58 protein-coding genes (2 of these 58 only partly in view) are annotated in these 54,716 nt (G+C 61.4%); 26 read left to right on the top strand and 32 right to left on the bottom strand.

What is annotated here, in order from left to right; all coding sequences use genetic code 11:
• A protein-coding gene (gene fae / locus AB4Z24_RS16585; protein ID WP_441710032.1) for a formaldehyde-activating enzyme crosses the window boundary here: on the bottom strand, positions 1-164 show its start. It extends 409 nt beyond the left edge of the window; 164 of the gene's 573 nt are visible here — the first part of the coding sequence; it begins with the start codon at positions 162-164; its stop codon lies beyond the left edge, outside the window.
• 140 nt (positions 165-304) lie between these two features.
• Positions 305-817, bottom strand: coding sequence for a hypothetical protein (locus AB4Z24_RS16580; RefSeq protein ID WP_441710030.1), 513 nt, complete (start codon positions 815-817; stop codon positions 305-307).
• A gap of 213 nt (positions 818-1,030) precedes the next feature.
• Between AB4Z24_RS16580 and recA the strand changes: the two genes are divergently transcribed.
• The 4 genes from recA (at position 1,031) to AB4Z24_RS16560 (ending at position 6,509) form a co-directional block, all read left to right on the top strand.
• The gene (gene recA, locus AB4Z24_RS16575) at positions 1,031-2,167 is read left to right on the top strand and encodes a recombinase RecA (protein WP_441710028.1); all 1,137 of its coding nucleotides are present in this window, start codon (positions 1,031-1,033) and stop codon (positions 2,165-2,167) included.
• A gap of 286 nt (positions 2,168-2,453) precedes the next feature.
• Positions 2,454-5,162: an alanine--tRNA ligase gene (gene alaS, locus AB4Z24_RS16570; RefSeq protein ID WP_441710026.1), complete on the top strand. Its 2,709-nt coding sequence runs from the start codon at positions 2,454-2,456 to the stop codon at positions 5,160-5,162.
• A gap of 19 nt (positions 5,163-5,181) precedes the next feature.
• Complete coding sequence (locus AB4Z24_RS16565) at positions 5,182-5,904, top strand: class I SAM-dependent methyltransferase (RefSeq protein ID WP_441710024.1); 723 nt, start codon at positions 5,182-5,184, stop codon at positions 5,902-5,904.
• Positions 5,905-6,020: 116 nt separating this feature from the next.
• The gene (locus AB4Z24_RS16560; RefSeq protein ID WP_441710022.1) at positions 6,021-6,509 is read left to right on the top strand and encodes a hypothetical protein; all 489 of its coding nucleotides are present in this window, start codon (positions 6,021-6,023) and stop codon (positions 6,507-6,509) included.
• Between the two features lie 269 nt (positions 6,510-6,778).
• Here the strand turns inward: AB4Z24_RS16560 and AB4Z24_RS16555 are convergent, their stop codons facing one another.
• From AB4Z24_RS16555 to AB4Z24_RS16545, 3 genes are all read right to left on the bottom strand, one after another.
• Positions 6,779-7,141: a YybH family protein gene (locus AB4Z24_RS16555; protein WP_441710020.1), complete on the bottom strand. Its 363-nt coding sequence runs from the start codon at positions 7,139-7,141 to the stop codon at positions 6,779-6,781.
• 155 nt (positions 7,142-7,296) lie between these two features.
• Positions 7,297-7,899 (bottom strand): class I SAM-dependent DNA methyltransferase, encoded by a 603-nt coding sequence (locus AB4Z24_RS16550; protein WP_441710018.1) that lies wholly within the window; start codon positions 7,897-7,899, stop codon positions 7,297-7,299.
• Between the two features lie 42 nt (positions 7,900-7,941).
• Positions 7,942-9,162 (bottom strand): NADP-dependent isocitrate dehydrogenase, encoded by a 1,221-nt coding sequence (locus AB4Z24_RS16545; RefSeq protein WP_441710016.1) that lies wholly within the window; start codon positions 9,160-9,162, stop codon positions 7,942-7,944.
• A 159-nt stretch (positions 9,163-9,321) separates the two neighbouring features.
• Here AB4Z24_RS16545 and AB4Z24_RS16540 point away from each other — a divergent pair, with 159 nt between their 5' ends.
• The 4 genes from AB4Z24_RS16540 to AB4Z24_RS16525 all read left to right on the top strand — a co-directional run bounded on the left by AB4Z24_RS16540 (position 9,322) and on the right by AB4Z24_RS16525 (position 14,182).
• Entirely contained in the window at positions 9,322-10,662 is a 1,341-nt protein-coding gene (locus tag AB4Z24_RS16540) for an RNA methyltransferase (RefSeq protein WP_441710014.1), read from the top strand.
• Between the two features lie 146 nt (positions 10,663-10,808).
• Complete coding sequence (locus AB4Z24_RS16535; RefSeq protein ID WP_441710012.1) at positions 10,809-11,441, top strand: hypothetical protein; 633 nt, start codon at positions 10,809-10,811, stop codon at positions 11,439-11,441.
• A gap of 209 nt (positions 11,442-11,650) precedes the next feature.
• Positions 11,651-12,268 (top strand): 30S ribosomal protein S4, encoded by a 618-nt coding sequence (gene rpsD / locus AB4Z24_RS16530; RefSeq protein ID WP_290990102.1) that lies wholly within the window; start codon positions 11,651-11,653, stop codon positions 12,266-12,268.
• A gap of 195 nt (positions 12,269-12,463) precedes the next feature.
• Positions 12,464-14,182: an MFS transporter gene (locus AB4Z24_RS16525; protein ID WP_441710010.1), complete on the top strand. Its 1,719-nt coding sequence runs from the start codon at positions 12,464-12,466 to the stop codon at positions 14,180-14,182.
• A 392-nt stretch (positions 14,183-14,574) separates the two neighbouring features.
• On the opposite strand, the gene AB4Z24_RS16520 is transcribed toward AB4Z24_RS16525, so the two are convergent.
• Both AB4Z24_RS16520 and AB4Z24_RS16515 read right to left on the bottom strand, forming a co-directional pair.
• Positions 14,575-15,216 (bottom strand): glutathione S-transferase family protein, encoded by a 642-nt coding sequence (locus AB4Z24_RS16520; protein ID WP_441710008.1) that lies wholly within the window; start codon positions 15,214-15,216, stop codon positions 14,575-14,577.
• A gap of 127 nt (positions 15,217-15,343) precedes the next feature.
• On the bottom strand, positions 15,344-16,438 hold the full coding sequence (locus tag AB4Z24_RS16515) for a paraquat-inducible protein A (RefSeq protein ID WP_441710069.1): 1,095 nt from the start codon (positions 16,436-16,438) through the stop codon (positions 15,344-15,346).
• A 152-nt stretch (positions 16,439-16,590) separates the two neighbouring features.
• Here AB4Z24_RS16515 and AB4Z24_RS16510 point away from each other — a divergent pair, with 152 nt between their 5' ends.
• Positions 16,591-17,670, top strand: a complete 1,080-nt coding sequence (locus AB4Z24_RS16510; RefSeq protein ID WP_441710006.1) for a DmpA family aminopeptidase — start codon at positions 16,591-16,593, stop codon at positions 17,668-17,670.
• A gap of 52 nt (positions 17,671-17,722) precedes the next feature.
• Here the strand turns inward: AB4Z24_RS16510 and grxD are convergent, their stop codons facing one another.
• Positions 17,723-18,067, bottom strand: a complete 345-nt coding sequence (gene grxD, locus AB4Z24_RS16505) for a Grx4 family monothiol glutaredoxin (RefSeq protein WP_441710004.1) — start codon at positions 18,065-18,067, stop codon at positions 17,723-17,725.
• A gap of 84 nt (positions 18,068-18,151) precedes the next feature.
• Positions 18,152-18,388, bottom strand: coding sequence for a BolA/IbaG family iron-sulfur metabolism protein (locus AB4Z24_RS16500; protein WP_441710002.1), 237 nt, complete (start codon positions 18,386-18,388; stop codon positions 18,152-18,154).
• Between the two features lie 195 nt (positions 18,389-18,583).
• On the opposite strand from AB4Z24_RS16500, the gene pqqA reads away from it, so the two are divergent.
• Positions 18,584-18,673, top strand: coding sequence for a pyrroloquinoline quinone precursor peptide PqqA (gene pqqA, locus AB4Z24_RS16495; protein WP_015598411.1), 90 nt, complete (start codon positions 18,584-18,586; stop codon positions 18,671-18,673).
• Between the two features lie 164 nt (positions 18,674-18,837).
• Here the strand turns inward: pqqA and AB4Z24_RS16490 are convergent, their stop codons facing one another.
• The gene (locus AB4Z24_RS16490) at positions 18,838-19,656 is read right to left on the bottom strand and encodes a DUF2147 domain-containing protein (protein ID WP_441710000.1); all 819 of its coding nucleotides are present in this window, start codon (positions 19,654-19,656) and stop codon (positions 18,838-18,840) included.
• A 305-nt stretch (positions 19,657-19,961) separates the two neighbouring features.
• Here AB4Z24_RS16490 and AB4Z24_RS16485 point away from each other — a divergent pair, with 305 nt between their 5' ends.
• The 4 genes from AB4Z24_RS16485 (at position 19,962) to AB4Z24_RS16470 (ending at position 22,062) form a co-directional block, all read left to right on the top strand.
• Positions 19,962-20,258, top strand: a complete 297-nt coding sequence (locus tag AB4Z24_RS16485) for a hypothetical protein (protein WP_441709998.1) — start codon at positions 19,962-19,964, stop codon at positions 20,256-20,258.
• A 271-nt stretch (positions 20,259-20,529) separates the two neighbouring features.
• Positions 20,530-20,841: a hypothetical protein gene (locus tag AB4Z24_RS16480; RefSeq protein WP_441709996.1), complete on the top strand. Its 312-nt coding sequence runs from the start codon at positions 20,530-20,532 to the stop codon at positions 20,839-20,841.
• A gap of 22 nt (positions 20,842-20,863) precedes the next feature.
• Positions 20,864-21,130 (top strand): hypothetical protein, encoded by a 267-nt coding sequence (locus AB4Z24_RS16475; protein ID WP_441709995.1) that lies wholly within the window; start codon positions 20,864-20,866, stop codon positions 21,128-21,130.
• Positions 21,131-21,276: 146 nt separating this feature from the next.
• Entirely contained in the window at positions 21,277-22,062 is a 786-nt protein-coding gene (locus tag AB4Z24_RS16470; RefSeq protein WP_441709993.1) for a glycosyltransferase family 2 protein, read from the top strand.
• Between the two features lie 48 nt (positions 22,063-22,110).
• Here the strand turns inward: AB4Z24_RS16470 and AB4Z24_RS16465 are convergent, their stop codons facing one another.
• From AB4Z24_RS16465 to copM, 5 genes are all read right to left on the bottom strand, one after another.
• A complete protein-coding gene (locus AB4Z24_RS16465) occupies positions 22,111-22,569 on the bottom strand; it encodes an FKBP-type peptidyl-prolyl cis-trans isomerase (RefSeq protein ID WP_441709991.1) in 459 nt (152 codons plus the stop codon).
• 30 nt (positions 22,570-22,599) lie between these two features.
• Positions 22,600-23,148, bottom strand: a complete 549-nt coding sequence (locus AB4Z24_RS16460) for a hypothetical protein (protein ID WP_441709989.1) — start codon at positions 23,146-23,148, stop codon at positions 22,600-22,602.
• Positions 23,149-23,257: 109 nt separating this feature from the next.
• Positions 23,258-23,485, bottom strand: a complete 228-nt coding sequence (locus AB4Z24_RS16455; protein WP_441709987.1) for a hypothetical protein — start codon at positions 23,483-23,485, stop codon at positions 23,258-23,260.
• A 25-nt stretch (positions 23,486-23,510) separates the two neighbouring features.
• A complete protein-coding gene (gene purL, locus AB4Z24_RS16450) occupies positions 23,511-25,739 on the bottom strand; it encodes a phosphoribosylformylglycinamidine synthase subunit PurL (protein WP_441709985.1) in 2,229 nt (742 codons plus the stop codon).
• Positions 25,740-25,952: 213 nt separating this feature from the next.
• Positions 25,953-26,333 (bottom strand): CopM family metallochaperone, encoded by a 381-nt coding sequence (copM, locus tag AB4Z24_RS16445; protein WP_441709984.1) that lies wholly within the window; start codon positions 26,331-26,333, stop codon positions 25,953-25,955.
• A gap of 437 nt (positions 26,334-26,770) precedes the next feature.
• On the opposite strand from copM, the gene AB4Z24_RS16440 reads away from it, so the two are divergent.
• The gene (locus AB4Z24_RS16440; RefSeq protein ID WP_441709982.1) at positions 26,771-27,160 is read left to right on the top strand and encodes a hypothetical protein; all 390 of its coding nucleotides are present in this window, start codon (positions 26,771-26,773) and stop codon (positions 27,158-27,160) included.
• A gap of 469 nt (positions 27,161-27,629) precedes the next feature.
• On the opposite strand, the gene AB4Z24_RS16435 is transcribed toward AB4Z24_RS16440, so the two are convergent.
• The 5 genes from AB4Z24_RS16435 to purC form a co-directional block, all read right to left on the bottom strand.
• The gene (locus AB4Z24_RS16435; RefSeq protein ID WP_441709980.1) at positions 27,630-27,854 is read right to left on the bottom strand and encodes a hypothetical protein; all 225 of its coding nucleotides are present in this window, start codon (positions 27,852-27,854) and stop codon (positions 27,630-27,632) included.
• A 246-nt stretch (positions 27,855-28,100) separates the two neighbouring features.
• Positions 28,101-28,805: a phosphoribosylformylglycinamidine synthase subunit PurQ gene (gene purQ / locus AB4Z24_RS16430; protein WP_441709978.1), complete on the bottom strand. Its 705-nt coding sequence runs from the start codon at positions 28,803-28,805 to the stop codon at positions 28,101-28,103.
• 247 nt (positions 28,806-29,052) lie between these two features.
• Positions 29,053-29,484: a hypothetical protein gene (locus AB4Z24_RS16425; RefSeq protein WP_441709976.1), complete on the bottom strand. Its 432-nt coding sequence runs from the start codon at positions 29,482-29,484 to the stop codon at positions 29,053-29,055.
• 21 nt (positions 29,485-29,505) lie between these two features.
• Positions 29,506-29,745, bottom strand: coding sequence for a phosphoribosylformylglycinamidine synthase subunit PurS (gene purS, locus AB4Z24_RS16420; RefSeq protein WP_290990061.1), 240 nt, complete (start codon positions 29,743-29,745; stop codon positions 29,506-29,508).
• A 140-nt stretch (positions 29,746-29,885) separates the two neighbouring features.
• Positions 29,886-30,701 (bottom strand): phosphoribosylaminoimidazolesuccinocarboxamide synthase, encoded by an 816-nt coding sequence (gene purC / locus AB4Z24_RS16415; RefSeq protein WP_290990060.1) that lies wholly within the window; start codon positions 30,699-30,701, stop codon positions 29,886-29,888.
• A gap of 378 nt (positions 30,702-31,079) precedes the next feature.
• Between purC and AB4Z24_RS16410 the strand changes: the two genes are divergently transcribed.
• On the top strand, positions 31,080-31,406 hold the full coding sequence (locus AB4Z24_RS16410; protein WP_441709974.1) for a DUF1476 domain-containing protein: 327 nt from the start codon (positions 31,080-31,082) through the stop codon (positions 31,404-31,406).
• 56 nt (positions 31,407-31,462) lie between these two features.
• Here AB4Z24_RS16410 and AB4Z24_RS16405 read toward each other — a convergent pair whose 3' ends face one another.
• Positions 31,463-32,089 (bottom strand): LysE family translocator, encoded by a 627-nt coding sequence (locus AB4Z24_RS16405; protein WP_441709972.1) that lies wholly within the window; start codon positions 32,087-32,089, stop codon positions 31,463-31,465.
• Positions 32,090-32,182: 93 nt separating this feature from the next.
• The gene (locus AB4Z24_RS16400; RefSeq protein ID WP_441709970.1) at positions 32,183-32,767 is read right to left on the bottom strand and encodes an RBBP9/YdeN family alpha/beta hydrolase; all 585 of its coding nucleotides are present in this window, start codon (positions 32,765-32,767) and stop codon (positions 32,183-32,185) included.
• Positions 32,768-33,003: 236 nt separating this feature from the next.
• Between AB4Z24_RS16400 and AB4Z24_RS16395 the strand changes: the two genes are divergently transcribed.
• The gene (locus tag AB4Z24_RS16395; protein WP_441709968.1) at positions 33,004-33,951 is read left to right on the top strand and encodes a glycosyltransferase family 8 protein; all 948 of its coding nucleotides are present in this window, start codon (positions 33,004-33,006) and stop codon (positions 33,949-33,951) included.
• A gap of 173 nt (positions 33,952-34,124) precedes the next feature.
• A complete protein-coding gene (locus AB4Z24_RS16390; RefSeq protein WP_441709966.1) occupies positions 34,125-34,613 on the top strand; it encodes a YciE/YciF ferroxidase family protein in 489 nt (162 codons plus the stop codon).
• Positions 34,614-34,685: 72 nt separating this feature from the next.
• Here the strand turns inward: AB4Z24_RS16390 and AB4Z24_RS16385 are convergent, their stop codons facing one another.
• From AB4Z24_RS16385 to AB4Z24_RS16360, 6 genes are all read right to left on the bottom strand, one after another.
• Positions 34,686-36,197, bottom strand: a complete 1,512-nt coding sequence (locus AB4Z24_RS16385) for an ArnT family glycosyltransferase (protein WP_441709965.1) — start codon at positions 36,195-36,197, stop codon at positions 34,686-34,688.
• Complete coding sequence (locus tag AB4Z24_RS16380; protein ID WP_441709963.1) at positions 36,194-37,363, bottom strand: glycosyltransferase family 2 protein; 1,170 nt, start codon at positions 37,361-37,363, stop codon at positions 36,194-36,196. Before AB4Z24_RS16380 ends, AB4Z24_RS16385 begins: the two co-directional genes overlap by 4 nt.
• Positions 37,357-38,154 (bottom strand): phosphatase PAP2 family protein, encoded by a 798-nt coding sequence (locus AB4Z24_RS16375; RefSeq protein ID WP_441709961.1) that lies wholly within the window; start codon positions 38,152-38,154, stop codon positions 37,357-37,359. The genes AB4Z24_RS16380 and AB4Z24_RS16375 overlap by 7 nt, the downstream gene beginning before the upstream one ends.
• 93 nt (positions 38,155-38,247) lie before the next feature.
• Entirely contained in the window at positions 38,248-39,018 is a 771-nt protein-coding gene (locus AB4Z24_RS16370; protein ID WP_441709959.1) for a phosphatase PAP2 family protein, read from the bottom strand.
• A gap of 95 nt (positions 39,019-39,113) precedes the next feature.
• Complete coding sequence (purB, locus tag AB4Z24_RS16365; RefSeq protein WP_441709957.1) at positions 39,114-40,421, bottom strand: adenylosuccinate lyase; 1,308 nt, start codon at positions 40,419-40,421, stop codon at positions 39,114-39,116.
• An 809-nt stretch (positions 40,422-41,230) separates the two neighbouring features.
• Positions 41,231-41,473, bottom strand: a complete 243-nt coding sequence (locus AB4Z24_RS16360) for a CDGSH iron-sulfur domain-containing protein (RefSeq protein ID WP_441709955.1) — start codon at positions 41,471-41,473, stop codon at positions 41,231-41,233.
• A gap of 333 nt (positions 41,474-41,806) precedes the next feature.
• Here AB4Z24_RS16360 and AB4Z24_RS16355 point away from each other — a divergent pair, with 333 nt between their 5' ends.
• The gene (locus AB4Z24_RS16355; protein ID WP_441709953.1) at positions 41,807-43,243 is read left to right on the top strand and encodes an APC family permease; all 1,437 of its coding nucleotides are present in this window, start codon (positions 41,807-41,809) and stop codon (positions 43,241-43,243) included.
• A 237-nt stretch (positions 43,244-43,480) separates the two neighbouring features.
• Entirely contained in the window at positions 43,481-44,485 is a 1,005-nt protein-coding gene (locus tag AB4Z24_RS16350) for a magnesium transporter CorA family protein (protein ID WP_441709952.1), read from the top strand.
• A gap of 39 nt (positions 44,486-44,524) precedes the next feature.
• Here AB4Z24_RS16350 and meaB read toward each other — a convergent pair whose 3' ends face one another.
• Complete coding sequence (gene meaB / locus AB4Z24_RS16345; RefSeq protein ID WP_441709950.1) at positions 44,525-45,499, bottom strand: methylmalonyl Co-A mutase-associated GTPase MeaB; 975 nt, start codon at positions 45,497-45,499, stop codon at positions 44,525-44,527.
• A gap of 78 nt (positions 45,500-45,577) precedes the next feature.
• Positions 45,578-46,225: a TIGR00730 family Rossman fold protein gene (locus tag AB4Z24_RS16340; RefSeq protein ID WP_441709948.1), complete on the bottom strand. Its 648-nt coding sequence runs from the start codon at positions 46,223-46,225 to the stop codon at positions 45,578-45,580.
• Between the two features lie 206 nt (positions 46,226-46,431).
• On the opposite strand from AB4Z24_RS16340, the gene AB4Z24_RS16335 reads away from it, so the two are divergent.
• On the top strand, positions 46,432-48,099 hold the full coding sequence (locus tag AB4Z24_RS16335) for a LysM peptidoglycan-binding domain-containing protein (protein ID WP_441709946.1): 1,668 nt from the start codon (positions 46,432-46,434) through the stop codon (positions 48,097-48,099).
• A 42-nt stretch (positions 48,100-48,141) separates the two neighbouring features.
• Positions 48,142-50,049 (top strand): ABCB family ABC transporter ATP-binding protein/permease, encoded by a 1,908-nt coding sequence (locus AB4Z24_RS16330; RefSeq protein ID WP_441709944.1) that lies wholly within the window; start codon positions 48,142-48,144, stop codon positions 50,047-50,049.
• Between the two features lie 42 nt (positions 50,050-50,091).
• On the opposite strand, the gene AB4Z24_RS16325 is transcribed toward AB4Z24_RS16330, so the two are convergent.
• Together AB4Z24_RS16325 and AB4Z24_RS16320 are read right to left on the bottom strand one after the other, a co-directional pair.
• Complete coding sequence (locus AB4Z24_RS16325; protein WP_441709943.1) at positions 50,092-50,277, bottom strand: hypothetical protein; 186 nt, start codon at positions 50,275-50,277, stop codon at positions 50,092-50,094.
• Between the two features lie 159 nt (positions 50,278-50,436).
• On the bottom strand, positions 50,437-50,889 hold the full coding sequence (locus tag AB4Z24_RS16320; RefSeq protein ID WP_441709941.1) for a pseudoazurin: 453 nt from the start codon (positions 50,887-50,889) through the stop codon (positions 50,437-50,439).
• 218 nt (positions 50,890-51,107) lie between these two features.
• Between AB4Z24_RS16320 and AB4Z24_RS16315 the strand changes: the two genes are divergently transcribed.
• From AB4Z24_RS16315 to AB4Z24_RS16300, 4 genes are all read left to right on the top strand, one after another.
• Entirely contained in the window at positions 51,108-51,860 is a 753-nt protein-coding gene (locus tag AB4Z24_RS16315) for a hypothetical protein (RefSeq protein ID WP_441709939.1), read from the top strand.
• A 245-nt stretch (positions 51,861-52,105) separates the two neighbouring features.
• Entirely contained in the window at positions 52,106-53,371 is a 1,266-nt protein-coding gene (locus AB4Z24_RS16310; protein ID WP_441709937.1) for a carbohydrate porin, read from the top strand.
• 91 nt (positions 53,372-53,462) lie between these two features.
• Complete coding sequence (miaA, locus tag AB4Z24_RS16305) at positions 53,463-54,401, top strand: tRNA (adenosine(37)-N6)-dimethylallyltransferase MiaA (RefSeq protein WP_441709935.1); 939 nt, start codon at positions 53,463-53,465, stop codon at positions 54,399-54,401.
• Positions 54,402-54,486: 85 nt separating this feature from the next.
• Positions 54,487-54,716, top strand: the 5' portion of a protein-coding gene (locus AB4Z24_RS16300) for an acetolactate synthase 3 large subunit (protein WP_441709933.1). The gene runs 1,537 nt beyond the window's last position; the window shows 230 of its 1,767 coding nt (coding positions 1-230); it begins with the start codon at positions 54,487-54,489; the stop codon falls past the right edge of the window.

Here is a 54,716-nt window from a genome sequence, read left to right as displayed (position 1 = left end):
TGGTCGCCGAGGAGCGTCGCAAACGCGGTGCCGAACGGACCGTCCATCTCGCCGATCGCGACTTCCGGTTCGGCTGCGGTTCCCGGCGGGCCGCCTGCGACAAGGGCTTCGCCGACGCGAATGCCGAAACGCCCCGAGCGGGACTGAGACGTGGAACTGCTCATTCGTGTTCACCTTTTCCTGCTGTTATCTTCGAGGCGCCGGTTCTAGACGCATGCCGTCAGATAACCCAGGCCGCAGGTAGACGCGCCATAAGTTGCGGTTATGGCGCGTTCTGGAAGGTGCGGCGTTTCGGGCCTTTTGCTTACTCGCAGGGGGTATCGACGAGGCCGTCGACGGCGGCGGAATATTTGCGGCAGGTGTTCGCCGAGACGGGAGTGACATCGCCGGAGGTCGCGACCGTTGCGGTCTTCGTCGAAGCGGTGTCGTCGGAGGCTGTCGTCGTTGTCGAATCCGGCAGGCGATCGGTCTTTTTCAGGATTGGCTTATCGGCCGCGGACGTTGCTGCAGGAGCCGTCTCTGCTGCTGCGATCTGCGCGGCTTTCTGCTGCTGAAGAGCCAGCTGGCGGGCACGCTCGCGCTTGGCGGCCGCTATCGCTGCCGCACGCTCTCTCGCTGCAATCATCTGTCGACGGGCGCGTTCGCGTTCATAGGCTTCTTCGCGGCGGCGTTCTTCGGCGGCATGGGCGAGCATGCTGGCGGCTGCCATACCGCCGAGGAAGAAGCCAAGGCGGCGGCCAGGGCCGGCTTGCGCGGCCGACGCGAACGAGCTGGCGACGATGGCAACTGAGATCAGCACGGCGAGCAACTTGGACACGGGAGCCTCCTTGGCTTGAACATGCACAGGAGATTGCACCCTGGCGACAAGTGGCGCTGTTTCGCCGGTTACAGGTGTGGGGCTATGAGATTCCCTGGGCGCAAATCGCGCCAAATGAGAACAAAACGAGATTGACAGATTCAGAACAAATCAAGTACACACATCCTTAATTGATGGCGCTGGGCGCTTGCCATAGGGATTGAGGGTGACACGATGGAACGGCCGGACTGGACTGTGCTCGAAGGGGGCAAAATGGATAAGAAGCAGGCGCTAGAGCAGGCACTCGCGCAGATCGACAAGACCTTTGGCAAGGGGTCGATCATGCGCCTCGGCGCCAACGACAAGCTCGATATCGAGGCGATCTCGACGGGATCGCTCGGGCTCGACATTGCGCTCGGCATCGGCGGGTTGCCGAAGGGACGCATCATCGAGGTCTATGGGCCTGAATCGTCGGGCAAGACGACGCTGGCTCTGCAAGTCGTTGCGGAAGCTCAGAAGAAGGGCGGCATCTGCGCGTTCGTCGACGCGGAGCACGCGATCGATCCGAGCTACGCGAAGAAGCTCGGCGTCAAGGTCGAAGAGCTTTTGATCTCGCAGCCCGATACGGGTGAGCAGGCCTTGGAAATCGCCGATACGCTCGTGCGTTCAGGCGCGGTCGACGTGCTTGTGGTCGATTCGGTTGCGGCGCTGACGCCGAAGGCGGAACTCGAAGGCGAGATGGGCGACAGCCTGCCGGGTCTGCAGGCGCGCCTGATGAGCCAGGCACTGCGGAAGCTGACGGGCTCGATCTCCAAGTCGAACACGATGGTGATCTTCATCAACCAGATCCGCATGAAGATCGGCGTCATGTTCGGCAATCCGGAGACGACGACGGGCGGCAACGCGCTGAAGTTCTACGCTTCTGTTCGTCTGGACATCCGCCGCATCGGACAGATCAAGGAACGTGAGGAAACCGTCGGCAACCAGACGCGCGTCAAGGTCGTCAAGAACAAGGTGGCTCCGCCGTTCAAGCAGGTCGAGTTCGACATCATGTACGGCGAGGGCATCTCGAAGGTCGGCGAGCTGATCGACCTCGGCGTCAAGGCTGGTCTCGTCGAGAAGTCCGGCGCGTGGCTGTCCTATAACGGCGACCGGATCGGTCAGGGCCGTGAGAACGCCAAGACGTACCTCAAGGACAACCCGAAGGTCGCAGCCGAGCTGGAGCGGGCTATCCGCGCCAATGCCGGGCTGATCGTCGAGAAGATGCTCGCCAATCCGAGCGCCGGAGAGGACGACGGGGAGGAGCCGGACGAGGACGGGGTTCTGCCCGACGAGGATGCGAGCAAGAAGGTCGCCAAGGCCAAGCGTTAAGGCAGATGCCGCCTGCAGCTTCGTCATGCCGACGTAGGTCGGCACCCAGGCAAGCCTGCGCCAGTTTCGGCGTTGATATTTGACTGGATCCCGGCCTCCGCCGGGATGACGTTGGATTGGATGTCTCCGGGTTGTGGCTGTCGTTCCGTCGCAGGCTTGACGGTCCCTCCGCGTTACGCCCTTTTCTGGACACGTTCAGAGGCCGCCGCTACAACGGCGGCCTTAAGCCGTTCCGGGGCGCGTTCCCGGGGCAAATCACTTTCAATATCAGGCTCGAAAGCACCACATGGCCGGCGTCAGCGAAATCCGCGCTTCGTTTCTCGATTTCTTTGGAAAGAACGGGCACGAAATCGTGCCGTCATCGCCGCTCGTGCCGCGCAATGACCCGACCCTGATGTTCACGAACGCCGGCATGGTGCAGTTCAAGAACGTCTTCACCGGCCAGGAGACGCGGGCCATCCCGCGCGCAACCACCTCGCAGAAGTGCGTCAGGGCCGGCGGCAAGCACAACGATCTCGACAACGTCGGCTATACGGCGCGCCATCATACGTTCTTCGAGATGCTCGGCAACTTCTCGTTCGGCGACTACTTCAAGGAACGCGCGATCGAGCTTGCGTGGAATTTGCTGACGAAGGACTTCGGCCTCGACAAGAAGCGCCTGCTCGTCACGATCTATCATACCGACGATGAAGCCTACGCGATCTGGAAGAAGATCTCGGGCTTTCCGGACAGCAAGATCATCCGCATTCCGACGAATGATAACTTCTGGCAGATGGGCGACACGGGTCCTTGCGGGCCGTGCTCGGAAATCTTCTTCGATCATGGCGACAAGATCCCGGGCGGTCCTCCGGGTTCGGCCGATGCCGACGGTGACCGCTTCATCGAGATCTGGAATCTCGTGTTCATGCAGTTTGAACAGATCGCGCCGGGAAACCGCGTCGATCTCCCGCGTCCGTCGATCGACACCGGCATGGGGCTCGAGCGCGTCGCCGCGGTGCTGCAGGGCAAGCACGACAACTACGACATCGATCTCTTTCAAAACCTCATCCAGGCCATCCGCCAGGAAGCCGGTAAGGCCGGGGCGAAGGAGGGCGGCGACGCTACTCCCGAATTCCTTCACGTCGCGCGCCGCGTCATCGCCGATCACCTCCGCTCGACGAGCTTCCTGATCGCCGACGGTGTGCTGCCGTCGAACGAGGGCCGCGGGTACGTGCTTCGCCGCATCATGCGCCGTGCCATGCGTTACGCCGCCCAGATCGGTTGCACCGAACCGCTGATGTATCATCTCGTTCCGGCGCTTGTGCGCGAGATGGGGGATGCCTATCCGGAACTCGTCCGTGCGCAGCCGCTCATTGGCGAGACGCTGAAGCTCGAAGAAACGAAGTTCCGCCGCACGCTCGACAACGGCCTGAAGCTTCTCGGCGAAAGCTCGGGCAAGCTGACGAAGGGCGCCGTCTTCCCGGGCGACGTCGCGTTCAAGCTTTACGATACCTACGGCTTCCCGCTCGACCTCACGGAAGATGCGCTCCGGCCGCGTGGCATCACCGTCGATACGGCGGCGTTCGACGATGCGATGAAGAAGCAGAAGGATGCGGCGCGGGCTGCCTGGAAGGGATCGGGTGAAGCGGCGACCGAAGGCCTCTGGTTTGAGATCAAGGACAAGACCGGCGCCACGGAATTCCTCGGGTACGACACCGAGACTGCCGAAGCCATCGTCACGGCGCTTGTCGCGGGCAGCAAGGAGGCGAAGGAACTGAAGGCCGGCGACGAAGGCGCGCTCGTCGTCAGCCAGACGCCGTTCTATGGCGAAAGCGGCGGCCAGCTCGGCGATCAAGGCATCATCAAGGGGTCGAAGGGCGCGCTGTTCCGCGTGTCGGATACGCAGAAGAAGCTTGGCGATCTTTTCGTGCACTTCGGCAAGGTCGAGACGGGCAGCTTCAAGGCGGGCGACGCCGTGGAGCTCGAAGTCGATCACGCGCGCCGGTCGGCGACGCGCGCCAATCACTCGGCCACGCATCTTTTGCATGAAGCGCTCCGGCAAGTGCTCGGCACGCACGTCGCGCAGAAGGGGTCTCTCGTTTCGCCGGACCGTTTGCGCTTCGACTTCTCGCACACGAAGCCGATGTCGCTCGAAGAGTTGAAAGCCGTCGAGGATATGGCGAATGCGGTGCTGCTCGAGAACACGCCCGTCGTCACGCGGCTGATGGCGATCGACGATGCGCGCGCGACGGGCGCGATGGCGCTCTTCGGCGAAAAGTACGGCGAAGAAGTTCGCGTCGTGTCGATGGGATCGACGCGGCCCGGCGCCAACAAGGCGTGGTCGGTCGAGCTTTGCGGCGGCACGCATGTGTCGCGCACGGGCGACATCGGTCTCATTCGCGTCGTCGGAGAGAGCGGAAGCGCCGCCGGGGTCCGCCGTATCGAGGCGCTGACGGGCGAAGGCGCGCGCGCCTATCTCGAAGAGCAGGACAGCCGCGTGAAGGAAGCGGCGAGCCTTCTCAAGACGCGGCCCGAAGATCTGATCGAGAGATTGAAGAATCTCGTCGAGGAGCGGAAAGCTCTCGAGAAGCAGCTTCAGGACGCGAAGCGGCAGATCGCGCTCGGCGGCGGCGCGGGTTCGGGCGCCAGCGCCAACGGTGAAGCCATTCGCAGCATCGGCAACGTGAAGCTGCTGGCGCGGACGGTTCAGGGCCTCAATCCCAAGGATCTGCGCGGCCTCATCGATGATGGAAAGAAGCAGGTCGGCTCGGGCATCGTCGCGGTTGTCGGCGTCACCGAGGACGGCAAGGCGGGTCTCGCCGTCGGCGTCACCGACGACCTCGTCAAAACGTGGAGCGCGGTCGATCTCGTCAAGGCGGGTGCCGAGGCGCTCGGCGGCAAGGGCGGCGGCGGACGTCCGGACATGGCGCAGGCCGGTGGTCCGGATGGCGCGAAGGCGGGTGACGCGTTGAAGGCCATCGAGGCGCGGCTGGCGGGACAAGCTTCGGCCGCGTAACGCCTGACTGTAGGAAGCCATGAGCGATACGAACGGCAATGGATGGGACGGCTCCGCCGCAGCCTGGATCGCGTCGCTCGGAGATGGCGGCGACTTCAGCCGCCAATTCGTTCTCGATGCGCCAATGCTCGCCCGCGTCAAAGATCGCGGCTTCAAAACGGCCTTGGATGTCGGCTGCGGCGAAGGCCGCTTCTGCCGAATGTTGCGGGATGCGGGCATCGAGCCGCTCGGGATCGATCCGACAGGCGCCCTCGTCGCGCGCGCATTGGAACTCGATCCCGGCGGAGCCTACCGCGTCTGCCGCGCCGAAGAGTTGGACGAGCCGCCCGCTTCGTACGATCTTGTCGTCTGCTATCTGACGCTGATCGACATCGCCGATATTTCGCAGGCGGCATCGCGCTTCCTCGCGGCTTTGCGGCCCGGCGGAACGCTTCTCATCGCCAACCTCACGAGTTTCAGCACGGCAGCCATCGACGGCTGGACGACGGATGCCGATGGGCGGCGCCGCTTCTGCATCGACAACTATCTCGAAGAGCGCGCCGACTGGGTCGCCTGGCGCGGGATCGAAATTCGCAATTGGCACCGGCCGCTCAGTACGTACATGTCGCTCTTCCTTGAACATGGGCTGATCTTGCGCCATTTCGCGGAGCCGTCTCCGAGCGGCGGCGATCCGGACACGGCCGCGCGTTACCGCCGCGTTCCTTATCTTTACATCATGGAATGGGAGAAACCCGCGACTTGACCAGAGCGATGATGCTGCGCTGCGAAAGGCATCTACCTTTCCTGTAATTCACTGATGACCATCGGGAATATTCGGTATATACGCCCCGCATTCTTCCTGCCGAGGAGCACTTTCGCATGGTTCGCACGCGTTCTTTCAGACTGCTCGCTCCGATCACTCTCGTGGCTTTGGCGTTCGCGCTTCCGGCGCACGCAGACGATGCCATCGTCAAGCTGCCGGCGACGCCGATGCCTGCAGCCGGACCGACGACAGCGGCAGCGCAGGAATTTTGCGGCGACGCGACCGGCAAGGCGGAAGAGCTGATCGCGCGCTATTCGTCGAAGGCAGGTCTGCAGCAGGTTTATACGAGCGAGCTCTATAACGCCTTTAGCGACGATCCGAAGAATGCGACCGTGATGTACACGTTCACGACGAAGCATAATCCGGCTTATCCCGCGGCTGTCTGCCGAAAAGTGGTGCACGAGGGTGACGCCCTCACGGTCCAGATGAAGGTTGTTTGCGACGGCAAGGCGGAGGCGTGCGCCAAGCTGCAGAACGACTTCAACGTGATGACGGCGCGGATGCAGGCCGAGGTCGATCAGCAGATCGCGGCGGGGAAGAAGTAAGCGCCCCGAAAAGGACCGTGCGCGCTGTAAATCCGGCGCGCTTCATACGCATTGACTCTGCTGCCCACTGTCTGGATCCCGGCCTGCGCCGGGATGACGGTGAATTAATTAGGCGAGCCGTCTTGCGAGACCCCGGACCCACGGGGTTCTGTGTCCTGGCTCTGCGCTTTGGCCGGGATGACGATTGAAAAACGCGGCGCACTTTTATGCGCCGCGTTTTTATTTGCAGTATGAGAGAGGTCTCCCAGGCACGGCGGCCGGAAGCTTCCTCAATTCCAAGTGTGCAGGAGGATCTGCAAGTCGCTACCGTTGCGTTTGACGACATTCACCCAGTTGCCGCCGTACTGTTTCGTTGCTCCATTCTCGCCCGGCCCGTTCAACTGCCATTTGCCGCTGGCTATCAGCGTGTCTCCATTTTCGATGACGTTATCGACAACGATCTTGTGACCGGAGAAGCCGTTGGTTTGAAGATCCTTGAAGAACTTTCCGATTGCTTCAGGACCTTTGACAGGCGAGCCGCCAGCGGGAATGACCAAAGCATCCGGAGCGTAAAGGCCGCCGAGGCTCACCGTGTCTCCTTGGTTGAATGTCTCGTCCCACTTGGCCGCCTTGTTCACGACTTCGCTTGTCATCAATTTCTCCTTGGCTTCACAGGTAAACTCAAACAATCCACGCTATTGGCCGTTCCGTGCGACGGGAGGATGAAAGGCGATCCCGCCTCTCAGTGGATCTCCACGAATTGCCGATGGTGAGGTGGTGGATGCAAAAGGGATGACTCGCGCGGCACCTATTTGCGCCTAGCGAGCCAAATGGTGTGGCCGCCGACGTGCGGGTCGTCGAAGACCTGGGATACGACTTCAAAGCCGTTGTCGTCGAGCAAGCTGCGGTATTCCTCGGGGGCTAGGCTCGCGTGATAGAGCGGCTCGCCTTCGAACGTCCCCATGGCTTCGCCGTCCGAAGTTCCGCTCGTAAACATCAGAGCCGCATTCGCGTTGGCGTGTGCGTGAAAGAGCGGGAACATCTGGCGCTGCTCGTCCCGGCGCAGATGAAAAAAGCTATCCCACGCCAGAATGCCGTCGAAGCTCTGTCCGAGGGACAGGGTTCGCATGTCGGCGACGTTCCACGCGGCGTTGGGAAAGCGGTTCTTGCACAAGGCGATCATGGAAGACGAGGAATCCAGGCCGGTCAGCCGGTAGCCGGCGTCAATGAAGAAGCGGGCGATGGGTTCGCCGGACCCGCATCCGATGTCGAGCACCGACCCCGTAGGCGGCAACAACGCGCGAAACCGTTCGAGCCATGGCAGCTCGAACAGGCTTCGTGATCGTACCGTGTCCCACGTCGATGCGTGGCGATCGTAAAGTCCGACGATGCGGTCTGCGTCGGTACTCATAGCGCTACGGCTCCTGCACGGATCGTCAATGAGACGCGAGCCCTATGCCGTCTTGCTCATGGCGGCCTTGAGGTTGGCGTCGACCTTGTCGAGGAAGCCGGTCGTCGAGAGCCATTTCTGGTCGGGGCCGACGAGGAGGGCGAGGTCCTTCGTCATGTAGCCCGACTCCACCGTCAGGATGCAGACGCGTTCGAGCGTTTTGCAGAAATCCAGAAGCTTTTCGTTGCCGTCGAGCTTGGCGCGATGTGCGAGGCCGCGCGTCCAGGCGAAGATCGAGGCGATGGAGTTCGTCGATGTCTCCTTGCCTTTCTGATGCTCGCGATAATGGCGGGTGACGGTGCCGTGAGCCGCTTCCGCCTCGACCGTTTTGCCGTCCGGCGTCATCAGCACGCTCGTCATCAGGCCGAGCGAGCCGAAGCCTTGCGCGACCGTATCGGATTGGACGTCGCCGTCGTAGTTTTTGCAGGCCCAAACGTAGCCGCCCGACCACTTCAACGCGCTCGCGACCATGTCGTCGATCAAGCGATGCTCGTAGGTGAGCTTGCGCTTCGTGAATTCGGCCTTGAACTCGGCGTCGTAGATCTCCTGGAAGATATCCTTGAAGCGGCCGTCGTAGGCCTTGAGGATCGTGTTCTTCGTCGAGAGATAGACCGGGTAGTTGCGCGCGAGACCGTAGTTGAGCGAGGCGCGTGCGAAGTCGCGGATCGATTCGTCGAGATTGTACATCGCCAGCGCGACGCCCGCGTCCGGTGCCTTGAAGACTTCCTTTTCGATGACCGTGCCGTCCTCGCCGACGAACTTGATCGTCAGCACGCCCTTGCCGGGGAACTTGAAGTCCGTCGCCTTATACTGATCACCATAGGCGTGGCGGCCGACGATGATCGGCTGGGTCCAGCCCGGAACGAGACGCGGCACGTTCGTGCAGATGATCGGCTCGCGGAAGATGACGCCGCCGAGAATGTTGCGGATCGTGCCATTCGGGCTCTTCCACATGTCCTTCAGGCTGAATTCTTTGACGCGCGCTTCGTCCGGGGTGATCGTCGCGCACTTGACGCCGACGCCGTGCTTCTTGATGGCGTTGCCGGCGTCGATCGTGATCTGGTCGCCGGTCTTGTCGCGGTTCTCGACGCTGAGGTCATAGTATTCGAGATTAACGTCGATGTAGGGGTGGATGAGCTTATCTTTGATCAGCTTCCAGATAATGCGGGTCATCTCGTCGCCGTCGAGTTCGACGACGGTGCCTTCAACCTTGATTTTCTGCATGCAATGTCTCGCGAAGAGGAATGGAAGCTCAGGACTTAAACCATAACGGCAGGTTCGGGGGTCGCGAAGTGAACCTTCGCCGCAGTCGTGCGGCAGATCCCGGAGTTGTTCAAGTTCCCCGAGAAAAGAAGCGTAGATGTCGGGCGCGATCGCGCCTAATTGTACGCCAGAAACGAGCTGGCGGCGGCGCTGCCGGCCCTTGAGACGCGCGGAGGCGCATTGAACGCCGGGATTGAGACGACGAAAAGCGATGCGGCGCTTGAGATCCGCATCGATCGGGGCGTGCCTGTGACCGGGCCGGAGGATACGCCGGTCGCCGCGATCGTACACGCCTGCCATTCGGCATCGATCGATCAGGGGCTCGCGGCGCTCGCCATTCCGGGCCTCGACCGGGCGACGCTGGAGCCCATCCTGCAATATTGCGCCAGCCTCAAATGCGTCGAAGACAACGTAACCTGCCTGGGGTGCAAGCGGCGGACGGAAGCGCAGGGCATCGAGACGCTCGATCAGTTCATCCTCAGCAAGAAGGAGGTGATCGTCGGCGACGGCCGTGTTCGCCTCAGGGGCGAGGGCACCGAGACGGTGACGACGCCGTGCCTCGAAACGCTCGCCAAGCAGTGGTCGGGTGAGAATTACTGGTTCTGGTCGCGCCGGGTCATTCGCAAGCTGCGCCACGGGCTGCGGCGGGCGCATATGCGCGGGGAGCCGGTGGCCGGCGAGGGCGAGACGCCGTCGATCATTCTGATGGAGCCACAACTCGCGGACAACATCGGCATGGTGGCGCGTGCCTGCGCGAATTTCGGGCTCGACGATCTTCGTCTCGTCAACCCGCGCGATGGCTGGCCGAACGAAAAGGCGCGGATCGCGGCGTCGGGGGCGAACTACATCATCGATGACGCGCAGGCCTACGGCACGCTCGAAGAGAGTATGGCGGATCTGAACTGGGTCGGGGCGACGACGGCGCGGCAGCGGGATCTGCGGAAGCCCGTGCTGACGCCCGAGCAGGCGATCGTCGAAATGCGGAAGCGGATCGGCCGGGGCGAGCGCTGCGGCGTGCTGTTCGGGCGCGAGCGCAATGGGCTCGAGACGAACGAGGTTGCGGTCGCCGACGCGTTCATCATGATTCCGGTAAATTCTCGTTTCGCTTCTCTCAACCTGGCGCAGGCGGTGCTGCTAACGGGATACGAATGGATGCGGAGTGATGCCGGGCGAAGTCTCGGCCGGGTTACAACCTACGAGAAGCCTCTCACAGAAGGTCTCTACATGGGCCGGGACCGTCCGGCGACCAAGCAGGAACTCCTTGGATTGTTTGAGCATTTAGAGCGCGAGTTGGAAGCCAACGGGTTCTTCAATCCGGCTCATCGCCGATCCGTCGTGTCACAAAACCTGCGTACGCTCTTGACGAGACTCAACGCGACAGAGCAGGAAGTACGCACACTTCGTGGTATAGTTGCCACGCTCTCACAGGGCAAAGGAAAGGCCCGAAAAGGGGGGGAGTAAGCGCCTTCATATAGCCAAGTTTTGGGCCGAGCGATGCCAACTCGAGAGGCTACTGGCATTGTTCAACGTGGCTGCTGCAAGGGCCGCGCCTGGGTTTCCCATTTCACTAAATAAAGAAGGTCAAAGAGGCTCAACTGGAGATGTGGATGAATACGAGGGCGGGGGTGTTGGCGAGCGTAATGGCGCTGTCGCTTGTGGGTACTGCAGTACCCGCCGGCGCGCAGGAGCTTAGCGAGCACGCGGTGAGATCGTTCATGGAATATGCTTGGTCACTCACGCCGCAGCAATTCTCCAAGCCGGACGGCTCGGTTATTGTCATCGACAAAAACAAAAAGTCGGAAGTCGAGGTTCCGCTCGATGTGGCGCGCGATGTGATCAAGGCCGGGCGGCTTTCGGCGCATGCCCAGATCTGCGATCTGCGTGACGACCAAGTGCTGAATCACCGCGCCATGATGCGCCGGGAAGAGGCCAAGAAGAAGTGGACCCAGCAAAATCTGGTCTACATCAGTCAGTTGCACCTCACGACTGTGATGCTGCTGACCGGCCGCATCAAGCTCGTCGAGAAGGAAGGCGACAAGGAAGTCGTCGTCGACGAAAAGAAAGAGCCGGCGCAGACCTGCTCGGACGAGCAGCGTAAGAAGGTTAAGGAAATGATTGCGGCCTATGTTGCCGCGAGCCCGCCGCCCAATTTCGCGGCAGCCGAGCAGCCTCCGGCGGCCGGCGCTCCGGTCGCAACAGGGTCGACCTCGGTCCCGGAAACGACGATCAAGAAGAACTAAGCGTCATATAGGCCGTTGACGAAACGGCCTGACGCCGGTATCACCCACACGTCTTCGCGGGTCCTTTCGGGCCCGCGTTTGATTTCTGCGCACCCGTGGCGGGACTGTTGAAGGTCCATGCCTGTCGGCCCCCGAAAGGGGGATGAGGAGGGGGCGCTCCACAGTCACGGTTCGACCGAGCCGTGCCATAACTCATGGAGTGCTAGAAGATGACTAAGCGCGTTCGCGCCAAGCATAAGATCGATCGCCGTCTCGGTGAGAACATCTGGGGCCGCCCCAAGAGCCCGCTCAATCGCCGCGAGAGCCGTCCCGGCCAGCACGGCGAGCGCCGCTCGGGCAAGCTGTCCGACTTCGGCCAGCAGCTCAAGGCCAAGCAGAAGCTCAAAGGCTATTACGCATCCATTTCGGAACGTCAGTTCCGCGCCGCCTACGACGAAGCTTCGCGCCTCAAGGGTTCGACGTCAGAGCATCTGATCGGGCTTCTGGAGCGCCGCCTGGATGCGCTTGTCTACCGCGCCAAATTCGTGCCGACGGTTTTCGCCGCGCGCCAGTTCGTCAGCCACGGCCACGTGACCGTCAACGGCCGCCGCGTCACGGTTCCGAGCTATCGCCTCAAGGTCGGCGACGTCGTCGAAGTTCGCGAGAAGGCGAAGCAGCTGGCTCTCGTTCTAGAGGCCATCAAGAGCGCCGAGCGCGATCTGCCTGACTACGTCAACGTCGATCACAACAAGATGACGGCTTCGCTCACGCGCATTCCGGCTTTGAGCGACGTGCCCTATCCGGTGCAGATGGAGCCGAACCTCGTCGTCGAATTCTACTCGCGCTAATCGTTCGACAAGAACTTCGTTTTCGCCAAAAGGCCGGTGCTTCGTCACCGGCCTTTTTGTTGCGTTGCGCAATAAAATCCAACGCTGGTCATAGTGCCGTTCGTCATTTCGATATGAAGAACGGTCATTCGCCTCTCGTTCGCCTATGTGCGTAGACTTGCGTTCATAAAAACGAAGCTCTGTTGGGGGGAACACATGGCAAGCGTGGGAACGGGAACTCTCGCCGATTCACGGACGACGGGCATTACCGCGGCGGAACGAAAGGTCATTTTCGCGTCTTCGCTCGGGACGGTTTTCGAGTGGTACGACTTCTACCTTTATGGCTCGCTTGCGACCATCATCGCCGGGCAGTTCTTCTCGCTGAAAGATCCGGCGGGCGACTTCATCTACAATGAATCGACGCGCAACATCTTCGCTCTGCTCGCGTTCGCAGCGGGCTTCATTGTCCGGCCGTTCGGCGCCATCATCTTCGGACGCATTGGCGATCTCGTCGGGCGGAAAAACACCTTTCTCGTAACGATCCTGATCATGGGCCTGTCGACCTTCATCGTCGGCCTGTTGCCGAATGCGACGTCGATTGGCATCGCGGCGCCGATCATTCTGATCGCGCTTCGTCTGCTGCAGGGCCTGGCGCTCGGCGGCGAGTACGGCGGCGCGGCGACGTATGTTGCCGAGCACGCTCCGACGGGACGACGCGGCTTGTATACGAGCTGGATCCAGACGACGGCGACGCTCGGCCTATTCCTGTCGCTCATCGTCATCCTCGCGGTCCGTACCATCGTCGGCGAGGATGCATTCAAGGAATGGGGCTGGCGCATTCCGTTCCTCGTCTCGATCCTTTTGCTCGGGATTTCGGTCTGGATCCGTCTGTCGCTGTCGGAATCGCCGGCCTTCAAGAGGATGAAGGAGGAGGGCAAGGGCTCGAAGGCGCCGCTGACCGAAAGCTTCTTCCACTATCCCAACAACAAGTACGTTCTCTTAGCGCTGCTCGGCCTCGTCGCAGGCCAGGGCGTCGTCTGGTACACAGGCCAATTTTACGCGCTGTTCTTCCTGCAGAGCATTCTCAAGGTCGACGGCTACACCACGAACCTCCTGATCGCGTGGTCGCTCTTGCTCGGCACGCTATTCTTCGTGTTCTTCGGGTGGCTGTCGGACAAGATCGGCCGCAAGCCAGTCATCCTCGCCGGCTGCCTGATCGCCGCTCTCACCTACTTCCCGCTCTTCAAGCTTCTTGCCGAGACGGCGAATCCGGCGCTTGCCCATGCGATCGAGACGGTGCAGGTGAAGGTCGTAGCCGATCCAGCCGAATGCGGCTCGCTGTTCAACCCGGTCGGCACACGCAAATATACGACCGCTTGCGACAAGGCTCGCGACTGGCTCTCAAAGGCGTCGGTCAAATACACGACCGAGGCGGGACCCGCCGGTCAGCCGGCTCAAGTCGTGATCGCGGGCAAAGACATTGCTGCCGCCGATCTCGAGAAGGCGGTTGGCGATCCGAAGGACAAGATCACGGTCGGAAGTCAGGCGATCACCGAAGCGGGCTATCCGAAGGCGGGCGATGCAAGCATCGTGAAGTTGTCCAGTCCTATCGACATCTTCAACCCTCAAGCCGGAACCGTCATCGGTATCCTGTTTATCCTGGTGCTCTATGTCACCATGGTCTACGGGCCCATTGCGGCAGCGCTGGTCGAACTCTTCCCGACCAAGATTCGCTACACCTCGATGTCGTTGCCTTATCACATCGGCAATGGGTGGTTCGGTGGCCTCCTGCCCGCCACCGCCTTCGCGATGGTGGCCGCGACAGGAGACATCTACTACGGCCTTTGGTACCCGATCGTGGTCGCGGCGGCGACGGCCGTGATCGGCTTCCTGTTCATTCCGGAAACGAAGAATCGCGACATCCATACGATCTGACGGTCGATTGCGGGCGCACCTCCGTCATCCTCGAACAGGCAAGCATCGCGAGACTGTTCGGGGATCCAGCGTAAAACGCGCCGAAGGCCCGATATTGCGTCTTCGACGACTCTTACGCTGGATCCCCGGCCATCGACGCAGCTTCGCTGCGCTCGGCCGAGGATGACGAGGGGGCGCCCGTGGCGACCTTTTGTTTACGCTTAAAAGTTGCGTGCTCCGTCGATCGGTATCACCTCACCACCGTCATGCCGACGGAGGTCGGCACCCGGACAAGGGTCCGAAATCGTTGTGCCGATGTTTGGCTGGATCCCGGCCTTCGCCGGGATGACGTTGCTAAGCGGGGACGCAGCTTCGCTGCGCTCGGCCGAGGATGACGAGACAGGTGGCGATGTTCAGCGTTTGCCGAAGAGATCGTCGAACGCCACCATGACGTGCTCGCGGTAGGCGGGGCGGGCCTTCAGCCGTTCATACCAAGCCTCGACGTTCGGAAGGCTCGGGCGCGGAATTTCGATGCCGTAGTAGCGGAAGAGAAGGGCGCCTGTCGTAATATCGGCAAGGCTCAAGCTCTCGCCGAGCACGTACTCTTTTCCCTGCAGCCAGTGATCGAGAAGCTCGAAATGCTTCGCGCTTTGCTCGACACCGCGATGGATGATCGTCCAGTCTCTTTCCGTCTCGGGCGTGCGATAGAAGGCCCAGAACACATCGTTGAGGAACGTGGGCTGCAGCGCCGTCGCTGACCAATCCATCCATCGCTCGTAGTTGGAGCGCTGCCAGGCATCGTCCGACCAGAAGCGGTCCTTGCCGTAGCGCGCCGCGAGGTAGCGAAGAATGGAATGAGATTCCCATACTGCGCGTCCTTCGTCCTCGACCACGGGAATGCGACCGTGAGGGTTCATTGCGAGGTATGCGGGTGTGTCGAGTTTCCCGAAGCCGCCGCCCGCCGGGATGTGCTCGTGCGGGAGATCCAATTCTCCGATGAGCCACATGACTTTTTGGACGTTGAGTGAATTGCGCCGTCCCCAGACTTTCAGCATCGCTTGCGTCGCTCATTTATCGATCCACCCGTCGCGCGGGCGGCAACGATATAGCGGGATTGCGCGCGACATGGCTAGGCCACGCGCGTTCGTTCCAAGATAGTGAACGAATTGCTCAGACGGGCCTTCACCATTGGCGGCGATGAGTTGCGCGCGCGATGGAGACGCCGGGGCTCGCCGAGATCGCTGGACCGCCGCCGTCCGGTCTGCGCTTCCGGCGACGCGTGGAGGGTGGCTCGGCGTTGGCCCAGCCATAGGCGAGGATTGTCATCAGGGCTGAAGCTGCGAAGAAGTAGACGCCCGGCAGCACGCGGGCTTCCGTGTAGCCGGACGAGTTGACGTAGAAGATCATCAACGCCAGCACCATGACGTCCGTCATTGAATAGCGGCCGATCCATTCCATCGTTGCGAAGGACTTCCGGCGGAAATCATCCGGCATGTCGTGCGCGGTGATCAGCGTCAGCAAGTAAAAGAGCTTCAGGAACGGAAAGAAGACGGACACCGCGAATACGATGGCGCAGAGGAAATACTCCTCGTTCTCGAAGAGCGCGTACATGATCGTCAGGATCGAATGCTCATTCGTCCAGACATAAACCGTCGTGAAGCGGATCGTCGGCAGGATGAGGCCGAGCGCGAAAAAGACCGTCGCCAGAATGATCAGGAAGCTCAGCGCGAAGTTGCGCCAGCCGGAGGCGCGGGCCGCTTGCCCGACGTCGGGCTGAGGCAGCACGGGGACGAGATCGGGTGCGGCGGCCATGCCGTCGGTTCGTATCCACGCGTAGGACAGGATCATCAGCATGACGGCGGCGGTGAAGAAGTAGACGCCGTTGAGGCTCGAGGCATCGTAGACGCCCTGGCTCTTGATGAAGAAGATCGTCAACGCCAGCACCAGGACGTCGTGCATAGACCATTTGCCGAGCCATTCGAGCGCGCGCAACCGGCCCTGGTGGCGGACGATTTCGGCCGGCGGCAAGGTCGAGACGAGCAACAGGTAAAGCAGCTTCGTCACCGGCAGCAGGATCGAGAAGATGAGTACGATCATGCCGAGGAACGTCTGGCCGTCGTGCAGCAGCACGCCGACGGTCGAGAGGAGGGAGTGCTCCGTCGTCCAGAATGAGAAGGTGGTGAGCTTCAGGATCGGCATCGTGATGCCGAGAGCGAGGCAGACGCTGGCCGTCAGGATGGTCAGCGAGAGAAAGAAGCGCCTGCCGCTCAGCCACATGACCTGCACTTTCCCGCTCCTTTCGCGGCCGGGGCAAGCCCTGTCGCCGATGTCGCGAGGCAACACTTCCGTTCGGCAAAATTGAGACAGTGGCGGGTCAAGCTGAAGCGCTGCATTGCTGGTAAGGAAAGAGAGCACAGTCAGGAGGGCTCATGACCGATCCAGCGAAGTTTGCGCCGAACGGCAAACCGCGGGCGCGCGGGCTTGGTCTGCCGGTGCCGGGTCAGCCCGGGCCGCTCAATGCCATCACGGACGTCGGCGGGGTGACGGTCGGGTTCACGACGTTGCGCAACGATGGCGGGCCCGTTCATACGGGCGTGACCGCGATCCTGCCGCGCACGCCTGAAAATCTTGCGCATCCCGTCTGGTCGGGCGTCTTCTCGCTGAACGGCAACGGCGAGATGACAGGCGCGCATTGGATTCGCGATGCCGGCTGGTTTACGGGGCCGATCACGATCACCAACACGTTTTCGGTCGGACTCGCGCATCACGCCACGCTGAAGTGGATGGCGAAACGCTTTTCGGCCCTAGGGGAGGATCTCTGGGCGCTGCCGGTCGCGGCTGAGACCTATGACGGCTTTCTGAGCGATATTTCGGGATTTCACGTCACCGAAGCGCACGTGAAGAGAGCCATCGACGGCGCGCGCTCCGGTCCCGTGGCAGAGGGCTGCGTCGGCGGCGGCACGGGGATGATCGCTTATGAATTCAAAGGCGGCACGGGAACCGCTTCGCGGATGGCGACGACGCGGCTCGGCGAACACACAGTCGGTGTGCTGGTGCAGGCGAACCACGGCATCAGGCCGTGGCTGACGGTGTGCGGTAAGCCGGTCGGCGATCTCTTGCCGGGCGAGCGGGTTTACGAGAACGAGCGCGGGTCGATCATCGTCATCATCGCCACGGATGCGCCGTTGTTGCCGGGGCAGCTCGAACGGCTGGCGCGGCGGGCGTCGATCGGCATCGGGCGGGGTGGCACGCCCTCCGGCAACAACTCGGGCGATATCTTCCTGGCGTTTTCGACGACCAACGATCCCGGTCCGCTGCCGGAGCCGCCGTCGTTGTCATTCACGGCCGTCAGCAACGACGATCTCGACGCGATTTATCTCGCCGTTGTGGAGAGCGTCGAAGAAGCTGTGCTGAATGCGATGCTCGCAGCGGAGACGACAACGGGCAAGCACGGCCGGGTCGTCGAGGCCATCGATCCGCAAAAACTAAAAGCGCTCGTGCTTGGATGAAGCAGCGAGCGCTTTGATCGTAACGCCGGTCCTGGCTTCCGCGCGATGCGCGTCAGGCGTGCTGGTGCGAGTGGGGAATGCCCTTTTCGCAGATGAGATTGTGCAGTTCGCCTGCGGAATACATTTCGCGCATGATATCGCAGCCGCCGATGAATTCGCCCTTGACGTAGAGCTGCGGGATCGTCGGCCAGTTCGAGAACGTCTTGATGCCTTCGCGAACGCCCTGATCCTCGAGCACGTTCACATCCTTGAACGGCACGCCCAGGTGCTCAAGGATCTTCACGGCGGTCGCCGAGAAGCCGCACTGCGGAAACTGCTTCGTACCCTTCATGAACAATACGACGTCATTGTCGGCGATCGTCTTGGCGATCGTTTCGCTGACGGTATCAGAGGCCATCCTGAGGATCCTTTATTGGTGCCGGGGCAGCCCAGACGGTGCGCCCGCTTGTCGTCTTCAGATGTGGGCGAGACCGGCTCGTTGTCAATCCGGCGGCAGCGCGGTGGTAAGCTGCAGGGCATGCAATACGCCGCCCATGTTGCCGCCGAGGGCCTCATAGACCATCTGGTGCTGCTGGACGCGGCTTTTGCCCTTGAAGGCGGCTGAGACGACGTGGGCGGCCCAGTGGTCGTTGTCGCCTGCCAGGTCCTTGAGCACGATTTGGGCATCCGGGAAGCGGGTTTTGATCATCCGTTCGATGTCGGCCGCTGGCATTGGCATTTTGCGTAAACTCCAGGTTTCAGGAGGGGGTATTTCGGGTCTCGAACCTTGCCGTGTTCGATCAGAGAGGACAAGACCTTCGATCAGCCAATCTTATCAAATTGTCACGCGATTGCGATTGGACGTTATCGACGCGCGTCGCTATGTTTTCTCGTACTGAGGACCTCAAGTTCTCGAAGTCTAATGGAGGACACCATGAAGACCTGGACCAAGCCCGCAGTTCGCGAGCAGGAAGTTGGCCTCGAAGTTACGTCGTATCTTCCGGCTGAGATCGACCTCATCTAAGTCGATACTTCCGAGTTGAATTCAAGCACGGCGGCAGGACATCTGCCGCCGTGTTTTTTTGTGCGTGTTTTTTTTGTGCGCGATGACGGAAACACCCGCTGCGGGCAGCCGCAGCGGGTGTTTCATTGGCCGAGGTGGGGGGAACGCCTCGGCTGGCGCGAGCTTTACTGCTCGCAATCGATGGTGACCTTCACCCAGGGAAGATCGAGCTTGCACTTGCCGGACTTGGTCCGCGTCAGGACCTTGTCCAACGACACGTCGCCGATCTTGATCTTGCCGAGCTGGCCGGCGATGTCGTTGTCTTTGCCTTCGTCGTTGCCGGTATCGCCGTTCTTCGCCGTGTCGCCAGGCGCTTCCGAGGACGGTGCCGGTGCTTTCGCTTCATCCGTCTTCTTCGTGTCTTGTGTGGGCGCTGCCGCTGCGGGTTCAGCACTCGCTTCCTTCGTTGCTGCGGGCGGTACGCTGGAGGACTCGGGCTTTGCCGCGGTAGGCTCCGCGGGCGGCGGAACGGCCGCGGCCGTTACGGTGTCGGGTTTCTTGGTGGCAGGCGTATCGGTCTTCGCATTCGTCTGACCGCAGAGCTGCAGATCATGCGGCGCAGGCTTCCAGATCATCGTCTTCGACAAGAATTTCATGCCGGCATAACCGACGACCTTGAGGTTGCCGTTCGCGAGCGGCGTCAGTTCGACGTCGTACTTGCGGCCGCGTTCCGGCGAGTAGATCCAACCGTTATCCCAGCGGCCGCCGCCGACCGGCGCGACATTGCCGATGATCTGCTTGCCGCATCCGTCCGCATCCGATTCCGACTTCACCCATACGACGTTGCCGCACAGCGTATCGCCGCATTGTTTGATTTCGACGGCGCCGCGGCCCGTGTCGTTCATCCAGATGCCGATCGGATCGGTAGCGGCTGATGCGCTGCCGACGACAGCCGGTGCTACGAGGGCGACGAACGCCGATGCGATGTATTTCACTGCGCGCATGACACTGTCCTTGTGGTGAAAGATCAGGTTTGTTTCAGCTCTGGGTGCTTTGTGCACCAAGCTTCCCGGGAACGATGTTCCGTAGGGGACAGCCCGTTTGGAAGCACGCGGTCCGATTTTTCTACGTGGCCGCGCGAAATTTCCGGCAGGGCATGAAACGAACTTCCGAGCCCTACCGTAACGGATCATGTGAGATCGAAAAACACCGGCGCTCGTAGAAGCGTCGTCCGGTCGCACTGCTTTCGCAGGGCCCGCGATTTCGCGTCGAAGTGAGAATAAGCCACTCAAAACAGGAGATGTTCCCGATGCAGAAGCCATTTCTGGCAGCGATGGTGCTTGCCTTGTCGTCGTCATGTGCACTCGCCGACGACAGCGGCATAACGACAAAGGCGATGAAAGATCATCCGGGCGTTTCGGGCAGCGGCTCGACAGCCACGCCGACAGCCAAGCCGAATTCAGGCAGCCTTTCGGAGAAGCAGATGCAGGAACAGCCGGGCGTCAACGGCGATAGGACCGGCTCCACGGCAATGCCAAATGCGAAGCCGGCCGATGGCTCTTTGTCGGGCGCGGAAATGGAACAGAATCCAGGCGCAACCAAATGATGTGGACGGTTTGAAGAAAGTTTTCTTTGCATACGGCAGAAGGAGGGAGGCGAGCGCATCGCTTCCGCTCCTTTTTTGCGATGTTGGCGGACGATTCCGGCGTCATCAGCTTTCTGTCGTTAATAGCTATTTTGACATCGGTAATTTGGCCAGCTCGCGCCGAGTGCTTATGAGATGCTTATATTTTTGCAGGAGCGTCGCCGTCGAATCTTTATGTGCGACGCCCTATTCTATTTTTCAGATCCGATGGGCTACAGAGCGTTAAGCCACTATGTCATTCGACTTTCGGAAAGAGGCTGATTTTCAAAGCCGCTTCGATCAAGAAGCTGAAGAGCTTGCGAAGCAGAAAGAGCGCGAGAGCAGACAGACCGCGCTCATCTTCGCACTGCTGATCGGGGTGCTTGCGGGAACCGGGATCGTTTTGTTGGCCGTCAGCAATCGGCAGTCGGGGCCATCAGATCTTCACGATTGCGCGACGATCGAGTCGGGACCGGCGCGGCTCGCCTGCTTTGATGAGCTGTCGCGACAACAGGCTACGCCTTTCAAGGGCGCGCCACCGGAAGAGCTTGGCGGCCAGAAATAGCCTTCGGAACGGGACGTCCCTCATGCTTTCCAGCACCCGCCGCGCGCAGATACTCGATTATTCCATTCTTCACGACGCCACTCCCGAGGGACAGGTCATTGGCTGGTTTGGCGGACGCGAGTTTTCGGAATTCGTTCGTGACGAGTTCGGGCGTCTCCTCGTTTACGCGGGTGTCGCGCCGCGCCGCGGTGACGGCCAATTCGACGGGGACGCATTGAGGGAAGGGGAGTTCATCGTGCTGCCGGGGTTGATTTACCGGTATCGCCTAAAGCGGCGGCGGGCAGCGTAGATTTCGTCTCCATGCCCGCGATTTAAGCGGCGATTTCGGGCGCAGCCTTTGGGGACTTGCCGAATCAACTTAAAACCCGAACTCAATTCGTCATTGGAGTGAACAAGGCGAGGCGCGCGCTAAGCGACTTCATCGCAGGGGGCACAATGCGGACGGTCATCTGCCATTTCTTCAATGAGGAATACATGCTGCCGTGGTGGCTCGCTCACCACCGCCGCGTCTTCGATCACGGCATCATGATCGACTACAATTCCACCGACGCCAGCCGGGAGATCATCAAGCAGTTCTGTCCCGACTGGGAAATTCACATGACGCGGAATGCCTACTTCGATAGCGCCGTCATCGATCGCGAAGTCGAGGATTACGAGCGGACGTGCCGGTCGTGGCGGATGGCGCTCAACGTGACGGAATTTCTCTACGGCAACTTTCAGCAGCTGGACAAAGTGATCGCGCCGACGCGGCATTTCATCGGGAACTACGTTTTCGTGGACCCGATGAATGGTCCGCCGCCATCCTATGGGCGGCCACTGCACGAGCAGGCGACCTTCGGCTATTACGAGGACGACAGCAAAGCCTTTAGGAAACTAAATCTCGGCCTCAGGGCGAGCCGCAGCCTGCACAATTTCGGGCAGCGCTATCCGGAGCGGGGCGGGCGGCACTGGTATCAGAGCCCGACGCTCGATGACCTGGCGATTTTCTATTACGGGTATTCCGTGCTCAACGAGGACGGCATCGCGCGGAAGCTGCAGATCAAAACCAAGATGAGCCCGGAGGAAATCGCAACTCACGGCGCCGAGCATCCCAACACTGTGACGCGCGAAAAATACCTCGGGAATATCGATCGCTATCATCGGTCGCGGTGCAAGGATCTGACCGAGACGATCGCGAAGTTCGCGAAATATCAGTATTCGAAAGAGGCGGCGCTCTGCTGAACGAAGCGCGGCAACGCATGCCGTGCTTCGTCCGCTTTGACGTGAGAGCTATTTCAGTTCGAGCAATTCGACATCGAATATCAGGGTCGCGTTCGGCGGGATGACGCCGCCGGCGCCGCGTGCGCCATATCCCAACGCGGGCGGAATGATGAGCGTGCGCTTGCCGCCGACCTTCATCGACGCGACGCCTTCGTCCCAGCCCTTGATGACTCGCCCTGTTCCGATCGGGAACTGGAACGGCTGGCCGCGATCGAGAGAGGAATCGAATTTGTTGCCCTTTTTGCCGTCCTGATAGAGCCAGCCCGTGTAGTGCATCACGCAGATCTGTCCGGTCTCGGGCGTGGCGCCGGTGCCGACGGTGGTGTCTTCGTATTGGAGTCCGGACGGTGTGGTGGTCATGGATGTTCCTTGCGGTTCTGCGATTGCGTGTTGGTTGGGAAGGATTGCACCGCTCAGAGCGAATGCTGCGGCAATGGCCAGTAGGGCTGGAAAGCGAGCGTGACGCATTTGGGTTCCTTCAGCTGCTTGTTGTTCGCTTCATTTCGGGGGCAGCTGGTAGCGCCATCGCGGCACCAAGAGAAGCGCTGCGGTCAGAACCGTACCCGCTATGGCCGTCAGTGCTCCGAGAGTTATGACCAGCGGGTTGCCGGGGTTGGTCTTGACGGCCACAGCAATGCCTATCGCATGGCCGCCCGCCGTCAAAGCCGCCGATGCGAAGTCGTGATAGCGGCGCGCCCGGTTGGCGGTCTCGACCCACCGTGCATCGGTATTGAAACTCGGAAGACGTTCATGGGCTTGTCCGAGTTGTTCCAGCTCGGACAGAAACCGACGAATGTTCGCGAGCGCCGCCTCGGACTTGAAGTTGAGAAAGACGAGGCAAAGCGATGCAAGCGGGAACCCCAGCAGAAGCCAAGGCATCGAACTGTCCGAGTGATCGAGGCCCGGACGCGCGAGCGCCACCATCGCCGCGATTAACGACAGAACGATCGTCACATAAATCGCGAGCGCCTGCTGCCGCTGGGCGATGCGTGCGTTCGCTTCCTGAGCTGCCGCGATAAAGCGGTAGTTCGCATCTACGATCGACATGCCCTCTCCCGAATCCGATGTCCGTTATGCGCTGAGCTCGTCCTGCGTCAGCTTCGGCAAGAAGCCCCCGGACGCTGCTTTAGAGAAATCCGGTGCCGCAAGCTCAGCATTAAACCGGCGGCTTGCCTTTGTTCAGGATTGCCTCGAGGCGGCGGTGATATTCCGACTCCATCGCCAGGACGTGCTGGTAGACGTTGTCGAGTTCTTCCTTGCGGTCCTCGTTCTGCGCTTCCTCGACCCAGGTCGCGAATTCTTCGCGCAGGGTGAAAAGGACGTCGAGCGCCCCTTTGATTTCGCTCAATTCCTGTGCGGATTGAGGATCGCTGTCGCTCGCCATTGAGGACCTCTTTTGCTGAGGATCGTTATGCGCCAAGCTCGCCCTGCATCAGCTTCGGCATGAAGCCTTCGTGAGCGGTGCGAAGCTCGGAGAGCGGCAACGCGTTCTCACCCTTGAGCGCGATGGCGTTGCCGCCGACGCGGCCGACGATGCGGGCCGGGAGTTCGAGCAGGCGGGCGCGCTCCAGGACTTCCTCGGCCTTCTGCGGCGTTACCTCGACGACGTAGCGGCCCTGGTCCTCGCCGAACCAGATGGCGTGTGCGGGCAGCTTGCCTTCGTAGGGGTAGAGTTCGACGCCGACGCCGTTCGTGCCGCCTGCGAGCGCCATCTCGGCGATGGCGACGAGAAGGCCGCCGTCCGAGCAATCGTGCACTGCCAGTGCGCGGCCTTCGCGGATCAGCGTGCGGATCAGGCGACCGGCCTTGATTTCATCTTGCAGATCGACGGGCGGAGGCGCGCCTTCGAATTTGCCGGTCGCGTGGCGCTGATAGAGCGACTGTCCGAGGTGACCTTCCTCGCGGCCGATCACGATCAGCATGTTGCCTTCGCTCTTCAGGCGAATGTCGGCGATCTTGGTCCAATCCGGCACGAGGCCGACGCCGCCGATCGCCGGGGTGGGCGGAATGCCGACGCCGTTCGTTTCGTTGTAGAGCGAGACGTTCCCCGAGACGACGGGATAGTCGAGCGCGGTGCAGGCTTCGCCCATGCCGCGCACGCTCGCCACGAACTGGCCCATGATCTCGGGCCGCTCGGGGTTGGCGAAGTTCATGTTGTCGGTGATCGCGAGGGGATCGGCGCCGACGGCCGTCAGGTTGCGCCAGGTTTCGACGACGGCCTGCTTCGTGCCTTCCTCAGGATCGGCGGCGACGTAGCGGGGTGTCACGTCACACGCGATGGCGATGCCCTTCTGGGTGCCGTGCACGCGCACGACGCCGGCGTCGCCGCCCGGACGGCCGACGGTGTCGCCCATGACCATGTGGTCGTACTGTTCCCAGATCCAGCGGCGGGAGGCGAGAGCGGGACCGCCCATCAAGTCCTTCAGCGTGCCGAGGAGCGCGTTCGGCGCGGGCACCCATTCGGGGAGAATATTCGAGGGCTTTTTGGGCTCGATGTAAGGACGCTTGTACATCGGCGCGGAGTTCGCGAGCACGGGCACGGGCAGATCGGCTTCGACGTTGCCTTTGTGCATGATGACCATGCGCTGGGTGTCGGTCGTCTGGCCTATGACGGCGAAGTCGAGCCCCCATTTCTCGAAGATGGCTTGCGCCTCGTCGCGCCGTTCCGGCTTCAGGATCATCAGCATGCGCTCTTGGCTTTCCGAGAGCATCATTTCGTATGCGGTCATGCCGGTTTCGCGCTGGGGCACGAGGTCGAGATCGAGTTCGATGCCGACGCCGCCTTTGTCCGCCATTTCGGACGTCGACGATGTGAGACCGGCTGCGCCCATGTCCTGAATGGCGATGATGCTATCCGTTGCCATCAGCTCGAGGCAGGCTTCGATCAAAAGCTTCTCGGTGAAGGGATCGCCGACTTGGACGGTCGGGCGTTTTTCGTCGCTCTTCTCGTCGAATTCGGCGGAGGCCATCGTGGCGCCGTGGATGCCGTCGCGGCCGGTTTTCGAGCCGACGTAGACGACCGGCAGGCCGACGCCTTTGGCGGCGGAATAGAAGATCTTGTCGGTCTTCGCGAGGCCGACGCACATGGCGTTGACGAGGATGTTGTTGTTGTAGCCTTCGTCGAAGTTGGTTTCGCCGCCGATGGTCGGGACGCCGGTGCAATTGCCGTAGTGGGCGATGCCGGCGACGACGCCGCCGACGAGGTGGCGGGTTTTCGGATGGTCCGGAGCGCCGAAGCGCAGCGCGTTCATGTTCGCAACGGGCCGCGCGCCCATCGTGAAGACGTCGCGCATGATGCCGCCGACGCCGGTCGCGGCGCCCTGGAAGGGTTCGATGTAGGAGGGGTGGTTATGGCTTTCCATCTTGAAGACGACGGCGTCGCCGTCTCCGAGATCGACGACACCGGCATTTTCGCCGGGACCCTGGATCACCTTCGGGCCGGAGGTCGGCAGCGTCTTCAGCCAGACCCGCGAGGACTTATACGAGCAGTGCTCGCTCCACATGACGGAGAAGATGCCTAGCTCGCAGATCAGCGGTTCCCGGCCCAGGATTTCGAGCAGGCGCTCGTACTCCTCGGGCTTCAGGCCATGCTCGGCAACGATCTCGGGCGTGATCTTTCGCGTAGTCGTATCGGTCATAAGGATCTCGTCGGGCGCTCGGATTGCGTCCGCTTATATGGGCTCGGGAACGGTTTGTCGCCTTTGCCCTCGGACGGGCCCAATGGCCAAACGTCGCGATAACGCCGATGCCCGCTTACCGGGGCGTGGGGCGGGCGCCCCGCGGTTCCGGCGACACGCCGGTTCGCTCGGCCGTTTCAGCCAAAAAACCGAGGAAAAGAGGGCCTATCGGCGTCAATTGATCGGTACGGCGGCCTTCCTGTACCTGACGAGCCAACCCCGTATTTCGGCGATCTGCTTGTCCTGGGACTTGATGATGCTCTGGGCCAGCTTTCGGATTTTGGGATCCGTGCCGAATTCGAGCTCGGCTCTGGCCATGTCGACGGCGCCCTGGTGGTGGGGAATCATTTTGGTGACGAAGTCGACGTCGGGATTGCCCGTGTAGGTCAGCGCGTGCATGGCCTCATCCATTTTGTAGATCGCGGTTGCGAGCGCGCTGGCGGCCGGGGCCTTCGTGGCGGCGGCTGACCGGCCGGAGGTTTTGTCCCTTTTGCCCTTATCAGCGGCCGGAACGGGCGCGAGGCCCAGGCACGTCAGAGCCGTGAAGTTTTTCATGAGCCTTCCTTTCGAGCAAAAGGCTGCCGGTAGCCTACAGCGCTATCGTACAGGGGTTGGGGATCTCGAAATCTGGCGCCCCGCATTTGATCTGAATTTTGGGCGGATTGGATTCGTCGCGACTGCGGAGCGCCTTACTTTTTGTGCTTGGCGTCCATCTGCATGTGATCCGGCATCCGAATAACGGGTGGCGGGCGGAACCAGAGCAACGACTTCCAATTATGACGATTGTTTTACGCGCTTTGGATGTGGCGCTTTCCGTCCTACCCGTTTGGACTGTGACCGTTTCGCGCTGCAAAACTCGCAGTTCGGCGTTGCACAAGTAGAGATTTTCTTCGCGCCATCAGGAGCTTATCTCACCACTCAGCGACGACGTCACGTCCAGACAATTGTGCGCGGATTTGAACTCGCTTGCTTAAGACAGTGGAGATCCTGTCATGACACGTTTCGCGAAACTCTCAGGCGTTGTGCTTCTTTCGAGCTTGGCTGTGCTTCATGGTGCGCGCGTTTCGTCGGCCGAGGAAACGACGGCTCTGCATGTTGCTCCGCTCAAGGGCATTACCTTGGCGGTCGGGCCGAAGCGGGCGGTTGGCTATTACAGCAGCGCCGATAACGCCTGCAATCTGACGCTCATGTTGGCGGATTCTTATACCGAGGCCGACAAGGCGGCATCGGAGCCGGTGCGCATCAAGCTCATCGTGCGTGAGGGCACGTCGGCCAAGGTCGATGCTCTCGAAGGATCGCTTTCGTTCGCGTGTGCCAAGGGCGCGTCATCAATGATCATACAACCCGTCCAGCAGGTCGCGTATAACGCAGTTGCGAAATAACGACGGACTTTTCTCGGCGCGCTTCCAAGTCCACGCTTGCAAGTCGTTTGGGATGGGGCGGGAGCTACAACTCCCGCCCTTTTTTTGATTCTTCTATCGCATTGATATCGAGTGTTTTTTTAGCCTTCCCGCCGATTGTGCAGTGCGCATAAGAGACATGCCTTTTTGCCTCTGGCGGACCTTCGGCGGATCACATATCTACACTGTAGAAGAGGCGGCCCGGGGGCTTATCCCGGGATCCGGTTCGGGATTGAGCCCGGCCGGTTAGCTTAAGACAGGTGATGTTATGAAGGCCATCGTGTTCGCTGTGTTCCAGTCGATGACGTCTGCTTATGCAGACCCTCGCAAAAGCCAGCGGCGCGGGAACGGCCGCTAAGCGGACCGTTCGACTGCATGGAAAAGGGGCCCTTCGGCCCCTTTTTTGTTGCTCGCTCGCTGGAGATTACCAGCATTCCGAAAACGCGCGGACCTAGTGGGCGCCATAGAATGTTCGCTCAGATCTGAACCGGGGCGCCGACGCCATACGGATAAGGCGCTGGCGCGTCATCCCGCGGAGACTTTCCGAAAGGCGAAGATAGAGCTGTTGCATGCGGATGAGCCGGACCGGGCTCGTCGCGCTGGAGCGCTGCTCGCGATCGATCCATTCGCGAATACGCGTGATGCGTTCGAGAAGCGTGATGAAACGTCGGGACATGAATTTTCCTCCGGAATAGGGAGGTCTGCCCGGGGCAAAGACGCAGCACCGGGCACACCCGATGCGGTCCGACATCGCAGCACCGTTATGGCGCTGCCAGAGGGGCCCGGCCCCGCAATCGTTGAACACGTAGGAAGGGCAGCGTTGCGCTCCAAGAGGGCGGCCGCAAATGCCACGAAATGATCACAATGAAACCGCCGCTCAGCCGCGGCGGGGCGTGGTTGCGCGCATGGAGGCGGTGTTACGTCAGGCAACCGCTTCGAGTGTCGACAGCAGCATGCTTTCGAAGACGCGCCGTCCGTCGGTGCCGCCGAGGGCCTTTTCGTAGAGGCGTTCGGGATGGGGCATCATGCCGAGCACGCGGCCCGTTTCGTTGACGATGCCGGCAATGTTGCGCTGGGCGCCGTTCGGGCAGGCGTCGGCTGTCGTTTCGCCTGCCTCGTTGGAATAGCGGAAGGCGACGCGGCCTTCGCCTTCGAGGCGGTCGAGCGTTTCGCTGTCGGCGAAGTAGTTGCCTTCGCCATGGGCGATTGGCACCCTGACCACTTCGCCTTCGCGATAGCACTTCGTGAAGAACGTCTGATCGTTCTCGACCTTCAGGAAGACGTCGCGGCAGATGAAGTGCAGCGATGCGTTGCGCAGGAGCGCGCCGGGGAGCAGCCCCGACTCGCAGAGGATCTGGAAGCCGTTGCAAATGCCGATGACGGGCGTTCCGGCCTTCGCCTTGGTGACGACGTCCTTCATGATCGGCGAATGCGCGGCCATTGCACCGCAGCGGAGATAGTCGCCGTAGGAGAAGCCGCCCGGCAGCACGATGACATCGGACGAGGGGACGCTGGCGTCGCCATGCCAGACCATCTTCGGCGCGAAGCCCGTCACGCGTTCGATCGCGGTCTGGACGTCGCGATCGCAGTTCGATCCGGGGAAGACGATGACGGAAGCGCGGAGCATCCTCGATAGCCTCGGTTAGCGGAATTGATTGGAGCCGCCTGGAGCGGCATGTCCATTTATAATTGACAGCTGTCAGGTAATGCGACTCCGGCCGCAAGTCCACTTGCCGAGGTGCCTCACTTTCCCCCCCCCCCTTGCGGGGAGGGGTTAGGGGTGGGGGCAATTCCACCGTTCAAACGCGCGGTCCCCCACCCGGCGCGATGCGCCACCCTCCCCGCAAGGGGGAGGGGAAAGAAAGTGCACGTCTTCAGGGAGAGCCGAGCGGCGAGAGCTTTTTCTTTTGCTCCTCGACTTCGTCGCGGGACATGTTGGTCAATCTGCTGTCCTCGGCCTTCATTTCGGCAAGCAGCTCCGCAAAGGACGTCTGATCGCCAAAGCCGCAGGCCTTGCTCTGTGCCGTCCACACGCCGGTCACCTGCTTTACGAACTTGCGCAGGACGACTGCGGGGTGCGCGGTCTGGCCGGGCTCCGTAATGGTGATCTCAACGCGCCAGACGTCCGGCTCGACGACCGTGATGACGTTTGGGCGGCTTCCGCTTCCGCGTTCCGCTCCCGGAAGCCACCCGGCCCAATTGCGGAGCGCTTCGAACCCTATGCTGCAATCGAGATCGGGCGGTGGTGCCCGGGCGGGCTCAGCGAGCGCCTGACATGGCGCGAGTGCGACGATGGCAAGCGTCATCCGCACCCTTGGCGCCATGGCTCAACCGATTTCGTAGCTGTAATTCTCGATGACCGTATTGGCGAGCAGGTCCTTGCACATCTGCTCGACGATGGCCTTCGCCTTCGCCGGATCGCTCTCGGAAAGATCGACCTCGATGTACTTGCCCTGACGGACGTCGCCAACGCCCGTGATGCCGAGCCCCTTGATGGCGCCTTCGATGGCTTTGCCCTGGGGATCGAGCACGCCGTTCTTCAATGTGATTTTGATGTGGGCTTTCATGCAGGTCCTTTACTCCCTCGCCCTGCGCAGCGGGGAGAGGGCTGGGGTGAGGGGCGGCCACCATGCGAACGTGATTGCTGCCCCTCACCCTAACCCTCTCCCCATGACGCGTGCAGGGTCATGGGGAGAGGGAAACTAATTTAGTTCGGCTTGCCGTTGACGGGCGTGACCGGACCGTTGATCGGCGTGTTCGATGCGACGAGCACCGGACCTGCACCGCGCGGACGCGGGGTTTCCGTCAGGACGCCGAGGCGGCGGGCCACTTCCTGGTAGGCTTCGAGAACGCCGCCGAGATCGCGCCGGAAGCGGTCCTTGTCGAGCTTGTCGCCCGATTGGATGTCCCACAGGCGGCAGCAGTCCGGGCTGATCTCGTCGGCGAGGACCAGGCGGACCTGGTCGTTGTCGTAGAGGCGGCCGAACTCGACCTTGAAGTCGATGAGGCGGATGCCGATGCCGAGGAAGAGGCCGACCAAGAAATCGTTGATGCGCAGCGCGAGCTGCATGATCTCGTCGATCTCTTGCGGGGTTGCCCAGCCGAACGCCGTGATGTGCTCTTCCGAGACCATCGGGTCGTTAAGCTCGTCCTTCTTGTAGTAGAACTCGATGATCGAGCGTGGCAGCTGCGAGCCTTCCTCAAGGCCGAGGCGCGTCGAGAGCGAGCCTGCAGCGACGTTGCGCACGACGACTTCGAGCGGCACGATCTCGACCTCGCGGATCAACTGCTCGCGCATATTGAGACGCTTGATGAAGTGTGTCGGCACGCTGATTTCGCCGAGCTTCGTAAATATGTACTCGGAGATGCGATTGTTCAGAACGCCCTTGCCCTCGATCAACGCATGCTTCTTCGCGTTGAAGGCGGTCGCGTCGTCCTTGAAGTGTTGAATAAGGGTGCCCGGTTCAGGACCCTCATAGAGGACCTTCGCCTTGCCCTCGTAAATTCGCCGACGCTTGTTCATTCCTGGACCTCTGAGGATCAACAGCTTGCTCTCACTCATTGCGATACACGGATCTTTTCACGAGTTCGTACACGGACGCTGACGCCTTGATTCTCCAACGGGTTTTCTTCTTGTCGGGAAAGAAGCGGCGCACCTTTTCGCGCTCGGATGTCTTGGCCGGACACTAGCCGAACGAGGGGGGCGACACAATGTAGACCATGAGCCGCAGCACCTCTTATGGTGAGCGGTAGCCAAGCCGTTGATTTAGCTTAGCCCACGCGGTAACCGTGCGCTGAGATATGCATTTGCGGGGCCCCTGCAATACGCGTACAGCGTGTAGATCTAGTCTATACAACCAAAAGTCCATACCGGCTGGCAGTCCGGGGAGGAGAATGAGGCATGACGACCTTCGACGAACGCGAACGGGGATACGAGAGCAAGTTCGCCCATGACGAAGATCTACGCTTCCGCGCCGAGGCGCGTCGCAACAAGGCGCTTGCGGAATGGGCCGGTGCGAAGCTCGGGCTTACGGGAGAGGCGCTCGACGCCTACGTGAAGGACGTTCGCAAGGCCGATCTTCTCGAGAAGGGCGACGAGGACGTGTTCCGGAAGGTGAAGGGCGATCTCGCAGCGAAGGGCATCGCCGTTTCCGATACCGAGATCCGCAGCTTCATGGCGGAAGCGCTGGCGAAGGCCGTGCGCGATATCGAATCGGCGAAGAGCTGACGGATTTTTTTGCAGCCGGCGGCTTCGCTTCACGGAGCCGGCCGCCGGGTGCGCGCTTAGGGGCGTGTGACGAGCAAGGCCGCTCCGAAACCGATGAAGATGCCGCCAGTCACGCGATTGAATGCGCGCTTGAGCGCGGGCTTCGTCAGGTAGGTGGCGAGGGTCTGACCTCCCAATCCGTAGACCGCATACCAGAACGATTCTGCTGCTGCGAACGTCAGAATGAGGACCGCATACTGAGGCAATTGCGGCGCGCTCTTGTCGACGAACTGCGGAAAAAATGCTGTTGCAAAGAGCAGCAGCTTCGGATTGCTGAGACCGATGATAAATCCACCGCGAAAGAGAGCGGCCAGCGATAGAGATCGCATCGGCTGATCGGCGCCAAGGTCGATCGGAGCATCGGCGCCCATCCAAGCCCTGATTCCAAGATAAATCAGATAGGCCACACCCCCGTAGCGCACGACATCGAAGAGAAGCGGCGAGGCGATCAAGACGGCGCTGAGACCGGCGGCGGACGCGGCCAGCACAATGATGAGCGCAGTCAGGCATCCCGCCATTGCCGCAATGCTGCGCCGCGCGCCCCAACGGACGCTGCGCGTCAGGACATGGAGCATGTTTGGTCCGGGCGTGCCGCAGAGAAGAAACACTGCAGCAAAAAAGAGCCACCACGTATGAATGGTCATCGAAACAACCTTTCGCCGCTGAAATCGTTGAACGCTGGCCGTGCGATTTCGATCGCTTGAGACCGCGCCAACGATACAGGCAAACAGCTCGGGTCAGCCGAGCTTTTTCAAGAATTGGCCGAACTGTAGCAGACCCTCCGGCCATGGACCGTGGCCGGAGGCGATGTTGATGTGACCGCTTTCGCCGGCGTCGCTCAAGGTTGCGCCCCATTTTCCCGCGAGATGCTCGGCGCGCGCGTAGCTGCAATAGAGATCGTTATTGGCGACGACGACGTGTGCGGGAAACGGCAAGCGCCGTTCGGGCATCGTCTCGAAGCCGCGCGGGCCTTTCTCGGGCGGCCATCGCTTGCCACCGGTGTCGGGCCAGAAGTCAGCGTGGTCAAGATCCGCGGGCGCAACGAGGAACGCGCCGATGACGCGATTGCGCTTCAGCTTGTCGGCCGCGAAAATCGTGGCCGCGACCCCGACGGAATGCGCGACGACGACAACGGGCTGCGTGGCGCCGCCGGCGAATTTCGCCATGCGGTCGCCCCAGACTTCGACTTCGGGGTTGTCCCAGTCCTGCTGGATGACGCGGCGCGCAGTCCTGAGATTTCGTTCCCAGCGGCTTTGCCAGTGATCGGGACCAGAGTCCTGCCAGCCCGGTACGATGAGAATGTCGACTTCCGATGTTTTCATCGTGGGCGCCGGGAGTCCTGCATGTGCGGCGAGGCTGAATACGTTCGTCGTGGGCGTGTCGCCATCTTTGGCACCGACTCAAACAAGTTGTGGGTTCCGCTGCCAACGAAATGGCACATTTGTGGCGCGGAACCTCTTTCAATTGTAACTTTGGGAGGAAATTTTGATTCCGAGCCGGTTGCCTCCGTACCTTTTGTAACAGGCGAGGTCAATCGAGAGCCAAACGGGAGTCGGGTTTGGGAAATTGCACAAATGTCGCCGTTCTGCTGGCCGATCGGAAGTATCTTCCGGCTGCGCTTTTCGTGGCGCAGAAGCTCTCGCGGCAACGATCGCGGAACTTCGATATCAGACTCCTGGTCACCGAATGTCCGGAAGCCGTGCGCCAGGCGCTCGATGACGGCATCATCATTCAGGATTTCGTGCCCGACGAGCGGGCGCAACGGACGGCATCGCTGAAAAAGAAACCGCCGATTGCGTTCGGGCGGCTGACGATGGATTCCGTGCTGCCGGAGCACTATGAGAAAATTCTCTATCTCGATTGTGACCTCTGGATCGGCAACAGGGAAATCTCGCAGCTGTTTGCGATGGATCTCGACGGCTACGCTTTTGGCGCCGTCTTCGACGCCGGAGATATCGTCAGAGCCGCAGATCCGGTCTGGCGTGACTACAAGCGCCGGCTGGGTCTCGACGACGATACACCGTACTTCAACTCCGGCGTGATGATGATCGACAGGAAGGAGTTCAAGAAGCAGCGGATCGGCGAGAGGTGCCTCGAGTATATCGCAAACGGCGGCTACCTCGGCATGATGAACGACCAAAGCGCTTTGAACGCCGTGACCAAGGGGCAATGGCAGCAGCTATCTCCGATCTGGAATTGGATGTTCGGGGCTCGCGCTCGTCTTACCGAAGAAACCGATCCGGCAATCATTCACTTTATCGGGCCGCAGAAATTCTGGAATGATGGGCGCGGGCGCTTCGATCCGAAATATCGGCTGGAGATGACGGCCTATCTCAAGACCCTCGGCTATGAAGCCTTTGTACAAGAAACGCCGCGGATATTCAGTTTGCGCCGCGCAATCAAGCAGTTCGGTTTTGATGCGCGTGCCGCCGTCGGCGCCAACAAACGCGAAGTGTTGATCCGGTCGGCCTTGGCCGCGCATTCGACCAACGTGCCGAGCGTCTAGGGCCGCTCACACGCACCTCGCCACTTGATAGGCGTGGCCAACCGGCCTGCCTGAGAGTTATTGCCGTTTTCTGAATGGTCCTCCCTCCGGGAACCTCCGGCGATGGGTGGCGTTGCTGCCTTAGCAATCGGATCGCCGCATAAAGCGAAACCAGCTTGAGGAGACGCTCCCCCATGAAGATCGAAAATCTGGAAGACCTGTTCAATCACACGCTCGAAGATATTTATTACGCGGAGAATAAGCTCGTTAAGGCGTTGCCGAAAATGGCGAAGGCTTCGGATTCGCCGCAGCTTGCCAAGGCGTTCACCGGTCACATGGAAGAGACGAAGGAGCATATCACCCGTCTCGATGAGGTGTTCAAAGCGCTTGGCCGGAAGCCGAAGGCAACGGAGTGTCCAGCCATCAAAGGCATTCTGGAAGAAGGCGAAGAGCTGATGTCGGACATCAAGGATCCGGACACGCGCGACGCCGCGATGATCGCTGCCGGTCAGGCGGCCGAGCACTACGAGATCACGCGCTACGGCACGCTCGTTTCATGGGCGAAGCTCTTAGGCCACAAGGATCTCGCGACGATCCTCGAGAAGACCTTGAAGGAAGAATACGGCGCCGACGACAAGCTGACGAAACTTGCCGAGGGTCGTCTCAACAGGGAAGCCGCTTAGTATCATTGCCAGCGACCGGCAGCCCGTAACCATCCGGCCTGCCGGCGCTGATGCTTCGCCGGTGATTGAAAATTAAAGCGGCGGTGCTGGCGGATCGGAGAGCAGGTAGAGCACGTAGGTTGCGCCGCCGGAGCTGCCGTTGGCGCGGATCAGTGTTCCGAGCGGTTCGACCTTGCGGAATTTACTTTGCATCAACGGCAGATCGACACGTCGTTCGAGTTCGACGTAGAGGGCAGGCTTTTCCAGCAGAGAGGCGTCGAGCGGGCTCAAGAATTCATAGCGAATGCGCTGATCGAGCTGTGCGACTTCGCTTCGCCCTCTAAGGCCCATGAAGAGCTGTCCGGTCGTCGCGTAGCTCGAGGTGGCGACCCAGCCGGCATTTGTTTCGCGGCGCTTGGCTTCGATTGCATCGGCCAACGCGGGCCAGCCGCGCATCTGTTCCGTCGGATCTTTCGCAGTCATCGCCAGCGGATGGATCGCATGCGCATAGATGGCGGCCGTCATCACGAAGCCGGTTCCTAGCGCGGCAAGGAATGTCGTTCGCCGCCATGTCTGCGAAACGTCCTGAAGCGCGATTGCGGCGCAGATTGCGAGCGATGGATAGAGCGGTGCGGGCCAGTTGCCCTGCACGCGGTCGTGGAGCGCGTGCGCCGCGAAGTAGACCAGCATCGGCAGTATCGCTGCGGCTAGCAGCAGGTCGTTCTCTTTGCGGCCCCGGCTTGCGAGTGCCGAGCGCGTGATCCTTACGAGACCGGCGATGGCAAGCACCGCGATGACCGGGCTCGCCAGCGCGAAGAACACGCCGATGAACTCGAGCAGATAGGTCGGTCCGGCCGAACCGTTCTGGGCGACGCGTCCGAACTGCTTGGTGAAGGATGCCCAGCCGTGCTCGGCGTTCCAGATGACGACGGGGCTGGCGACGGCGGCCGCGATGATGCCGCCGATCCAAAGCTCCGGTGCGCGGAGCCATTTGCGATTTTCGGGCGTCGCGAGCAGCCACACGAGAATGGTGCCGCCTAAAAAGAGGTTCGTATATTTCGACAGCAGGCCGAGACCCGCGAACAGTCCGACGGCGAGCCACCATCTGGCGTTCTGGCTGTGGTTCAGCTCGGCGAGCGCCCAGATCCCGAGCCCGGCGCAAAGCACGGACGGCAGATCCGGCGTGACGATGATACCGCCGACTGCTAGCAGCGGCATTGCCAGCATGATCCAGACCGCTCGCCGCGCGATGTCCGCTCCGTAGAGGAGATAGGCCGTTCGCCAGAGAACGAGAGCGCCGGCCGCGCCGATGAGCGGGCCAAGCAGACGAACACCGAGCGTCGTATCTCCGGCGATGGCGCGGCCCGCGCCGATGATCCAGGCCACCATCGGCGGGTGATCCAGATAGGAGAGCGAGGAGCCAAGGGACCAGATTCGATAATAGGCTTCATCGTCGACGAGGCCGAGATAGCTCGCGAGGCCGAGGCGAATAGCGGCGAGCGCGAGGATGGCTGCGAGCAGCACGCTGTTCGCCGTGCGATTGTCGAACTGACGTTCACCGGCGGCGGAGCCGCTTGCCGCTTCCGTGGTCAGAACGGCCGTCATCGCCGCCAGGTGAATGCAGAGCTGACGGCGTAATTGAAGACGGCGGCCATGAGGGCGCCCGCGATACCGGCCCGCCACCATGTCGTGTCGTGGCTATAGACGAGATCCGCAACGCCGATGTTGGCGAGCGCGCCGATGCTGCACACGACATAGAAAATCAGCAGGCCTTTGATCGCTTCGAAGCCGGTCAAGCGGCGGTCGCGGAACGTTAGGACGTTGTTCAAGAAGAAGTTGAAGGTCATGGCCACGAACGACGCGAAGATCTGGGCGACGTTGAACGACGTGCCGCTGATGTGAATGGCGCTTCTGAGCGCGAACAAGTGAACGACAAGGCCGAGCGATCCGACAAGGGCAAACAGGACGAACCGCGGCGGGAGGAGATTTCCGGAGACCTTGGCGAGAAGCAGCCCGAGAAAATCTGCGATGACGATGCCGTCGAGCTTCGACTTGCCGACGCGGCGAGGGCGGAACACGTAAGGGATCTCGCGGATGCGGACGCCCGACGGTGCGGATGCCAGAATGTCGAGAAGGAGCTTGAAGCCGCCCGGCGAAAGGTTTGGCGCGATCGTGTCGATGAGGCTTCTTCTGAGCATGAAGAAGCCGCTCATCGGATCGCTGACGTTCGTCCGCAGGAGAAGGTTCGAGAGGGCGGTCGCAAGCGAGCTCGAAAGGCGGCGCACGGTGGAAAAGCCTTCGCGGGCTTCACCCGACTGGCTGTAGCGGGTACCGATAACGATGTCCGCGCCGGCGCCTTCGATTTCGCTCAGCATGCGCGGCAGCAGTTTTTCGTCGTGCTGGAGATCGGCATCGACGACGGCCACGATGTCGGCGGCTGAGGCGAGCATGCCTTCGATCACGGCGCCTGCGAGGCCACGTCGGCCAACCCTGCGCATGGCACGGACGCGCGGATCGTTCGCGCCGATGGCGCGGATAACGCCCATCGTGCCGTCGGGGCTGTCGTCGTCGACGAAGATTACTTCCCAGCGGATGCCCGCGAGCGCGGCGTCAAGCGCGGCGATCATGGCGGCGATGTTGCCCGCCTCGCAATAGGTCGGGATGACGACGGTCAGCTGCGGTCGGGAATTGCCTGCCTCACGCAATGATCCGATTGCCGGGCTGGCGGCGTCTGGCGCGGAAATCCCGGTTAGCGTTTCGGACGTCACCATGAGCACCATCGGGCGAGCGGGTTTGGCGTATCGGTTGCTGGATCGGCTTTTCCTGTACGCGAAATCAAACCGAATAGCAGGTAGATCCCGGCAACAGTTGCGGCCATAACGACGCCCGCGAAAATGACGTCGGACAGGAAGTGCGCACCTTGCGACATGCGCACGAGGCCTGAGAACAAGCCGCAGAGTGCGCCCGCGAGGATAAGCCTGCCGCCCATGCCGGCGAAGAGAAACGCCGTGGCGAAGAACGCCGTGTAGGCCATCGATGCTTCGCCTGCTACGAACGAACAGTTCTTCTCGCATTGCTTCGAAGGCTGGAGAGGCGGCGTGTACGTCTTCGTCCCGCCGAACTCGACGAGGTGAACGGGTCTTGCCCGGCCCCAATGATCTTTCAGAATGGTGTTGGCGACGATGCCGGGTCCGATCACGAGGCACGCCGAGAGGAAGAGCCATTTCGGAGCGGTCAAGCCGAAGCTCGCGCGCTTGCGAAGGACGGAGGCCGCAAGGCCGCAGACGGTGAAAACACAGAAGCCGACGAAAGAAACATAAAGCGTCAGGCGGATCACGTCGGCGATGGTCGTTGTTGTGCCCGAGTAGATCCCGCCGCCTTTGCCGGTGAAGATGCCGTCGCCCCGATAGAAAAATGCGGCCGTCCGCGTATCGATTTCCGGGAAAAGGCTGAACAAAATGCCGGCAAGCACACCAACGATCGCTGCACCCCAGAGGAGCAACGCGACGTTCCGGCTTTTTTCCTGCGCCCCGAATTCGGTTTGCGGTTCACCCGCGATCATGATTCCCATCGGACTCAAATAGTCTCCGCCCGAGGCTCGCTTAAACTTTCGGTTTGCGGATGTCACGTAGCAGCATTCGACCAGGCCAGATACTCAGGCCGAGCCCGGCTCGATCAGACCCGCACGCTCGCCTTCCAATGTGTCGAAAAGGAGTTGCAGACATCCGGCGGTAATCGCCATGAAAACCCCGGCAAAGATGACGTCCGACAGGAAGTGCCCGCCCTGTGCCATGCGCGTCAGTCCGGCGAGGCCACCGAGGACGATCGCGGATGTGACAAAGTTGCGCGAGAGGGATTTGAAGAGCATCGCGGCGGCGAACAGCACGATGAAGATCGATGAAGCTTCGCCCGAAACGAACGAGCAATTGTAGGTGCATTGGCTCGAGGGCGTAAACGGCGCCGTGAACGCCTTGCTGCCCGCGAATTCGACGACGTCACGCGGGCGAGCACGGCCCCAGTGATCCTTGAAGCCGATGTTGGCGACGACCAGCGGGCCCGTCAGCAGGCAAACGGCCAGGAACAGCCATTTCCTTTTGTCGACGCCGAGCCAGCTGACGGCTCTTCGGGCGGTGATGAACACTCCCACGAGGGTCAAAGCGCACGTCACATAGAACGCGACGATGAAGGCGAGGCGCAGCAGGCCAAAGGCCGTCAGCTGATTGCCGACGAATTGGCCGTTGCCCGCGTAGAACAGGTGGGCGGCCGCGAGATCGATGCCGGGCATCAGGCCGAAGACGGCGAACGAAAGGGCGCCGACGGCGACGGCGCCCTTGATCAGGCCAATTGCATCGATAACCGGGTTCTCTTCGGCCGCGTCATTTTCATGACGTTCTTCGATACCGAAAGCAAAGTCCGGCACTGACATCCCACCACCCCGACATATATCGAGGTTAAGCCTATCGGCAGCCGATATGGCAGCGGAACGTCAGTTTTATTACAGTTTGGTGACGATGGCGGCGTTCAAGCGTTGCCGAATACGCGCCGGAAGATCGTATCGACGTGGGCGGTGTGGTAATCGATATCGAACATTGCATCGAGCGCGGCAGGCGGCACCTTCGCCGTCACGTCCTTGTCGGACTTGAGTTCGGTCAGAAAGTCCTTGCCCTGCTCCCAAGTCTTCATGGCGTTGCGCTGCACGAGGGCGTAGGCGTCCTCGCGGCTGACGCCTGCCTGGGTCAAAGCCAGCAGTACGCGTTGCGAATTGTGCAGGCCGCCAAGCTTTTCCAAGTTCCGCTTCATGGTCTCGGGATAGACGACCAGCTTTTCAATGACGCCGGCGAGACGCGCCAGCGCGAAGTCCAGCGTCACGGTCGCATCGGGGCCGATCATGCGCTCGACGCTCGAATGCGAAATATCGCGTTCGTGCCAGAGGGCGACGTTTTCCATCGCGGGAAGAGCGTAGGCGCGCACCATGCGGGCCAGACCAGTCAGATTTTCCGACAGGACCGGGTTGCGCTTGTGGGGCATCGCCGACGAGCCCTTCTGGCCGGGCGAGAAATACTCTTCAGCTTCCAGCACTTCCGTTCGCTGTAAATGGCGGATCTCGATCGCGAGGCGTTCGATGCTCGAGGCGACGACGCCGAGGGTCGCGAAGTACATGGCGTGACGGTCGCGCGGGATGATCTGCGTCGAGACGGGCTCGGGGACGAGACCCATCTTTTCCGCCACGTACTCCTCGATGCGTGGATCGACGTTGGCGAAGGTTCCGACCGCGCCCGAGATGGCGCAGGTGGCGACTTCCTTCCGCGCGGCGACCATTCGTTCGCGGGCGCGTGTGAACTCGGCGTAGGCATAGGCGAGCTTGACGCCGAACGTTGTCGGCTCGGCATGGATGCCGTGGCTGCGCCCGATGGTGATCGTATCCTTGAATTCGAACGCGCGGGCCTTGAGCGCGGCGAGGAGACGGTCAAGGTCGGCAATCAGGAGATCGGCGGCGCGGACCAATTGGACGTTGAGGCAGGTGTCCAAGACGTCGGACGACGTCATTCCCTGGTGAATAAAGCGGGCGTCCGGACCCACGTGCTCGGCGAGGTGGGTCAGGAAGGCGATCACGTCGTGCTTCGTTACCGCTTCGATTTCGTCGATGCGGGCGACGTCGAAGGTCGCGGCCGACCCTTTTTCCCAGATGTTTTTTGCCGCAGCCTCGGGAATGATGCCGAGCTTCGCGGTGGCCGTCGCGGCGTGAGCTTCGATTTCAAACCAGATTCTGAAGCGTGTCTCCGGCTCCCAGATGCGGGTCATTTCGGGTCGTGAGTAGCGGGGTATCATCGAGCTAAATCCTTGATGCAACGCGGGAGGCGTAGCAGACGGGCAACGCTTCAGCAATCGCGGGGGGCCACAGCCGCGGGCGCTTCAGCGAGACTCGGCGCGCTCTGAGTTTTTCGCTGCCCCGCAGCAAATGCTTTGCAACAATTCGTGAATGGCAACTTCAATTACCGCCAGTGAATCGCCACGAACGCCTGACCTATTTCCTACTATTACGAGCGGGGCGTTTCTGTTTTTTGTTCAGGTAATATTCAGGGCAGTTAAGTCACACTCGTAAAAATCGTCGGTCTACGTTCAAATTTGCGCATTCAATTCGCGTGGGGGTGGGCCTACATTGAAAGACCCAAGGATGTAATGAGTCGATGAGCTCTACGGGGCGGCCAACTGAACCCCCGCTCCGGGCTCTACGCAAAAGCCATAAGCGGGAGACTTGAAGATAATGTCGCAACAGATGGGCAGCGGGGAGCTGGCTGAATTGGTCCATCAGATGGAGCAGTCTGAGGACGATCCGCGCCAGTGCTACGCCCTCGTGAAAGAAAGAATCACGGAGTTTCGGGATTCGGGCCGGGATATTCCGGATGAATTGAGGAAACTCGAAAGACGCCTAATGACGGAATGCATGCACGCTTCTCAGGGCCGCTAATATTCCGAACATTGCAGGACCGTAATAATCTGCAATTGCGTCCCGTAGATTTATAGCTTTCCAGCTTCATTCAGGCCGGCTTGCGCAATCCAGCGCGGGGCGGCCTTTTGTTTATGTGCCTCTTTGAGACAGGCTGCGATCGCGCGCCGAAACTGCTGTTGCCGCGTGGCTACAGGACGTTATGCGTGCCGTCGCAGTAGGGTTCGTCGTCCGTCGCCTTGCAGCCGCAGATATTGAAGGTGCCCGTATGGTCCGGAACGAACCGCAGCGGTTCGAATGACGTGCCTTCGTGCGAGCCGTCGCAAAAGGGCTGGGTCTTGGACCGGCCACAACGGCAGTACCAGTATTCCTGGCCTTCCGTGAGATCGACCTGGTAGGGCCCCGTTTGGGCGACTACGGCCTCGTCAGACATCGTTGTGCTCCATCTCGCAGAGGGTGGCTCGTTCAACCCGGCTTGCTGAAGCCGTGTCGCCGAACCGCGCCGGTGCAGCCCGCGTTTTTTTGACTCGCTATCGGGTTTGGGACCGCCGGGCAAGGGTCCGCGCTGTCCTGCTCAGCGGCTGGCTTCATGGTTCGGTCGTGGTCTGCCTAACAAGTGGGCGGGCAACTTTTTTCGGCAACGGCATTCTGGACATCGGCAAACGGCTGGGCGAATGTCACATACGGGCGCACGGAGTCCTGATGGGCGCGGCGGCGGGGGAATTGCCGTCCGGGTGGGGAAGGTTATCCAGCGCCAAAATGTCCTGTGACCAAAGATGTCCAGATCATGAGGGACCCGCGCATGGCCGATCTCTTCCGCAAGAAATCTGTCGCCTACGACGACTCGGACTTCGGCATGAAGCGTGTCTTGAGCGCGCTCGATCTGACGCTGCTCGGCATCGGAGCAATCATCGGAACCGGCATTTTCGTCCTGACGGGCGTTGCGGCGGCCACGCAATCGGGTCCTGCGGTCGTGCTTTCGTTCGTCGTCGCGGGGCTGGCGTGCGGCTTTGCGGCGCTCTCGTATGCGGAACTCGCGTCAAGCGTCGGGGGATGCGGAAGCGCCTATGGCTACAGCTACGCCGCGTTCGGCGAGCTCATCGCCTGGATCATCGCCTGGGACCTCATTCTCGAATACGGCGTTTCGGTCGCGGCGGTCGCCAATGGCTGGTCGGGCTATTTCAACAACGCGCTCACGGCCATCGGCCTTGGCCTGCCGCCGGAGTTCACGAAGGGGCCGTTCGCGGGTGGTGTCGTGAACCTCCCAGCATTCGGTATCGTATTCCTGTTGATGATCATGTTGATCATCGGGGTGAAGGAGACGGCCCGGGTCAACGCGGCGATGGTTGCGGTGAAGCTCGGGACGATCGCGATCTTTCTGGCTGTTGCGATCTTCAACATCCACCCCGAGAACTGGACTCCGTTCGCGCCCTTTGGCTGGTTCGAGCACACCCCGGAAGGCAGGCCGGTCGGCATTCTGGCGGGGGCTTCTCTCGTCTTCTTCGCTTACGTCGGCTTCGATGCCGTTTCGACGGCCGTCGAAGAAGCCCGTGACCCGCAGCGCGACGTGCCGACAGGGCTCGTAGGCTCGCTGATCTTCTGCACGATCATTTATATCGTGGTGTCGGGCGTCTTGACGGGCATCGTCAATTACACCGAACTCAACGTATCCTCGCCCGTCGCGTTCGCGCTTCAGAAAATCGGGTACAACTGGGCTTCGGCGCTGGTCGCCGCGGGCGTCATCACAGGTCTGACGACCGTCATGCTCGTTCTCTACTACGCCCTGACGCGCATCATCGTCGGCGTATCGCGTGACGGGCTCCTCCCGCCATATTTTTCGGTGGTCAACCGCCGCACGCATACGCCGGTCCGCACGACGGTCATCGTCGGTTTCGTCATGGCGGTGATGGCGGGCTTCCTTCCGCTCGGCATTCTCGCCGAACTCGTGAACATCGGGACGCTGGCCGCGTTCGTTCTCGTGTGCGCCGGCGTGATCTCGCTCAGATTTTCACACCCGGATCTGCCGCGGCCGTTCAAGATGCCCGGCGGCATTATCATTCCGACGCTCGGCATTATTTCGTGCGGTGCGCTGATCGCCTTCCTGCCGTTCGAGACGCACCTGCGTTTCGTCGTCTGGCTGGCGGTCGGGCTCGTCATCTATTTCGTGTATTCAATCAGGCACAGCCGGCTCGCGATCGCTTGAGGGCCAATTAACCGTCAAGACCCCCCTGGAAATTGACGTAGCGCAAGAGTAGGTTCCCGGCCGACCGCGGCCGCCTGTGAGCTTGCCTGCTCATCCGTCGGCCCGGATACGAGGATCAACACAAATGGACTGCGACAGTCGAAGCGACACTTCGATTTCGCCCGCATCCCTCCAGCTCGCCTGATATCGGGCCCGCTCGGACGGCTGCGTGCTGGCCGAGAACCGGAAGGGCCTGACATGCTGCGCAGCTATCGCCGCGAAAATTCGCACCTTGTTTTGGCGCAGGAAGGCATTCCGACCGAGATCACCGCGCCGCCGATCGATCTTCCGGTCTGGATCGATCTCTACAATCCCGCTCCCCAGGACAATCGCTACGTCGAGCAGCTGCTTGGAATTTCGCTGCCAACGCGGGAGGAGATGCAGGAAATCGAAGTCTCCGCCCGTCTCTACCAGGAGGACGGCGCTGAGTTCATGACGTTGACGGCGGCATCCCTGCTCGAAAGCGACGAGCCTATCAACACGCCGATCTCGTTCGTGCTCAAGGGCAGCACGCTCGTTACCGTTCGCTATGCCGAACCGAAGGCCTTTGCGAATTTCGTTGTCCGGGCGCAGCGTTCCACTGCTGTGCCCGTTGGCAACGGCGAACAGATCATGATGGGCCTGATCGAAGCGCTGCTCGATCGGATGGCGGATGCTCTGGAGCGCGTCGGAACGGGGATCGATCAGGTTTCGCGGCAAGTGTTTCGCAAGGGCGGGAAGGGCAAGGAAAAGGCTTCGCCGTCCAGCGAAGATCTGCAGGCGGCGATCGAGAGGATTGGGCAGGACGGCGATCTCTTGACGAAGGTCCGCGAAAGTCTCGTCAGCATCAACCGTGTGCTGACCTATCACACGAGCGTCGACCAGGATAAGAAGGTCACGAAGGAAGCCAAGGCGCGCAGCAAGGTTCTCTATCGCGACGTGGTCGCGTTGACCGATCAGGCGACGTTTCTGTCGAGTAAGGTCAACTTCCTGCTCGACGCGACGCTCGGGCTCATCAATCTGCAGCAGAACCAGATCATCAAGATCTTCTCGGTTGCGGCCGTGGTGTTTCTGCCGCCGACGCTCGTCGCCTCGATCTACGGTATGAACTTCGCGGACATTCCGGAGCTTCGGTGGGGGCTCGGATATCCGTTCGCGCTGGGCATGATGGTGATCTCGGCGATCCTGCCGTATCTCTATTTCAAGCGGCGCAGGTGGCTATAGCTTTGGTCGGTCGCGGCATTTACTGGAGGACGCGAGTAGCTATTCCAGCAATCGGCGCGCCGCTTTGTCGGGCGTCATGGTGCCCGAGAGCACGGCATCGGCAAGCGGGTCGAGGCCTTCCTTGCCACCGGATTTGATGCGTGCGGCGACGATGTCGGAGGCGGCGCGGGCGATCAGGTAGCGGGCGCGGCGGCGGCGTCTCTTCATCGCGCCTTCGGCTGAGACACGGCTGCCGATGTCATCGAACGCGCTGACTAGGCCGGGAACGCCGTCGCCACTTAATGCGCTCGTCTTCAAGACCGGGACTTTATCGGCTGCCATCGCGCGGATCGACAATGCGCCGATGAGCTGCTGCATCGTCTGCTCGGCGCCTGGGCGATCAGCTTTGTTGACGACGATGATGTCAGCGATTTCCAGAAGGCCGGATTTCATCGCCTGGATGTCGTCGCCCATGCCTGGCGCCGCTATGACGACGCGGATGTCTGCGACCTCGGCGACGTCGATTTCGTTCTGGCCGGTGCCGACGGTTTCCAAAAGCACGATATCGAAGCCCGCGCCGTCGAGTGCATCGATGATGCGCACGGCTGCGGGGGAGAGGCCGCCGAGATAGCCGCGCGAGGCCAGCGAGCGTACGAAAACGCCATCGTCGTCGAGCGCGGCCGTCATGCGGATGCGATCACCGAGGATGGCGCCGCCGGAGATCGGGCTAGAGGGATCGACGGCGATGACACCGACGGTACGACCCTGCTGTCTCAGATGCGTGATGACGGCGTTGACGAGCGTCGATTTTCCGGCGCCGGGCGGTCCTGTAAAGCCGACGACGAGGGCGTGCCCCAAATGCGGCTGCAGCGCCTGCAGCAACCCCGGCGCGGCGGCCGACAGGCGTTCAAGCTCGGTGATCACCGTCGAGATCGCGCGCCGCTCGCCGGCACGCATGCGTTCGACGTATCCCGCGATTTCGGCGTCTGGAATGCGGGCGATTGGGGGAAGCGGATCTGCGGTCGTTTTGGCCATATGCGCTGATTAGAAGGGAAGCGGTCCAGGCGCAACAGGGCATTGCCTCGCTGGCTGTGGTCCTTTCCCTTACGCGCTCTAAAACTTCTCCAGCAGGTCTTCTTGGGCCGCGGGCTTTTGCGGCGGGGCCGATTTGAGGATTGCCGGAAGGATGGCTTCCGCCTTGTCGACGACGGTGAAATGCACGTCGAGGCCATCGCGGATGAAGGTCTCCTTCTTCATGTGCGCGAGGAGCGACAGGAACTGGTCCCAGAAGCCATTGATGTTGGCGATGACGATGGGCTTCGCGTGGCGGCCGAGCTGCGACCAGGTCAACTGCTCGACGAGTTCCTCCAGAGTGCCGACGCCGCCGGGGAGGGCGACGAACGCATCGGCGCGATCGAACATCAGCTGCTTGCGTGTGTGCATGTTCTCGACGACGATCAGCTCGTCGACGTCCTTCAGCATCAGTTCGCGGTTACCGAGGAATTCCGGGATGATGCCCGTTACCTTGCCGCCCGCTCCGAGCGAGGCGCGAGCGACCTCGCCCATCAGGCCGAGGCTGCCGCCGCCGTAGATCAGGCGGATGTTATTGTCGGCGAGAGCCTTGCCGAGCTTTCGGGCCGCAATCGCGTAGGCCGTGCTCAGCCCCTTGCCGGAGCCGCAATATACGCAGACACTTTCAATTTTCGAGGGGGCTGTGGATTTCTTATCTTCCGCCGGTGTGCCGGCCGGCACCTTGCTCATTTCATTCATTCTCGTTCCATTCACAAACTACGTAACTTCAATATTTAGTGGTTCGCTCATTACCCGCCAGAGTATGCCTGGGTTGCATGCTGCTTTTGTGGAGGCCGTACAGCGTTCAAATTCTATTTTCACGTTGCCGGGCCCCGTGGGGCTGGCGAGAAACTGCCGCGTGTGGTTAGTTCATAGCGGGGTTCAAAGGCGAAGTTATGAAAAACGGCGAAGCCACGGTTTCCGCGAAGAAAACCGCGATTTCCAGCGCGCGCGCCGGTGCCGTTACCGCGCTGCTCGGCGTTTTGGCGCTTTTGCCGCTGCCGCTTGATGCCGCCATTGACCATGGCGATGCGCAATCGATGGGTACGACCTTCGCCGTCGACAGCAGATTTCCGCGGGTCGTCGCCAAGGATAACGACGATACGCTCGACGCTCGGGACGAGCCGCTTTTCCTGTTGGCCGAGGATCAGTCGAAGCCGTCTAACGGGGAGACCTCGCCGGGGACGGCGAAGGATCTCACCGACAGTTTATGGCCGCCGAAAGAGCTTGGCGTTTCCGATCGCGTGCAGGACTGGCTGGCGCGAGCCAATCGCGAATTTCAGACGACGATCATTCGGCGATTGTCGACGCCCGCTGGCGGTGCCGACGCGGACGCAATCGCGCGCAAAATCGAACTGGTAAAGCAGGAAGACGCTGAGGCTGCGGCTCTCCGGGCGAAAGAGGCGCTCGACGCGGCGCAAGCGAAGCTTGCGGCGGAGGCGGAAGCCAAGCACAGCCAAGAATTGTCCGAAGCTGCGGCAAAGGCCGCCGAGGAAGCCAAGGCTCGCGACGCGGAAGCGGCCCGGCTCGAGGCGCAGCGGAAGGCCGACGAGGCCAAGCGTCTGGCGGAGGAACAAAAGCGCCAGGATCAGCTTCGGCTTGCGGCGGAAGAGAAGGCAGCGCAGCAGCGTGCGGCTGAAGCGGCCGCAGCCAAGAAGGCTGAAGACGAGCGGAAGGCGGAAGCCGAGCGGCAAGCGTTGAAGGCAGCCGAAGAAGCCAAAGCAAAAGCCGCAGAAGTGGTGCGGCGGAAGGCGGAAGAGGACGCGAAGCGTGTCGCGGCGGAGGAGGCCCTGAAGGCCGCGGCCAAGGAACGGGAACTCGCTGCGCAGCGGGCAGCGGAAGCGGCCGCCGCCAAGAAAGCTGAAGAAGAACGGAAGGCAGATGTCGAGCGGCTAGCGTTGAAGGCCGCTGAAGAAGCTAAAGCGAAAGCTGCGGAAGAGGCACGCCGGAAGGCGGAAGAGGACGCGAAGCGTATTGCGGCCGAGGAAGCTCTGAAGGCCGCGGCTGATCGCGAAGCGAAGGCAAAAGAAGCAGCCGAAAAAGTCCGTCTCGCAGAAGAGGCGGCCAAGAGAGATGCGGACGCGAAGCGCGCCTCGGAGACCGCCAAGCAGGCGATGGACGCGGACAAGGCCAAGACGAAAGTTGCCGCTGCGCCGAGCGCGGCCGAGCCGCCGCCAGCAAAAACCCAACTGCCTGCGACAGTCTCCAAGAAGACGGCTTCGCGCGGTGAAAAGGGTGTCGCTCGCAAGCGGCCTCATTCCCATGCGCATGCGCATCGTTCCGTGAAACGGCGTGTGGTTGTGGCTTCCAATAACGAGGCGCGGGGGCCGGTGGTGAAGCCGTGGGTCCGGCGGGCGCGGCAGGGCCGCTGCCGGGCGGCCGGGGAGAAGGTTTTACTGCCCGGCCGATATACGGTCGCACGCGGCGATACCCTGTGGCGGATCGCCCTTCGGCACTACGGGTCGGGTGCATATTTCAAACGGATTTATCGCGCGAACCGGAACGTCATTCGCGATCCGAGCCACATTTATACGTGCCAGCGGCTTTATCTGCCGCGCCGGTGACGGCGATGGACTTTCCCGGCGCATGATCCTATCTGAAGCCGAATGCAAAGCGCCGTTGTCAATTGGTGCGTGGCGGTCCGCGATGGACTGCTGGCGCGCATTACGCCTTCCGCCAAGTCCAACCGGGTCTTGAGGGCTTTGTGGCCCTATGTTTGGCCTGAGGACAGGCCCGACCTCAAGCGGACAGTCATCTGGTCATTCATCATCGTCGTCATCGCCAAGGGCGTGACTGTCACAGTGCCCTTCACGCTGAAGTGGGCGACGGATGCGCTCGTCGCGGCGACGGGCGGGCATGTGGCGAGCAGCCAAACGCTGCCCTGGCTGATCGGCGCGCCGGTGCTGGCGACCATTTTTTACGGCATCGCGCGCATCGTGATGTCGCTGCTCGTGCAGATCCGCGAGGGCATGTTCGCACGCGTCGCGATGCATGCGGTGAGAAAGCTCGCGCTTTCGACGTTCGAGCATATGCACCGTTTGTCACTGCGCTTTCATCTCGAACGCAAGACGGGCGGTCTGACGCGCGTTCTCGAACGGGGCCGGACCGGCATCGAGAACATCAGCCGTATGGCGCTGATGACGCTCATTCCGACGATCGTCGAATTTCTGATGATCATCGCGGTCTGCGCCTACGAGTTCGACTGGCGCTATATCGTCACCATCGTGCTGATGATCGCGGCGTACCTCTGGTTCACGGTGAAGGCGACGAACTGGCGGCTTTCGATCCGCCGGGCGATGAACGAGAGCGACACGGACGCCAACACCAAGGCGATCGACAGTCTGCTGAATTACGAGACGGTGAAATACTTCGGCGCGGAAGGGCGGGAAGCGGCTCGCTACGACAAGTCGATGGCGGCTTACGAGAAGGCGAGCATCAAGACCTATACGTCGCTCGCGGTTTTGAACTCGGGCCAAGCGATCATCTTCACGATCGCGCTGACGATCTGTCTCGCGATGTCGGCGACGGACATCGTCTCCGGCAAGGATACGGTCGGCCATTTCGCGATGGTCAATCTTCTGATGCTGCAGCTCTTCATGCCGCTCAACTTCATGGGCATGGTGTATCGCGAGATCAAACAGGGCCTGACGGACATCGAGCGCATGATGGAAGTGCTCGAACAGAATCCGGAAGTCGCCGACACGCCGGGCGCGAAGGAGCTCAAGGTGACGGGCGGTGCCATCCGGTTCGACCACGTCGGCTTCGCCTACGATCCGGAGCGGCGAATTCTGAAGGATGTTTCGTTTGACGTGCCTGCGGGCAAGATGATCGCGATTGTCGGCCCGTCGGGTGCGGGCAAGTCGACGGTCGGGCGGCTGCTTCTCCGCTTCTACGACGTGACGGCTGGCCGGATCACGATCGACGGGCAGAACATTCGCGACGTGACGCAGTCGTCGCTGCGTGCGGCCATCGGCGTCGTGCCGCAGGATACGGTGCTGTTCAACGATACGATTTTCTACAACATCAAGTATGGCCGTGCTGACGCGACGGACGCGGAGGTTTATCACGCGGCGAAGCTGGCGCAGATCGACGAATTCGTGCGGGCGCTTCCCGATGGATACAACACGATGGTCGGCGAGCGGGGCCTGAAGCTCTCAGGCGGCGAGAAGCAGCGCGTCGCGATCGCGCGGACGATCCTGAAGTCGCCGCCGATCCTGCTGCTGGACGAGGCGACGAGCGCGCTCGACAGTCATACGGAAAAGGAAATTCAGGACGCGTTGGACCGGGTTTCCAAAGACCGCACGACGGTCGTCATCGCGCACCGGCTGTCGACGATCATCCATGCCGACAGCATTCTCGTCTTGGAGGCGGGGCGCGTCGTGGAGCAGGGCACGCACGGCGAACTGATCGCGAAGAACGGGCTTTATGCGAGCCTATGGGCGCGGCAGCGGCAAGCAGAGAAGGCACGCGAGGAACTTGCGCATGCGCTCGAAGAGGCGGGCGAGCCTGCGTGAGACGGAAAGGGCGGCGGACTGCGTCTTTAGATCAGCACGGCGCTAGTCTTCGACGATCTTCCAGCCGTCGGGGTTGGGCAGCTTTTTCCGCTTCGTCTCGGCTTCGTCGCGTGTCGTGAACCGGATCGCCAGCGAGCGCGGGACAAACACGTCGCCGTTGCCGAGATAGGTGTGCTGGCCGGTGGTGCGAAAAACGTCGTGCCGGTGTTCTTCCAGTAAGTATGCCATGGGCCGGGATCTCGCGTTCGCCGCGTTCTGCGGGAAGTGTGATCGCAACTTGCGGCAAAAAACTAGCCCCGAGATAAGGGGCCGGGAGACCCATCTCGGGGCTAGTTACGAGTTAAGCCCTTAGCCCTTCCAGGAAGCTTGCGGCCTAGCTCGATTCCATTAGGGGACGACTTTCGCCACTTCGCCCTCGAGGCGCTGTTTCGACTTGCCAGCCGCCTGATAGGCTTTGACCGCCTCGAGATTGACGGGCTTGCCGACCTGCACCAGCGCGACCATGCCCATGCCGAAGTGGGGCAGGCATTTGAAGACGTAGAGGCCGTCCTTCTCCGCGTTGAAGACGACTTCCTTGCTGAAGTCGCCTTTCACTTGCGGCACGCCCTCCGGCCAGACTTTATCGACGCTTTCCGCGTTGTGGCCCTTGTCGGTCGGAACGAATTTCACGGTGTCGCCGGGTTCCACTTTCAAAAATCCCGGTTCGAAGGCCATGCGATTGCCGGCGTTGTCCTCGTTGCGCATTTCGATGATGTGCTCGGCCGCGGATGCGAAGCGCGGGGCAGCGACGGCTGCGAGCGTGATGGTGCTCGCCAACAGGATCTGACTGGTCAACTTCATATGGTTTCCTCGCCCGGCCTTATCGTCATGCTCTTATTGTTTACATAAAAAGTATACTTTAAGGCGACGCTCCGCTCAAGTGCCGTTTTGCCGCAAAGGCCGAGCACGTCAGGAAGGCGCCGATCCGGCGCACGGGAAAACTTATCCCCGCCTGTTCGCCGGGTGTTAATCTTCACCTTTCGGCCGGTATGGTCCGGATTTCGAAAGGATATGGACGTTTGAAAGCTCAGGAATTCGCAGAGGCGTCGAAACGGGTTCTGGCCGCGATCTGGCGCGGCTCGGTGATTGCGCTCTGGACTGTGCGCGAGATTCTCAGGACCGCATGGACGATTTCGCGCGGGCCGTTGATCGCCGCGCTCAACATCTTCATGGCGCTGATCATCCTCTTCGAGGAATGGGGCTGGCGGCCGCTTTCCGACCTCATCGGACGGCTCGCGAAATACGCGCCCATTGCAGCGGCGGAGCGGTTTATCGCCGGGCTGCCACCCTATGCGGCGCTGCTGGTGCTGGCGTTCCCGACGGCGCTGTTGCTGCCGCTGAAGTTCGTCGCCGTGTGGCTGCTGGCGAACGGGCATTTCGCGACGGCGACGCTCTTGTTCATCGGAGCGAAGATCGCGTCGACTGCGATCATCGCGCATCTCTTCATTCTGACGAAGCCGTCGCTCATGCAGATCGGCTGGTTCGCGCGCGGCTTCAACTGGCTGATGCCTTGGAAGGACGCGCTGTTCGCGCAGATCCGTGCATCGTGGGTTTGGCGGTATGGCCGCGTGGTGAAGGCTCGGACCAAGGACGCTGCTGCGAAGCTTTGGGAGCGAACACGGCCGCAGGTCGCCGCGCTTTGGCGGCGGTGGACGGGGCGAGAATTCGGCTTCGGCAACGGTGGGACGAACAGGCTGGGCTTCCCCGCAGGCGAATCGGCGCGTGTGAAAGCCGGCGATCAGAGACCCTCGCACGAGGACGGTCGGGGATAGATTTCCCGCCAGGATGCCGAGGTGCGGCAACGCAAATGCCGAGGGCAAGCGATTTGATTGCAATTCAGCCACAGGGTCTAGGCTGCTTTGTTTAATACCAGAGGGTCGCAGCCGCCCGGATGTTGACGACCATCGTCAAGTATTCTTTGTTTTCCTCAGGATCTGAATTTGTTTGTTTGCCGCTGGGCGGGGGGCAAGCGCCGGTCGTTTCCGGCGATGTCCGGCGGCGGTGAGGGGGAATTGGAATGAAGTCGAAATTTGCAGCCGGCATCGTGCCGGTTTTGGCGTTGGTATCGGTTGCGTCCGCTACGAGTGCTAAAGCCGAGGACAAGCCGGATAATGGCGTTCCCGAATTCTCGATTGCGCAGGAATTGCCTTACGATGCGGCCCGCGCCTCGCTCGCAGCTTCCGGCATCAAATACGGGCTCAACTACACCGGCGAATATTTCAACGTGACCTCCGGCGGTCAGTCGCGCGGTTCGACCTACAATGGCCTCGTTGAGACCTATGTCGATATCGACCTCGAAAAGCTCGTCGGCTGGAAGGGCGCGGTCATTCACGCCAACGCCTTCTATATTCACGGTATCGGCCCGACCTCGAAGACCGGCAGCATTTTCGCGGTCAGCAACTTGGAAGGCCTCGAAGCCGTCCGGCTTGACGAACTTTGGCTCGAACAGTCGCTGCTCGACGACAAGGTGAAAGTGAAGATCGGTGCGATTGCCGCCGATACCGAATTCTTCGTCAGCGACACGGCGGCGGCCTTCCTGAACGGTACGTTCGGATGGGCCGGCATCGTGGCGTCGAACATGGTTCAGGGCGGACCGGCGTATCCGTTGACCGCAATGGGCGCGCGTGTCGCCTATACGCCGAACGATAACCTCACGATTTTGGCAGCTATCTTCAACGGCAGCCCCGCCAAACCGTTTGAGAACGCGCAGGAGTCCAATAGGCACGGCACCGACTTCCGCTTTGGCGACGGTGCGCTGATGATTATCGAGGGCGCCTTCAGATATGACGTCGGTCTGCCCGGCACGATCAAGCTCGGCGGCTGGAAGCAGTTCGACGCTCCCGACGGCTTCTATACGAACTTCAACACCGGGGCGGCCGTGAACTCGGACTACGGGCTCTATGCCATTGTCGACCAGCAGATCTGGAAGAACGGCGACAGCCAGAGCGTCAATGTCTTCGCCCGTGTTTCGACCAGTCCGGAAAACATCAGTCCGATGCATTTGTACGTCGATACCGGCATTCTGTTCACGGGCTTCGTGCCCGGCCGCGCCAAGGATACGTTTGGCGCTGCTTTCGGCTACGGGCAGGTTTCCTCCGATCGCGTTGCGACGGATCCGAGCGCCCTGCGGTCGTATGAATCCGTGGTGGAGATCAACTACGCTGCCGAACTGAGGCCCGGCGTCAGCATCACTCCCGACTTCCAGTACTTCTGGAATCCGGGCGCAACTACGGAAGTCGACAATGCCGCCGTCTTCGGCGCGCGGTTGAAGGTCAGCTACTAGGCTACGCGGCTTCTGGGCGGCTTCTTGGCCGCATGCGGGATTTACCGTACGACTTGTGCCTCCTAGCACTGCGGCGCTAGGAGGCTTTTTCATGAGCAGCGTCAAAACAGATCTTCGGCCGATCCTGATCGCCGGGCCGACGGCGAGCGGCAAGTCGGCGCTGGCGCTGGCGATTGCCGAGCGCACCGGCGGCGAGATCATCAATGCCGACAGCATGCAGGTCTATCGGGAGCTGCGCATTCTGACGGCGCGGCCGCCGCCCGAGGACGAGGCGCGCGTTCCACATGCGCTCTATGGATTCGTGCCGGCCAGCGAGGCCTATTCGGCGGGACGCTTCGTGCGCGATGCTGTGGCCGCGATCGCGAAGGCTCAGAGCGCCGGGCGACGGCCGGTTATCGTCGGGGGCACCGGCCTCTATTTCAAAGCGTTGCTCGAAGGGCTGTCCCCGATCCCCGACATCGGGCCGGAGATTCGTGCGTATTGGCGCGGAGAGGGCGACCGACGGGGGGCTGGGGCCTTGCACGGCGAACTCGCGGCGCGCGATCCAGTCATGGCTTCGCGCCTCGTGTCGACCGACCTGCAGCGGATCGTCAGGGCGCTCGAGGTGATTGACCAGACGGGCCGTTCGCTCGCCGAATGGCAATCGCTGCGCGGCGAGCCGGTGATCGCGGAAGCGGATGCAGTGTGCCTTTCGGTTTCCGGCGACCGCGCGGAGCTTCATGCCCGGGCCGATGCCCGCTTCGAGCGGATGATGCGCGAGGGGGCTCTTGACGAAGTGCGGGCTCTGTCGTTGCTACAACTCGATGCCGATCTGCCGGCAATGCGGGCCATCGGGGTCAGGCCGCTTCTTCGGTTGATCGCAGGCGAGGCGACCGTCGAGCAAGCGCTGGATGAGGCGAAAGCGGAGACCCGCCAATACATAAAAAGGCAGGAGACTTGGCTCAAAAGACATATGATTTCGTGGATGCCGGTCGAGACGAAAGAAACGGAAAGTTATTTGCGCGATATTTTCGCATTTATTCAGTGTTAGCGTTGACCAATTAGGCTCCGACACCTACTTTCCGGCAACCTTTTCGAAACCGCCCGAGCCCTTTGGCCGGCGAAGGAGTTTACGCATGGCACGCACGATGACCGGCGCCGAAATCGTACTGCAGGCGCTGGCCGACCAGGGCGTCGAGCTGGTCTTCGGATATCCGGGTGGCGCGGTGCTGCCGATCTACGACGAGATCTTCAAGCAGGAGAAGATCCGCCACATCCTCGTTCGCCAGGAAGGCGGGGCGTTGCACGCCGCGGAAGGTTATGCGCGCTCAACCGGCAAGGTCGGCGTCTGTCTCGTGACGTCGGG

The sequence above is a fragment of the Hyphomicrobium sp. 2TAF46 genome (genome assembly GCF_052114865.1).
Classification (GTDB): Bacteria; Pseudomonadota; Alphaproteobacteria; order Rhizobiales; family Hyphomicrobiaceae; genus Hyphomicrobium_B.
This window is presented reverse-complemented; position numbering and strand designations above follow the sequence as displayed.

Excerpts from the sequence above, each read along its gene's own strand:
- recA (WP_441710028.1), top strand. The coding sequence starts at position 1,031 with ATGGAACGGCCGGACTGGACTGTGCTCGAAGGGGGCAAAATGGATAAG.
- alaS (WP_441710026.1), top strand. The coding sequence starts at position 2,454 with ATGGCCGGCGTCAGCGAAATCCGCGCTTCGTTTCTCGATTTCTTTGGA.
- AB4Z24_RS16565 (WP_441710024.1), top strand. The coding sequence starts at position 5,182 with ATGAGCGATACGAACGGCAATGGATGGGACGGCTCCGCCGCAGCCTGG.
- AB4Z24_RS16560 (WP_441710022.1), top strand. The coding sequence starts at position 6,021 with ATGGTTCGCACGCGTTCTTTCAGACTGCTCGCTCCGATCACTCTCGTG.
- AB4Z24_RS16555 (WP_441710020.1), bottom strand. The coding sequence starts at position 7,141 with ATGACAAGCGAAGTCGTGAACAAGGCGGCCAAGTGGGACGAGACATTC.
- AB4Z24_RS16550 (WP_441710018.1), bottom strand. The coding sequence starts at position 7,899 with ATGAGTACCGACGCAGACCGCATCGTCGGACTTTACGATCGCCACGCA.
- AB4Z24_RS16545 (WP_441710016.1), bottom strand. The coding sequence starts at position 9,162 with ATGCAGAAAATCAAGGTTGAAGGCACCGTCGTCGAACTCGACGGCGAC.
- AB4Z24_RS16535 (WP_441710012.1), top strand. The coding sequence starts at position 10,809 with ATGAATACGAGGGCGGGGGTGTTGGCGAGCGTAATGGCGCTGTCGCTT.
- rpsD (WP_290990102.1), top strand. The coding sequence starts at position 11,651 with ATGACTAAGCGCGTTCGCGCCAAGCATAAGATCGATCGCCGTCTCGGT.
- AB4Z24_RS16525 (WP_441710010.1), top strand. The coding sequence starts at position 12,464 with ATGGCAAGCGTGGGAACGGGAACTCTCGCCGATTCACGGACGACGGGC.
- AB4Z24_RS16520 (WP_441710008.1), bottom strand. The coding sequence starts at position 15,216 with ATGCTGAAAGTCTGGGGACGGCGCAATTCACTCAACGTCCAAAAAGTC.
- AB4Z24_RS16515 (WP_441710069.1), bottom strand. The coding sequence starts at position 16,438 with ATGTGGCTGAGCGGCAGGCGCTTCTTTCTCTCGCTGACCATCCTGACG.
- AB4Z24_RS16510 (WP_441710006.1), top strand. The coding sequence starts at position 16,591 with ATGACCGATCCAGCGAAGTTTGCGCCGAACGGCAAACCGCGGGCGCGC.
- grxD (WP_441710004.1), bottom strand. The coding sequence starts at position 18,067 with ATGGCCTCTGATACCGTCAGCGAAACGATCGCCAAGACGATCGCCGAC.
- AB4Z24_RS16500 (WP_441710002.1), bottom strand. The coding sequence starts at position 18,388 with ATGCCAATGCCAGCGGCCGACATCGAACGGATGATCAAAACCCGCTTC.
- pqqA (WP_015598411.1), top strand. The coding sequence starts at position 18,584 with ATGAAGACCTGGACCAAGCCCGCAGTTCGCGAGCAGGAAGTTGGCCTC.
- AB4Z24_RS16490 (WP_441710000.1), bottom strand. The coding sequence starts at position 19,656 with ATGCGCGCAGTGAAATACATCGCATCGGCGTTCGTCGCCCTCGTAGCA.
- AB4Z24_RS16485 (WP_441709998.1), top strand. The coding sequence starts at position 19,962 with ATGCAGAAGCCATTTCTGGCAGCGATGGTGCTTGCCTTGTCGTCGTCA.
- AB4Z24_RS16480 (WP_441709996.1), top strand. The coding sequence starts at position 20,530 with ATGTCATTCGACTTTCGGAAAGAGGCTGATTTTCAAAGCCGCTTCGAT.
- AB4Z24_RS16475 (WP_441709995.1), top strand. The coding sequence starts at position 20,864 with ATGCTTTCCAGCACCCGCCGCGCGCAGATACTCGATTATTCCATTCTT.
- AB4Z24_RS16470 (WP_441709993.1), top strand. The coding sequence starts at position 21,277 with ATGCGGACGGTCATCTGCCATTTCTTCAATGAGGAATACATGCTGCCG.
- AB4Z24_RS16465 (WP_441709991.1), bottom strand. The coding sequence starts at position 22,569 with ATGCGTCACGCTCGCTTTCCAGCCCTACTGGCCATTGCCGCAGCATTC.
- AB4Z24_RS16460 (WP_441709989.1), bottom strand. The coding sequence starts at position 23,148 with ATGTCGATCGTAGATGCGAACTACCGCTTTATCGCGGCAGCTCAGGAA.
- AB4Z24_RS16455 (WP_441709987.1), bottom strand. The coding sequence starts at position 23,485 with ATGGCGAGCGACAGCGATCCTCAATCCGCACAGGAATTGAGCGAAATC.
- purL (WP_441709985.1), bottom strand. The coding sequence starts at position 25,739 with ATGACCGATACGACTACGCGAAAGATCACGCCCGAGATCGTTGCCGAG.
- copM (WP_441709984.1), bottom strand. The coding sequence starts at position 26,333 with ATGAAAAACTTCACGGCTCTGACGTGCCTGGGCCTCGCGCCCGTTCCG.
- AB4Z24_RS16440 (WP_441709982.1), top strand. The coding sequence starts at position 26,771 with ATGACACGTTTCGCGAAACTCTCAGGCGTTGTGCTTCTTTCGAGCTTG.
- AB4Z24_RS16435 (WP_441709980.1), bottom strand. The coding sequence starts at position 27,854 with ATGTCCCGACGTTTCATCACGCTTCTCGAACGCATCACGCGTATTCGC.
- purQ (WP_441709978.1), bottom strand. The coding sequence starts at position 28,805 with ATGCTCCGCGCTTCCGTCATCGTCTTCCCCGGATCGAACTGCGATCGC.
- AB4Z24_RS16425 (WP_441709976.1), bottom strand. The coding sequence starts at position 29,484 with ATGACGCTTGCCATCGTCGCACTCGCGCCATGTCAGGCGCTCGCTGAG.
- purS (WP_290990061.1), bottom strand. The coding sequence starts at position 29,745 with ATGAAAGCCCACATCAAAATCACATTGAAGAACGGCGTGCTCGATCCC.
- purC (WP_290990060.1), bottom strand. The coding sequence starts at position 30,701 with ATGAACAAGCGTCGGCGAATTTACGAGGGCAAGGCGAAGGTCCTCTAT.
- AB4Z24_RS16410 (WP_441709974.1), top strand. The coding sequence starts at position 31,080 with ATGACGACCTTCGACGAACGCGAACGGGGATACGAGAGCAAGTTCGCC.
- AB4Z24_RS16405 (WP_441709972.1), bottom strand. The coding sequence starts at position 32,089 with ATGACCATTCATACGTGGTGGCTCTTTTTTGCTGCAGTGTTTCTTCTC.
- AB4Z24_RS16400 (WP_441709970.1), bottom strand. The coding sequence starts at position 32,767 with ATGAAAACATCGGAAGTCGACATTCTCATCGTACCGGGCTGGCAGGAC.
- AB4Z24_RS16390 (WP_441709966.1), top strand. The coding sequence starts at position 34,125 with ATGAAGATCGAAAATCTGGAAGACCTGTTCAATCACACGCTCGAAGAT.
- AB4Z24_RS16385 (WP_441709965.1), bottom strand. The coding sequence starts at position 36,197 with ATGACGGCCGTTCTGACCACGGAAGCGGCAAGCGGCTCCGCCGCCGGT.
- AB4Z24_RS16380 (WP_441709963.1), bottom strand. The coding sequence starts at position 37,363 with ATGGTGACGTCCGAAACGCTAACCGGGATTTCCGCGCCAGACGCCGCC.
- AB4Z24_RS16375 (WP_441709961.1), bottom strand. The coding sequence starts at position 38,154 with ATGATCGCGGGTGAACCGCAAACCGAATTCGGGGCGCAGGAAAAAAGC.
- AB4Z24_RS16370 (WP_441709959.1), bottom strand. The coding sequence starts at position 39,018 with ATGTCAGTGCCGGACTTTGCTTTCGGTATCGAAGAACGTCATGAAAAT.
- purB (WP_441709957.1), bottom strand. The coding sequence starts at position 40,421 with ATGATACCCCGCTACTCACGACCCGAAATGACCCGCATCTGGGAGCCG.
- AB4Z24_RS16360 (WP_441709955.1), bottom strand. The coding sequence starts at position 41,473 with ATGTCTGACGAGGCCGTAGTCGCCCAAACGGGGCCCTACCAGGTCGAT.
- AB4Z24_RS16350 (WP_441709952.1), top strand. The coding sequence starts at position 43,481 with ATGCTGCGCAGCTATCGCCGCGAAAATTCGCACCTTGTTTTGGCGCAG.
- meaB (WP_441709950.1), bottom strand. The coding sequence starts at position 45,499 with ATGGCCAAAACGACCGCAGATCCGCTTCCCCCAATCGCCCGCATTCCA.
- AB4Z24_RS16340 (WP_441709948.1), bottom strand. The coding sequence starts at position 46,225 with ATGAGCAAGGTGCCGGCCGGCACACCGGCGGAAGATAAGAAATCCACA.
- AB4Z24_RS16335 (WP_441709946.1), top strand. The coding sequence starts at position 46,432 with ATGAAAAACGGCGAAGCCACGGTTTCCGCGAAGAAAACCGCGATTTCC.
- AB4Z24_RS16330 (WP_441709944.1), top strand. The coding sequence starts at position 48,142 with ATGCAAAGCGCCGTTGTCAATTGGTGCGTGGCGGTCCGCGATGGACTG.
- AB4Z24_RS16325 (WP_441709943.1), bottom strand. The coding sequence starts at position 50,277 with ATGGCATACTTACTGGAAGAACACCGGCACGACGTTTTTCGCACCACC.
- AB4Z24_RS16320 (WP_441709941.1), bottom strand. The coding sequence starts at position 50,889 with ATGAAGTTGACCAGTCAGATCCTGTTGGCGAGCACCATCACGCTCGCA.
- AB4Z24_RS16310 (WP_441709937.1), top strand. The coding sequence starts at position 52,106 with ATGAAGTCGAAATTTGCAGCCGGCATCGTGCCGGTTTTGGCGTTGGTA.
- miaA (WP_441709935.1), top strand. The coding sequence starts at position 53,463 with ATGAGCAGCGTCAAAACAGATCTTCGGCCGATCCTGATCGCCGGGCCG.